This is a genomic window from Kribbella sp. NPDC104218, from assembly GCF_055584105.1.
This window is the reverse complement of record NZ_JBVJMQ010000003.1, coordinates 612993-670663: the sequence shown is the minus strand read 5'-3', so window position 1 is coordinate 670663 and position 57671 is coordinate 612993. Positions and strand designations below refer to the sequence as shown.

The window sequence follows — 57671 nt, the reverse complement described above, 5'->3', positions numbered from 1 at the left end:
CTCGCATGACCCGTCTCATCCTGCCCGACACCGACCGTGTGCTGTCCCGGCAGACCGGGTGGACGCGCGCGCACTGGGAGGGGCTGGCCGACCACCTGCTCGACTCCCTGGTGCCGTACTTCTCCCCCGGCTCGGCGCTGATCGCGCCGCCCGGGCGGCCGAGCCGATCCGGGACGGCGTCCGACCAGCTGGAGGGGTTCGCGCGGTCGTTCATGCTCGCGGCGTTCCGGATCGCGGGTGTGCAGGGCAAGGGCTGCGAGGCCCTGATCGAGCGGTACGCACGCGGCGTCGCGAACGGCGCCAACCCGGAGCATCCCGAGTCGTGGCTGCGGCTGACCCCGCGCTCGCAGCAGATGGTCGAGGCCGCGGCGATCGCGGTCGCGCTACACGAGACCCGCGAGTGGATCTGGGAGCGGCTCGACGACCGCGCCCAGCAGCACGTCGCGGAGTGGCTCGGCGGGTTCATCGGCTCGACGACACACGACAACAACTGGCGGCTGTTCCAGGTCGTCAGCGAGCAGTTCCTCGCCTCGGTCGGCGCGCCGTACTCGCAGGAGGACATCGACGGCGGGCTGGACCGGATCGAGGACTGGTACGTCGGCGACGGCTGGTACAGCGATGGTGACGGGCAGGCCTTCGACAACTACATCGGGTGGGCGATGCACCTGTATCCGGGGCTCTGGGCCCGGATGGCGGCGGCCACGCCGGGAGCGGCGTACGAGGATCGGCTGAAGGTGTACCGGGAGCGGTTGAGCCTCTTCCTGGAGGACGCCGTCCACCTGGTCGGGAACGACGGCGCACCGATCTACCAGGGCCGGTCCCTGACGTACCGGATGGCCGCGGCCGCGCCGTACTGGATGGGCGCATTGCTCGACGCCACTCCCCTGTCGCCTGGGCAGACGCGCCGGCTGTGCTCGGGGATCGCGCGGCACTTCACCCAGCACGGCGTCCCGGACGAGCGCGGGCTGCTGACGCTCGGTTGGTACGACACGTTCTTGCCGACGACGCAGGCGTACTCCGGGCCCGGATCGCCGTACTGGGCGTCGAAGGGGTTCGTCGGACTGATCCTGCCGCCGGAGCACCCGGTCTGGTCGGACGCCGAGGAGACCATCCCGCTGGACGACGCCGACCAGGTCCGGGCGATGCCCGCGCCGGGGTGGATCGTGCACGCGAGCCGGCACGCGCAGGTTGTGCAGCTGGTCAACCACGGGTCGGACAAGCAGCCGCTGGCCGAGCCCGCGGGGATCGAGCCGGAGGGCGATGCGCACTACAACCGGCTCGCCTACGCGAACCACGCCGGTCCGGAGCTGAGCGACTCGGCGCCGCGGATCGACAACCTGATCTCGCTGGTCGCGCCGGACGGGCGGTCGAGCACCCGCGGCCGGATCCGGCGGATCGGCGTCAGCGGGCGGACGGCGTCGTCGTGGCACCAGGCCTGGCTGGGATCCGACGGTCCGTGGCGGATCGAGACGGCGTCCGTGGTGCACGGGGGCTGGGAGATCCGGTGCGCGCTGGTCGACGGGCCGGAGGGCGCGCTGGTGCGGAGCGGCGGGTTCGCCGTCGCCGGTTCGGAGTTGCCTGAGGCAACCACTTCGGCGGTCGCGGCCTCCGCGCGCAACGACGACGGCCTGCTGTCGGCGATCGTCGGCCTGCACGGGTACGACGAGGCCGGGATCCATCGCGGGCTCGGAGCGAACGCGTTCGGTGTGCACTCGGCGACGCCGTACCTGACCGCTCCGCATCGCGGCGCGCCGCTGGTGCTGGTGAGCGCCGTCGTCCTGACCCGGGACGCCCTGCGGCCGGAAGCGCTTGCCGAGGGCATCGATATCGCGGTGGACGGCGCGACGGTGCGGATCGCACTGCCCGGCGGCGGCTCGGAGGTCGTCACCCTGGGTGGTTAGGAGAGCCTCGCCAACGGTGAGAATTCGGCGGATCTTCTCTACATTGGGCTCATGAGCACGTACGAGAAGCTTTTGCAGGAACAGATCCGCAACGAGTTCACGGCCTCCCAGCAGTACGTCGCGGTGGCCGTCTGGTTCGACGACCAGGATCTGCCGCAGCTGGCGGCGCACTTCTACAAGCAGGCCCTGGAAGAGCGCAACCACGCGATGATGATGGTCCAGTACCTGCTGGACAAGGACATCCGGGCGCACATCCCGGGCGTCGGCGACGTGCAGGGCGACTTCACGACCGCACTGGAGCCGCTGGAGCTCGCGCTGGCCCAGGAGATCACCGTCACCAAGCAGATCGAGACCCTGGCCCGGACGGCCCGCGACGAGAGCGACTACGTCGGCGAGCAGTTCATGCAGTGGTTCCTCAAGGAGCAGGTCGAGGAGGTCTCCGCGATGAACACGCTCGTCAACGTCGCGAAGCGCGCCGGTGACAATCTGTTCCACCTCGAGGACTTCCTGGCCCGTGAGGTCGTCGGCGACGGCGGCAGCGACCCGACGGCGCCGTCGGCCGCCGGCGGCACGGTCTGATCGACGCGAGGCGCTCCGACCGGCTCGTCCAGGCCGGTCGGCCCTCGGCGCCCGCCGCGCGGGCGTGCGACACCTGCGGATCGCCGGGGTCACGTGGCCGTTGACCCCGGCCTCTGCGCGACCGTGACACAAACTCTGTCACGATGCCTGTCGGCGCGGGCTACTTGCGGGTAATGTCGGTCACATGGTGACCGCGAAGCGTCCTGTTGGGTGGCCGTTGCTCGTCGCGCTGACGAACGGGCGGGCGCGGGTCCCGGACGAACGGCTGGCCGCGGCGGTGCGTGGGCGGGTCGTGCTGGTGACCGGCTCGTCGTACGGGATCGGCGAGGCGACCGCGCGCCGGCTGGCGCGGGCCGGGGCCACGGTCCTGCTGGTCGCGCGGACGGCGGACCAGCTGGAGGCCGTCGCCGCGGAGATCCGGGCCGATGAGGGTCAGGCATTCGCCTATCCGGCGAACCTGGCCGATCCGGCCGCGATCGAGACGCTCGTCCGGTCGATTCTCGCCGAGCACGGGCGGGTCGACGTCCTGGTGAACAACGCGGGTAAGTCGATCCGGCGGTCCGTTGCCGACTCGTACCAGCGGTTCCACGACATCGAGCGGACGAACGCGGTCAACTACCTCGGCCCGGCCAAGCTCGTCCTCGAACTGCTGCCGTCGATGCGCGAGCGGCGTGCCGGGCACATCGTGAACGTGTCGACGGCCGGCGTCCGGACGCCGCCGATGGCGCGCTGGTCGGCGTACCTCGCCTCGAAGAGCGCGTTCGACGTCTGGCTGCGGTGCGTGGCGCAGGAGGTCCGCGGCGACGGGGTGACCACCTCGACGGTTTACATGGGGCTCGTCCACACGCGGATGAGTGCTCCGACGCTGTTGCTGAACAAGATGCCGGGGCTGAGTCCGGAGCAGGCCGCGGATCAGGTCTGTACGGCGGTCGCGGCGCGACCGAACAACATCACTCCCCCGATGGTTCGGCCGGCCGATGTGCTGGGGAATCTGTTCCGGGTGCCGACGGATCGGCTGTTCGAGCTGTACTTCCGGCGCGGTGAACGGCCGCGGAAGCCGGGGAGCGGCGCGTGAGGTTGCGGAGCACCGCCGCCGAGCTGGGCGGGGTGTCGGTCGCGGTGGTGAAGTCGGGCATCTGGCGGCCGGCGCATCCCGGGCATCTGCTCGGGATCGAGCGGGCGCTGCGGCATTGGGGGCAGTCGATGGCCGCGCTCGGCGCGATCGCCGCGGTGCGATACCCGGAGCGGACGGCGGTGATCGACGACGACGGGAGTACGACGTACGCCGAGCTGGATCGCCGGTGTGAGCGGATCGCGGCGGAGCTGCATGCGTCGTACGGGATCGTTGCCGGGAGCAAGGTTGCGGTGCTGTGCCGGAACCATCGAGGGTTCCTGGAGGCTACGCTGGCCGCGTCTCGGGTCGGCGCGGATGTGCTGTTCGTGAACACGGAGTTCGCGGCGCCGCAGCTGGCCGCGGTGCTGGAGCGGCATCGGCCGGATCTGCTCGTCCATGATGCGGAGTTCGCGGCGCCTGCTGATTTGCCCGCTGTGCTGTCGGATCTGTCCGAGCTCGCGGTGTCCACGGCCGCTCCGGCGCCCACGCCGCCGAGCCCTGGGCACATCACCATTCTGACGTCGGGGACGACCGGTACGCCGAAGGCGGCGCCGCGGGTGCCGACGGCGTTGGGGCTGGCTGGGCTGACGGCGAGCGCGCTCCGGCGCTTCGGGCTGCGCTCCGGGGAGCCGATGCTGATCGGGCCGCCGTTGTTCCACGGGCTGGGCCTGCTGACGTCGATGATGGCGTTGTTCTTCGGGTCGCCGCTGGTGCTGACGCGGCGGTTCGACGCGGCGGAGGTGCTGCGGCGCGTCGACGAGTATCGGATCGGGTCGATCGTCGCCGTACCGGTGATGTTGCGCCGGCTCCTGGAGCTGGGGCCGGCGGAGATCGCGCGGTACGACGTCCGCTCGTTGCGGGCGGTGATCTCGGGGGCGTCGGCGTTGGGGGCGCCGTTGGCGGAGGAGTTCATCGCGCAGTTCGGGCCGGTGTTGTGTGACGCCTACGGGTCGAGTGAGGTGGGGATCGCGACGATCGCCAATGCCGCCGATCTACTCGCGGCGCCGGGGACGGTCGGGCGGCCCTGTCTGGGGAGCTCGGTGCGGATCCTGGACGCCGCCGGTCAGCCGGTCGGCGTCGGTGAGACCGGGCGGATCTTCGTGAGCAGCGGGCTGGTGTTCGGCGGGTACTCCGACGGGTCGAACAAGTCGGTCATCGGGCGGCGGATGAGCACGGGCGATCTGGGGCATCTGGATCGGGCGGGGCGGTTGTTCGTCGACGGGCGCGAGGACGACATGATCGTGTCGGGCGGGGAGAACGTGTACCCGATCGAGGTCGAGGACTGTCTGACCCGGCATCCGGCGGTGGCCGAGGCGGCGGTGGTCGGCGTACCGGATGACGAGTTCGGGCAGCGGCTGGCGGCGTACGTCGTCCTGCGGTCGCCGGTGCCGGCGGATGAGCTGATCGCGCACGTCCGGGGTCAGTTGGCGCGGTACAAGACGCCTCGGGAGGTTGTCATCGTCGACGAGCTGCCGCGGAACGCGACCGGGAAGGTCTTGCGGAACAAGCTCAGCTGAGCTTGCGCGGCGGGACGCCGGTGTAGGTCGGCAGCACGCCCTTCGGGAGCGGGCCCTTGATACGGGTCGGCTCCTGGGACTGCTCGTAGGCGTGGGCGAGGATGCCGACCGAACGGGACAAGACAAACAGGCCGCGCGCGAGCGGGACCGGAAACCCAAGCTCCGCGTAGATGGTCGCCGTCGCGCCGTCGATATTCATCGGGATCGGTGCGAGAGCGCTCTCCAACGCCAGCGCCAGCTCGACGTACCGGCCACCGATGATGCCCTCGGCAACAGCCTGCTGAGCGGCGCCGATCAGCGGATCCCGCCGCGGGTCGCGCGGATGAAACCGGTGCCCGAACCCAGGCACGAACTGCCCACGCGCCTTGTACTCCGCGACCAACTCACGAGCCGCCGCCTCGGGCTCCCCGCCCGCCGCCTCCAGTCCGTACAACAACTCCAAACACTGCTGCCCCGCCCCGCCATGCACGTCCCCGAGCAGATTCACCCCCGTAGCCATCGCATTGTTGAGCTCCAACCCACAGGACGCCGCCATCCGCGCCGCCGCGATCGAAGGCGCCTGCGGCCCATGGTCCACCGCCGCCACCAGCGTCAGCTCCACCAGCCGGCCCTCAGCAGCCGTCGGCAACTCCCCCCTCGTCATCAGCCAAACCATCTCCGCAAACCCCACCTCCCCAATCAGCTCCTCGATCGCATACCCCCGAAACCTGATCACCCCAGGCGAAATGTCGGAAATCCCCGTCGCCCACCAGTCAGCCCCATTCCCCACCCCAGACTTCGCGCTTGTCATGTTGCGCCTTTCTGGGCGAGGGCTTCTATTTCGGCGGGGGTGTAGCCGAGGGTGGTGAGGATTTGGGTGGTGTGCTCGCCTAGGCGGGGTGGGCGGGTGGTGGGGGCGACGGGGTGGCCGTCGACGTGGACGCTGCTGCCGAGAACGCGCAGGGAGCGCTCTCTGCCGTCGGGCATGGGGACCTCGTGGAAGAGCTCACGCACGCTCAGCTGCTCGAGAGAGAGCGCTTCCTCGACGGTGAGTACGGGGGCGACCGGTACGCCGGTGCCGGCCAGGAGCTCGTCCCAGTGGGCGGCTGACTCGCGTTCGAGGGTTTGCTCGAGTTCGGCTTTGAGCTCGGCGCGGTGGGTCTTGCGGGACTCGCGGGTGGCGAAGCGCTCGTCGGTGATCAGGTCCGGGCGGTCGAGGACGCGACACAGCTCGACGTACTGCTCTTGTTTGTTCGCGGCGATGTTCAGGTCCCCGGCGGCGGTGCGAAACGTGCCGGAGGGCGCGGACGTCGCGTTCTCGTTGCCCATCGCGCGCGGGACGCGGCCGGCGACCAGGTAGTCGGAGACGACCCAGCCCATCGCGGCGACAGCGGTCTCCAGCATGGAGACGTCGAGGTAGCTGCCGATCCCGGTGCGGGAGCGCTTCACGAGCGCGGCCGAGATGGCGAACGCGGCGGCGTACCCGCCGAGGGTGTCGGCGATCGGGAAGCCGGTCCGCGTTGGAGCGCTCTCCGGCGTTCCCGTGACGCTCATGATCCCGGACAGGCCCTGAATGATCTGGTCGTACGCCGGCCGCCCGCGCATCGGCCCGGTCTGACCGAAACCCGAGACCGCGCAGTACACGAGACCGGCGTTCAGCTCCCGCAACCGCTCCACCGGGAACCCGAGTCGCGCCAGCACCCCGGGCCGGAAGTTCTCCAGCAGCACATCGGCGTCCCGCACCAGCCGCTCGAACACCTCGCGGCCGGCCGGGTTCTTCAGATCCAGGGTCAGAGAGCGCTTCCCCCCGTTCTGTGCCAGGAACGAGATCCCCAACCCGTCCGCCGACAGCTCCGGGTCGCCGCCGAGATTCCGGGCCAGATCCCCCACCCCCGGCACCTCGACCTTCACCACGTCCGCGCCCATCAGCGCGAGCTGATACCCCGCGAACGGCCCTGCCAGCACGTTCGTCAGGTCGAGGACTCGAACGCCGTCCAGAAGATCCGCGTCAGGTGGCACTGAAGCCGCTCCAGTTGGTGGTGATGATGGTGGCGGCGCAGCGGCGGACGGCGGTGATGTAGGCGGGAAGGCGGTCGTCCGAGAAGCGGGTGGTGGGGCCGCCGATGGCGATGGCGGCTACCACGCGGCCGTCGGCGCGACGGATGGGAGCGGCGACGCCGGACGCGCCCAGTTCACGCTCGCCGTGGCTGACGGCGAAGCCGCGGGACTCGGCGTCCGCAGCGGCCGCGCGGAGGCGTTTGGCGAAGCCGGGCGGGCGTGGCGCTTCGAGGGCGACTTCTTCGATGACGGAGGGATCGACGCCGAGTACGGGCGGGTCGGTGAGGAGGACCTTCGAGGCGGCGCCGCTCCACAGCGGCATGGAGGAGCCGACGGCCACGGTGTGCCGGATGCTGAGGGTGCCTTGAGCCTGGGCCAGGCAGACGCGGGTTCGGCCGACGCGGATGTACAGGTTGGCGGTCTCGCCGGTGTCGGCGGCCAGCCGGCCCATCGCCGCGCGGACCGCGGGCGGGATCTCCATCGTCGCGCTGCTCAGCCGCGACCAGCGCAGGAAGCCCGGGCCGATCGCGTACTTACCCGGCCCGATCGCCGCCACCAGGCCGCGTTGCTCCAATGTCGTGACAAGGCGGAGTACGGTCGTCTTCGGCAGTCCGCTGGCGGTCGTCAGCGCGGCCAGCGTCCAGCTCGGGTGTTCGTCGTCGAACCGCTCGAGCAGGTCCAGCGCCCGGTGCACGCTGCGGACCCCGTCACTGTCACCCATCCGGCCACTCCCCTCGCTCCAGTTCTTCGACCATAACGCGGCGTACCGTAGAACGGAATCTCTGTACCTCCTGGTGGAATGCTGCTACGGTCACGCACAATCGGACCCCCTCGCCCACGGAGGTATTCCCATGGCGCGATCCCGTACGGCGCTGGTCGCCGCGGGCCTGGCCGTCAGCCTGCTCGCCAGTGGCTGCTCGGCGCTGGAGAAGACGCTCGACGGCGGCAGCGTCGCCGGCGACTTCCCCAGCCGCAACGTCGAGATCATGGTGCCCGCGGCCCCCGGCGGCGGCTGGGACCTGACCGCGCGGCAGTTCCAGCACGTGATCCAGGAGGACAAGCTCCTCCCGGGCCGTTCCGTCTCGGTCGTGAACGTGACCGGCGCGGGCGGCGCGGTCGGCATCTCGAAGCTGGTCACGAAGAATCGCAAGGACCCGCACACGCTGATGATCACCGGGCTGGTGATGGTCGGCGCGCTGACGCTGAACCAGTCGCAGATCACCGTCTCCGACGCCACGCCGATCGCGACGCTGACCGCGGAGCAGGAGGTGATCGTCGTCAAGGCCGACTCCCCGCTGAAGTCGCTGAAGGATCTCGTCGCGATGTACGAGGCGGATCCGGCGAGCGTCAGCTGGGGCGGCGGCACGATCGGCGGTACCGACCACATCACCGCGGGCACGCTGGTGAAGGCGGCCGGGCTCGAGCCGGCGAAGGTGAAGTACATCAGTTACTCCGGCGGCGGTGAGGCGACCGCGGCGATCCTGTCCGGTGACGTCACGGTCGGGATCTCCGGGATGAGCGAGTTCGAGGAGCAGATCACCGCGGGCAAGATGCGGGTCCTGGCCACCACCGGCGCCGAGCCGCTCACCGTCGGCGGCAAGCAGTTGCCGACGATGAAGTCCGAGGGCTACGACGCCGAAGTCCAGAACTGGCGCGCGATCGTCGCGCCCCCGGACCTCCCGGACGCCGACCGCGCCCGCCTGATCGACTTCGTCACCAGCGTCAACGCCTCCCCCGAATGGGCCGAGATCCGCAAGAAACAAGGCTGGACCGAGTTCTTCAAGACCGGCGACGAGGCCAAACAGTTCATCGCCACCGAAACCACCCGAGTCCAGGCCCTCCTCAAAGAGCTGGGGATCGTATGAACACCCAACAGGACAACACCCCGGAACGCGAGACGCCGGAGACCGGCGCGGTCGACCAGGTCGCGCCTGCGCCCGACGAGGCCGAGGTGCGGGCTTCGGATGTTGAGGTCGAGGCTTCGCGGGTGGTGCGGATTGTCGCGGCGCTGGTGTTGATTGTGTTGAGTGCGACGTTCTTGGTGGGGGTTTTCGGGATTCGGAGTCCTAAGGGGTTCGATCCGGCGGGGCCGCGGTTCTTTCCGTTGCTGGTGACAACGGCTTGGCTGGTGTTCTCGGTGGCGTACTTGGTGGAGGGGTTGCGGTCGCCGAAGGGGGCCAAGGGGGCCGGCGGGCGGAGCTGGTTCGAGCCGGTGGCGGTTTCGGGGCTGCTGGTCCTTTATGCGCTGCTCGTGGTGCCGCTGGGGTACATGATCGCGACCGCGTTGCTGTTCTTCGCGGCCGCGCGAGTGCTGGGTAGCCGGCAGGTGGCGCGGGACGTCGTCACCTCGCTCGTGCTGGCGGTCGTGGTGTACGTCGCGTTCACCCGGTTCCTGGACATCTCGCTGCCGGAGGGGGTGCTGGGCCTGTGACGAGTCTGAGTGTCGCCGGTGACCTGCTGAACGGCTTCGGCACCGTGCTCGACCCGATGAACCTGCTGTGGGCCGTCCTCGGCGTCACGCTCGGCATGCTCGTCGGCATCCTGCCCGGGATCGGGCCCGCGCTGACGATCGCGCTGCTACTGCCGATCACGTTCAACTTCTCCGACCCGATCGGCGCGTTCATCATGTTCGCCGGGATCTACTACGGCGCCATGTACGGCGGGTCGACCACCTCGATCCTGATCAACACCCCCGGTGAGTCCGCCTCGGTGGCGACCGCGATCGAGGGTCACAAGATGGCCCTCAAGGGCCGCGCCCGGGCCGCACTCGCGACCGCGGCGATCGGATCCTTCATCGCCGGGACGATCTCGACCGTCCTGCTCACCTTCGTCGCGAAGCCGATCGGCAGCCTGGCCAGCCACTTCCAGGCCACCGACTACTTCGCGGTCACCCTGCTCGCGATGGTCGCCGTCACGGCGCTCGTCGGGCACTCGATGGTCCGCGGCCTGCTGTCGCTGACCGTCGGCCTCTTCATCGGCCTGATCGGGCTCGACAGCCTCTCCGGCGCGCCGCGATACACCTTCGGCTCACTGCGGCTGCTCGACGGGATCGACGTCGTCATCGTGATCGTCGGTCTGTTCGCGATCGGCGAGACGCTGCACGTCGCGTCCCGGCTGCGGTCGACGCCCGACCGGCCCGCCGTCCTCGAGAAGGGCCGGCTGCGCACCGGCTACCTGAACAAGTCGGACTGGAAGCGCTCGTGGGCGCCGTGGTTGCGCGGGACCGCGCTCGGCTTCCCGTTCGGCGCGATCCCGTCCGGCGGCGCCGAGGTGCCGACCTTCCTGTCGTACTCGATCGAGCGGCGGCGAGCGCGGAAGAAGGGCCGCGACGAGTTCGGGAACGGCGCGATCGAGGGCGTCGCCGGTCCGGAGGCGGCCAACAACGCGTCGTTCTCCGGCGTCCTGGTCCCGCTGCTGACGCTCGGCCTGCCGACGTCCGCGACGGCCGCGGTGATGCTGGCCGCGTTCCAGATCTTCAACGTGCAGCCCGGGCCGCAGTTGTTCGAGAACAACAGCACCCTGGTCTGGACGCTGATCGCGTCCCTGTACGTCGGCAACCTGATCCTGCTGATCATGAACCTGCCGCTGATCCAGATCTGGGTCCAGGTGCTGAAGGTGCCCCGCCCGCTGCTGTACGCCGGCATCCTGGTCTTCGCCTGTCTCGGCGTCTACTCGCTGTCGGGGTCCGGCTACGAGGTGCTGATGGCGCTGCTGATCGGCGTCGTCGGATTCTTCATGCGCAAACTCGACTTCCCGATCGCACCCGTCATCCTCGGCGTGATCCTCGGCCCGACGATGGAGGAGCAGTTCCGCCGGGCGCTGGTGATCTCGAACGGCGACGCGAGCGTCTTCTTCACCCGGCCGCTCAGCCTGGTCATCATCATCTTGACGGTGCTCGCCCTGTTCGTCCCGTACCTGCCGCGGATCGTGGCCCGGATCCGGGGCACGCGGCCCGCGCACCAGCGCCTGACGTTCGGCGAGGACGACTGATGGGAGAGTATGCAGCGTGAAGATCCTGGTTGGTTACGTCCCCACGCCGGAAGGTGAGGCGGCGCTCGACGCCGCCGCCCAGGAGGCCGCCCTGCACAGCGCCTCCGTCCTGCTGCTCAACACCAGTCGCGGCGACGCCTACATCGACGCCCGCTACGCCAACGACACCGAGCTCGCCGCCGCCGAGGCGAAACTGCGCGAGCGCGGCGTCGAGGTGACGATTCAGCAGGCCGTCTCCGCCGGCGACGTCGCCGGCGAACTGCTGAAGGCGGCCGCGGCCGAGGACGTCGGTCTGATCGTCCTCGGCCTCCGCCGCCGCTCCCCCGTCGGCAAACTCATCCTCGGCAGCACCGCCCAGCGCGTGCTGCTCGAGTCACCGGTCCCGGTCCTCGCGGTCAAGGCCCCGGCGCCGCACGACGACTGACCGCTACATCTTCGTCAGCTGCCAGCGCTGGCAGGGCCCGTTCCAGTAGTGCCAGACGATGACCTCCGCGACCTTTTCCTTCACGCACATCGGCACGTCGACCATGAAACCGGTATCGGCCTGCTGCAGGGTCCAGCTGTTACCTGCAGCGGGTTCGATCCGCCAGCGCTGGCAGTCGGAGGCGTCCGTACCGAAGGCGACCAGCCTGGCGGCCGGCATCCGGGAGCAGTTCTCGACCTGCAGCGCGGTCCCGGTCGACGGGTCGACGATCTGGTAGACGTCGTCGCCGAGCGGTTTGGCCTGCCACCGCTGGCACGGGCTGTCCGGGACCCAGTCCCACGTCCGGATGCCTTGGGCCGGATCGCAGTTCTTGATGTCGAGGACGTAGTCCTTGGTGGGATCGCGGAGCGCCCGGATCTTGTAGCGGCCGTCCAGCTGGGTCGTGTTCAGCGCCGCTCGCAGGAACCACTGCTGCTCCGCTACCGGGGCGCAGGTCCGCTGGACGATGTCGGCACCATTCGCCGTCGAGGCGTCCTGAACCGCCGCGCACTTACCGCTGTGCGCGAAGCGGAGCCGGAACACCGTGTCGTAGCTGCTCCCCTCCACATAGTCGAGCAGGACTTGCTGATTCCCCTGGCCGAGGCACTTCCACTGCACGAGCGGCGCGTTGTCGGCCACGCTCTGGTTTCCGACGTCGGCACAGCGTGCGGTGCCGTCGATGCCGGCGCCGTCGACATGCACCATGTGCAGCTCGTACTGGTCGGTTCCGGCGACCGGCACGACCCGGAAACGCTGATGCAGGGCGTTCAAGCAATCCCACTGCTGGATCGTTGCGGGGTCGGTCAGACTCCCGTTCTCCACGTCCATGCACTTACCGCTGTTGCGTGCGACCAGTTCGTAGGTCCGCGACTCCAGGTCGAACTTCGGACCGGTGTCCGAGGCGCCGACCGCCGGCTCGGTCCAATCGCTGACCGGAGCCTCGAACGTGGTCCCGGTCGAGCGCAGGTGCGCGACCTGCCGACCGCCGCCGTCCATCGACGTGACCAGGGCCGCGTCGGCCTTTCCGTCCTTGTCGAGGTCGCCGACCTGGAGCGAGGTACGCAGCGGGTCGCGATCGTTCCCGGTCCACCAGTCCGACAGCGTGAACGCCGTACCGGTCGATCGGAAGGTCTTCAGGACGGTTCCGGTTCCGTTGTCGTACACCGAGACGATGTCGCCCTTGCCGTCGGCGTCCACATCGCCCGCGACCGGGTGTCCCTTGTCGAAGCAGTACGCGCCGTTGTACGCCGTCGTCGCGGCCCCGAACGCTGTACCGGACGACTTGTAGACGTCCACGACCGCGCGGCAGTCACCGGTCTTGCGAATGACGGCCAGGTCGTCCTTCCCGTCACCGTCCACGTCGGTCAGCACCGGCTGGGTCAGCGCCCAGTCGCCGCCGGCCGTCGTCGTCCGCAGCCACTGCACGGGCGCGGACAGATTGCCGCCCGGGTACACCACGACCCGCCACACGCCGTTCCCGGCGTTGAGCTGGACGACGATGTCGCTCACCTTGTCCCCGGTCACGTCACCGGACGTGACATGCGCGGTCGCGATCGTCCAGTCCGCCTGCGGCGCCTTCCAGGTCGGCGTCGACGGCGGCTCGTACCGGTTGCCGTCCGACACCATCACGTAGAGCGCCACCCGGCGTCCGGGCTCGTCGCGGAAGAAGGCCAGGTCCGTCCGGCCGTCCCCGGTGAAGTCACCCTGGACCGGCCGGCTACGCGACAACGCGAACCCGCCGTTGATCCCGGTGTCCCACGCCATCGTCCCGGTACCGAGTGTGCCGTTGCGGCTGAGGACGTTCCAGACTCCGGTCCGGCCGAACCCCTGGTCGACGACGAGAACCACGTCGGCCGCGCCGTCGCCGTTCACGTCGGAGCGCACCCGTGGCGCCGGGGTGTTGGCCGCCGCGATCAACGTCCAGGCTCGCGCCGACAGCGGCCCCACGTTGCCGGCCTTGTCCACGGCGCGCACCCAGAGCCTGCGGCTCGACGAGGGCACACTGATCGGCAGTACGGCGGTCCCGTCCGGACGCGCCTTCACCGTGAGCACGATCTTGGCCTGCTCGAATCCGTACTGGTACTCGACGACGTCGGTGTCACCCGGGGCCGGACTGAACGTGATCGTCCCCACCTCGCGGGCCGGCTTGCCCGGCCGCCCGTCGGGGAAATCGGCCGAAGCCCGGAGCGCCTCCCCCGGCGCCTGGCTGTCGATCGTGAAGTAGCACTTCGCCGTCGGCGGCCCGGACTCGATGTCGTCGCCCGCGACCCGGTCGTCGCTGCGGGCGAGGTAGTAGTACGGCGTGTCGTCGCTCAGCACGTCCTCCGGAACCGGGGACCAGGTGAAGGCAGCGCCGTTGCCGGTGATCCCGGTGTCCTGCTGGTAGACCGTGACGTCGTCGGAGACGCGGTGGATCTCCAGCTTGTTCACCAGGCTGTCGCCGTCCGGATCGGAAGCGACCCCGGAGAAGGCCGGCTGCCGGGTGCTGATCGGGGTCGGCGCAGTCTTGGTCCCGCAGGGCTTGGGGATGTCGAAGTTGACCTTCAGCGGCATCCGCGGAGCGTTGTTGTAGTCGATGATGATGGACGCGGTCGCACCGTGGAACTTCTTCCACTGGTACTCGTCGGTCTCGCTCGGCGCTCGCAGCCCGAGCGACACCGAGGTCTCCCGCGCCGTGGCGATCTTCTGGATCTCCGACTTCAGGTCGGGTGACTCCCAGCCCATGGCCATGTCCGGTGCGCCGGACTTGGCGTGCCCACTCGCGGTGGCCAGGTACTTCAGCCAGCCCGTGTTGTTCCAAGTGACCTCTTGGGCCCGGCTGACCGGCGTGGTCCGGTAGAGGTCGACCGGCCGGGCCGTGCCGTCCGGCGAATGGTCGAGGACGACGGAGAACCGCGCCCGGACGATGCGGGCACCGGCGATCCCCGTCGTGTCGAGGTTGAACAGCGATCGGTAGGTATCGGTGTCCGCTCCCCAGGCCTGGCCGACCTTGGCACCCTGGGCCCGGTCGTACGCCCAGTAGCTCTGCGTCGGTGCCCTCAGGTTGACGTGCGTCCACAGATCGCCCGCGTCGTCCGACCAGGGCGGGTCGATGATCACCGGGTAGCGCGTCGACGGCGAGCTCAGCATTGCTTGGTCCGGCCGGATGGTCAGTACGCCGTCAGCCAGGCTGGTGGCGAGAGGTTTCGTCACCGGCTCGGTGGCCGAGTCCCACATCAGCGGCTGTCCGGAGGAGAAGATCGCCCGTCCGCGGCGATCCTTGGCGAGCGTCGTCCCGTCCGCGGTGTGGGTGAAGGTCAGCCCGGTGCCGCGCAGCTGGAACCGCAGCTCGCGAAGCGCGGGGTTGCGGCCCGCGGCCGGGGTCTTCACCACGAGCGCCTTGGCGAAGCCCGTCGGTTCGGCACGCAGCCGCAGATCCACGCCCGGCAGGACATCGACGTACGTCGCGGTGTCGTCGCGTAGCACCGGCTTCGGCAATGTGCCGGGCCAGCCGAGACTCACCCGCTGATTCGGGCCGCCAAGGCTGACCAGCCCCGCACCCGGTCCACCGCCGGACAGGACGAGGCCTCGATCGCTGACCGCCGGACGAACCTTGCCGTCGGCACCGAAACGGAGCGTCGGGTCCAGTGCCTTCCAGCCGGCCGCGGCACCGGTCCGCACCGGCGTGACCCGCTGAACCATCGTGTGGGATCCGTCAGGATTCACGTAGACCTCGCGCGAGGTCGACCTCAGCTCCGGCAGCTCGACCCGTTGACCGGTCTTCCGGGCCCGCGCGGCCGCATCGTCGACGGTGCTGCTGGGACGATCGACGGCCGGAGCAGGAGGGCCGGCTGCCGTTGTCGTCGGTACGTGGACCAGGAACAGCGGCAGGGTGACGATCGCGGCTGTCAGCACGCGAAGTGTCGGTGAGGTGAACACGCTGTTCTCCTGTCGGGAGGAGCCACGAGACGGCGGCCACAATCGCACAGTCCGCAGCGACGCGGAACTTCTCGGCCGGACCATTCCACCGTGCTGCAGATGGTTGCCCGATTTCCACCGGACCATTCGCTGCCGGTCGAACAGGTTGCCCCGGAGACCGCATTCCTCTGCACTGATGCTCCGCCCTGCCCTGCCCCGCTCAACCAGGGAGTCCTCATGCGTGTGCGCCGATACTGGCGGACGTCGTCGACGGCCATCGCCGTCGCGATCAGTCTGGTCGTGACCATTCCCGGGGTTGCTTCGGGTGAACCTGCCACCGGCAAGCCCAAACCCACGGCACGCGGCGCCGAACCGCGCAAGGAGAAGTCGGTCCCGACCGAGACCCTGCTGCCCAAGGCAGGCATCCCCGACCGGGACGCCGAACGTACAGTGACCTCGATCCCCGAGCAGCGCTGGCCGGCGGCCGGTCGCGCGGAGGTCGACGTACCGAAGCCGCAGGCGCCGTCCGCCGGTCGCGTCGCGACCGCGGTCGTGCCAATGACGCAGGCCGGCGCACTCCCCTTCGCCGTCGGACCGGCCGGTCCCGTGAACAAGGCAGCGGCCGGTGTGACCGCGGCCGAGCGCGCAACCGTCGCGGCGGCACCGGGCAAGGTCGCCATCGAGCTGCTCGAGCGGAACGGCGCTGAGCTGCGCTTCACGGTGCGCCGTACCGACGGCGTCGCCAAGGCCGGTCAGGTCGGCCTCCGGCTCGACTACAGCGCCTTCCGCCAGGCGTACGGCGGCGACTGGTCGACACGGCTGCAGGTGCTGAGGATTCCGGACTGCGCGGGATGTCAGCCGGTCCGCGTTCCCAGCCGGAACGACGGGACCGGCACGATCGCGGCCGACGTCCCCGCGGCGGCCGCGCCGGCCACGTTCGCCCTGGCCGCGGCGCCGTCCGGGCCGTCCGGAGACGGCACCGCCACCGCGCTCAACCCGACCGCGACCTGGCAGGTCGGCGGCTCCTCGGGCGACTTCAACTGGTCGTACCCGATGCAGGTCCCGCCGAGCCTCGGCGGCCCCAAGCCGACGGTTGCCCTGGGCTACAACTCCGGCGCCGTCGACGGGCGGACCACCGCCAGCAACAGCCAGGGTTCGTGGGTCGGCGCCGGGTTCGAACTGGCGCCGGGCGGCTCGATCGAACGCCGCTACGCCTCCTGCGGTTCGAAGACCGAGAAGAAGGGCAACAACGGCACCGCCGCGACCGGTGACTACTGCTGGGCGACCGACAACGCGACCTTCTCGCTGAACGGCGCCGGCGGTGAGCTGATCCTGGACGACACGACCAAGACCTGGCACTCCCGCACCGACGACGGCCTGAAGATCGAGCGGCTGGGCAACGCCGACAACGGCGACGAGGGCCCGGACTCCGGGGCCGGTCAGAAGGGTGAGTACTGGCGGATCACCGACCAGGGCGGCGTGCAGTACTACTTCGGGCTCAACAAGTTGCCAGGGGCAAGCACCGCCACCAACTCGGCCTGGACCGTACCGGTGGCCGGCAACAACGGCGGCGAGCCGTGCAACAAGACGGCCTTCGTGGACTCGTTCTGCCAGCAGGCCTACAAGTGGCAGCTCGACTACGTCGTCGATCCGCACGGCAACACGATGAGCTACTACTACGACGTCGAGACCAACAGGTACGGCCGGGCCGGGAAGGCGACGCTGTCCACCCCCTACACCCGGGCCGGCAACATCAACCGGATCGAGTACGGCCAGCAGAAGAACAAGCTGACCGACAACGCCGCCAAGGTCGCCCAGGTCCGCTTCGAGACCGCCGAGCGGTGCCTCAAGACCACCGGATGTGTCGCCGCCGACTACGTCGACACCCCGCTCGACCAGGAGTGCACGAGCACCGTGAACTGCGGGACCGTCCTGTCGCCGACGTTCTGGACCAAGAAGCGGTTGGCCCGGGTGGTCTCCGAGGTGTGGCGCGGTTCGGCGTACGCGCCGGTCGACTCGTGGTCGCTGCGGCAGAGCTTCCTGGACCCGAAGGACGGCGGCCGCTCGAGCATGCTGTGGCTGGACGGTCTCGGCAACACCGGTCACGTCGGCGGAACCAAGACCTTGCCCGAGGTCACCTTCGCCGCGCAGATGCTGCCGAACCGGCTGATCGGGCCCGACTCGGTCGGCCAGCCGGCGCTGCTCTGGCCCCGGGTGCAGACCGTCACCTACGGCACCGGCGGGCAGGTGGCCGTGCACTACAAGGCGCCGGACTGCGTGAACCCCAGCGATCTGCCGGCGGTCGACGACAATCGCAAGCGCTGCTACCCGATCAAGTGGACGCCGAAGGACCAGGCCGAACGGCAGGACTGGTTCGCGAAGTACGTCGTCGACGAGGTCAAGGAGTCCGACCAGGTCGGCGGGACCCGCGACCAGCTCACCCGGATCGAGTACCCGGAGGCGCCGGCCTGGCGGCACGACGAGGAGGACGGCCTGGTCGAGGTCGACCGCAAGACCTGGTCGCAGTGGCGCGGGTACGAGAAGGTCAAGGTGATCACCGGCGACGGCGTCGACGGGCCCGCGACGGTCAAGCTCAACACCTACTACCGCGGGATGGACGGCGACGTCCGGCTCGACAACTCGGTCAAGGACGTCTCGATCACCGACTCGACCGGCGCCAAGTCGAAGGACCTGAACGCGCTGACCGGACGGTCCCGGGAACAGGCGACGTACTCCGGCGCCACGATCGTCGACCGCTCGATCGCCGACCAGTGGGTGTCCAAGGTCGCGACGGCCACCCGGCAGCGTCCGTGGGGCACCACGAAGGCCTATCGGGTGGCCGAGCAGGCGGTTCGTCAGGACCAGGCCACCGGGTCCGGCTGGAAGAGCAGCTCGGCGTCGAACACCATCGACGAGGCCACCGGCCGGCTCACGCAGAAGAGCGATCTGCGCGACGTCAACGACGCCGACGACGACGTCTGCACCCGCTACGAGTACTTCGACAGCCCGGCGGCCGGGCTGAGCGGCCTGCCGGCGCGGCAGCAGACCGTCGATGTCGCGTGTACCAAGCCGTGGACGAAGGACGACGTCATCTCGGACACCGTGACCACCTACGACCCCGCCACCGGCGACAAGCTGGCGCACGCCCGGCTGTCCGGATTCGATGCCGCCGGCAAGGAGATCTACCAGACCACGAACACCATCGACTACGACGTCTTCGGGCGGATCCGGCACACCAAGAAGGGCGCCGCGACGACGACCATCGATTACACCCCGGCCACCGGCGGTCCGGTCACCGCGACCAGGACCATCCAGCCGAACGGCCAGACCGCGACCAGCACGGTCGACCCGGCCTGGGGCGAGGAGCTGTCCGTCACCGATATCGCCAACCGCACCACGACGACCAAGCGCGACGCGCTCGGCCGGGTCCTGGAGACCCGCCGGGCCGGCAACACGGGCGCGATCCCCGATGTCGTCAACGTGTACCGCGACGACACCGGTAAGCCGGGCCTCGTCACCAGCACCGCACTGCGCGCCGACGGCAGCACCGAGATCGTGCGCGAGTTCAGCGATGGTCTCGGCCGCCGCCGGCAGACCCAGAGCGAGTCCGCCGACGGGGTCGGCCGGATCGTCACCGACTACCTGACCGACAGCCGCGGACAGGTCGTCAAGCAGAACGGCCCGTACTACAACAACGCGCCGCTCGGCTTCGAGATCGTCAAGCCGACCGACGAGTCGAAACTCCCGGCCCAGAAGCTGACGACTTTCGACGCCCTCGGCCGGCCGCAGGTGGAGTCGTTCAAGACCAACGGCGTCCAGCAGTGGGCCCGCACGCACACCAACGGGACCGGGGTCGAGACCATCGAACCCCCGACCGGTGAGCAGGCGACCACCAGGATCACCGACCTGCAGGGCCGGCTGGTCGAGTTGCGCGCCTACGAGGGCAACAAGGCCACCGGCGCGTACGACAAGACGACCTATGCCTACACCACCCGCGGCCAGATCGCCTCGGTCACCGACCCGGCGGGTAACGTCTGGTCGTACAAGTACGACCTGCGCGGCCGCAAGATCGAGGACAACGACCCCGATCGCGGCCCGACGACCTACACCTACAACGAGCTCGACCAGATGGTCACGGCGAAGGACGCGCGCAACATCACGCTCACCTTCAGCTACGACATCCTCGGCCGGAAGACCGCGGTCAAGCGGGGCGGCACGGTCATCAGCGAGACGGTCTACGACACGATCAAGCCGGGCCAGATCACCAGCGCGACCCGCTATGTCGACGGCAACCCCTACACCACGCGCTACACCGGGTACGACGCCGCCGGACGACCGACCGGGACCGAGCTCGTCCTGCCGGCCTCCGAAGGCAACCTCAAGGGCGTCTACCCGATCGGCACCACCTACACCTCCGACGGCCAGGTGAAGAGCACCACGATGCCCGCCGTCGGCGGACTGCCGCAGGAGACGGTCACCACCGGCTACGACTCCCGCAGCCGGCCGATCACCTTGACCGGCGCCGCGCCGTACGTGACCGAGACCGACTACACGGCGTACGGCGAGACCAGCCGGATCAAGGTCGAGAACGGCGACAACTGGACCGAGCAGCTCTTCGAGTACGAAGAGGGCTCGCACCGGCTGTCCCGCTCGAGTCTGCTGACGCCGAACGGGTACGCCTCCGATGTCAGCTACAAGTACGACGCGGCCGGGAACGTCCTGCAGGCCACCGATACCCCGACCACCGACAACTCGACCGACACCCAGTGCTTCGGCTACGACCACTACCGGCGGCTGACGCAGGCCTGGACGCCGCTCAGCGGTGACTGCGCGGCGGCCCGGAGCAAGGACGCGCTGGGCGGGCCCGCGCCGTACTGGTACAGCTGGACATTCGATGCCATCGGCAACCGGAAGTCCGAGCGGCGGATCACGCCGACGACGCAGACCGATGCCAGCTACAAGTACCCGGCGGCCGGACAGCCCGGCCCGCACGCCGTCGAGAAGGTGACCACGACCGGCACCGGCGGCACCCGGGTCGACGAGTACAAGTACGACGCGAGCGGGAACCTGACCACGCGGACCAAGGGCGGCGTCAAGGACACGCTGACGTGGAGCGACGACGGCAAGCTCACCGAGCTCGCCGGGAACGGGAAGTCCAGCAAGTACATCTACGACGCGGAGGGCAACCAGATCCTGCGCAGGGATGCCGGCGGGACGACCTTGCTGCTCGGTGCGACGGAGCTGCTGCTCAAGCCGGACGGCAGCCTGGTCGGGACGCGGTACTACTCGCTCGGCGATCACGCGGTGGCCGTGCGAGTCGGCGACAAGATCAAGTGGGTCAGCAGTGACCACCACGGCACGCTGACCGTGTCGGTCGACTCGGTCAGCCTGGCGATCCAGCGGCGCCGGATCACGCCGTACGGCGAGGTGCGTGGCGCCGCGCCGACGGAGTGGGCCGGTCAGCGTGGCTTCGTCGGCGGCGTCCAGGACGACTCGACCGGGCTGGTGAACCTCGGGGCGCGGCAGTACGACCCGGGCACCGGGCGGTTCATCTCGGCCGACCCGCTACTGGACTTCGAGGATCCGCAGCAGATGAACGCCTACGCCTACGCCAACAACAGCCCCGTCACTTTCAGCGACCCCGACGGCGAGCGCTACGTGACCGAGACCGTCACCACGCTGCGTGAGGTGGTCAAGGTCGTCGTCAAGCGGATCACCGAGGAGCGGGAGCGGCTCGTCACGAAGAGCCGGATGGTGATCCTGGCGGTGGCGATCTACAACGTCTTCCGGGCGCTGGGCTGGAACTCGCTGGCCAACGCGCTGATCAGCTGGGTCAGTTACCAGGTCCGGGAGATCTACAAGATCCAGCGCACGATCCGGGAGCTGGTCAAGGTCCAGGAACGGGTCACCCGCAAACTCCAGCGCTGGGTCGACGACGCGGAGTCCAAGAACCTCGACCAGATGCTGAAGAACTCCAACGACATCCTGGCTTCGGCGACCAGGACCGCGCAGCAGGCCGCACAGGCCGTGACCTGGGCACTGACGCTCCGCGGCGCCAACCGCCAAGGTGGCGGCGGAGGCGGTGGCGGGGTGGGCCGGTTCCACATGTCCGGCGGTCCCAGCCCGTGCTGGGAGATCGGCTGTAAATATCCGGACCCGAACATCGACAAGCTCGACAACAAGGAGCCTGACCAGCCCCTCTGGTACAAGGTGATCAGGGGAACTGTCGGGGGTGGCGTGGGTGGCGCCGTCGGCCTCGGGTGCGCCGCGCCGTTCGCGCCCAGCGGCCCGGGGGCGGCGGGCGCAATGGGAGCTTGCAGCACGGGGGTCTTCGTCGCGATCGGAGGATTGTTCGACAACCTCTGGAACGGAGGGCACAAGACCCCCAGGGAGAAGGCGTACGACGAGCAGCGGAAGCAGAACAAGGAGACCTTCCGCCAGTTCTGCCACACGTACAACGGCTGCTGAGCGACCGTTCGAGTACCCACCGCCCGGTTCGCCAGGCGGTGGGTGCTCGGTACGACGCGGCCGGGCGGAACCAGCTCGCCGGCCGCGGAACGGGTAAACCGCGTGAGTGGGCGGGCGGGAGCGCCTAAAGTGGGTGTTGCCATGCCTGATGCCCGGACCGAGTCTTCCAGTCCTTCCCCAGCTCCCCGTCACGAGTCCGGTGCCGCGCCGGATCCGGTACGCCGTCCGAGGCGTCGAGGGGGTCGAGGGCGGCGGCCCACCGCTGCGGGGCCGGTGGCCGAGGAGCAGGCGGGGCCGGAGTTGGCTGCGGTGGCCACGCGGCTGGCGGAGCTGACGGCGTACGACCGGGAGCAGCTGGGGCGGCGGCTGGAGCGGGTTCGGGGGACGAAGGATCCGCAGAAGCGGGCCGATGCGCTGCAGGGTGTGATCGGCGCGGTCGAGCAGGCCGAGCGGCGGGTCGAGGTCCGCCGGGCGGCGGTGCCGGAGATCACGTATCCCCCGGAGCTGCCGGTCAGCCAGCTCAAGGACGACATCGCCGCCGCGATCCGCGACCACCAGGTCGTCGTGGTCGCGGGTGAGACCGGCTCGGGCAAGACGACGCAGCTGCCGAAGATCTGCCTGGAGCTCGGCCGCGGGATCCGCGGCACGATCGGCCACACCCAGCCCCGGCGGCTCGCGGCGCGCACGGTCGCCGAGCGGATCGCGTCCGAGCTGGACACCGAGCTCGGCGAGACGATCGGCTTCGCGGTCCGGTTCACCGACAAGGTCAGCGAGCGCTCGCTCGTGAAGCTGATGACCGACGGCATCCTGCTCAACGAGCTGCAGCGCGACCGCGACCTGAGCCGCTACGACACGCTCATCATCGACGAGGCGCACGAACGCAGCCTGAACATCGACTTCATCCTCGGCTACCTCAAGCAGCTGCTCCCCCGCCGCCCCGACCTGAAGGTGATCATCACCTCGGCGACCATCGACCCGGAGCGGTTCGCCGAACACTTCGCGGACGCCGGGGGCACGCCGGCGCCGATCGTCGAGGTCTCCGGCCGGACGTACCCGGTCGAGGTGCGCTACCGCCCGATCAACGACCCCGACGACCCGAGCACCCTCGAACGCGACCAGACCCAGGCGATCCTGGACGCCGTCGACGAGCTCGAGTACGAGGCGGACGGCGACGTCCTGGTCTTCCTCAGCGGCGAGCGCGAGATCCGCGACACCGCCGACGCGCTCAACGACAAGTACGCCGCCCAGCGCGGCCGGCCGAACGCCGTCGAGGTCCTCCCGCTCTACGCGCGGCTCTCGAACGCCGAGCAGCATCGCGTCTTCCAGCCCAGCGGCAACCGGCGGATCGTCCTCGCGACCAATGTCGCCGAGACCTCGCTGACCGTCCCCGGGATCAAGTACGTCATCGACCCCGGCACGGCGCGGATCTCCCGTTACAGCCATCGGACCAAGGTCCAGCACCTCCCGATCGAAGCGGTCAGCCAGGCGAGCGCCAACCAGCGCAAGGGCCGCTGCGGCCGGACGAGCGACGGTATCTGCATCCGCCTGTACTCCGAGGAGCACTTCGAGAGCCGCCCGGAGTTCACCGACCCCGAGATCCTGCGCACGAACCTGGCCTCGGTCATCCTGCAGATGACGGCGATCGGCCTCGGCGACATCGCGGCGTTCCCGTTCATCGACGAGCCCGACAAGCGCAGTATCAGCGACGGCCTGCAGCTGCTGACCGAGCTGGGCGCGATCGAGAACCAGAAAGCCGGCGAGCGGCACCGCCGCCTGACCCCGATCGGCCGCCAGCTGGCGCAGATCCCGCTCGACCCGCGGCTGGCCCGGATGATCGTCGAGGCCGACAAGCACGGCTGCGTCCGCGAGGTGATGGTGATCGCCGCCGCCCTCTCCATCCAGGACCCGCGGGAGCGGCCGACGGACGCCGAAGCGCAGGCCCAGCAGGCGCATGCGCGCTTCCGCGACCCGAACAGCGACTTCCTCGGTTACCTGAACCTGTGGGCGTATCTGAAGAAGCAGCAGAGCGACCTCTCGGGCAACCAGTTCCGCCGGATGTGCCGCAGTGAGTACCTCAACTATCTGCGCGTCCGCGAGTGGCAGGACATCTTCGCGCAGTTGCGCCAGGTCGCGAGCCAGATCGGCGTCACGCTGAACAGCGGCGGCCCGGCCGACCCGCAGATCGTGCACCTCTCGCTGATGTCGGGCCTGCTGTCGCATCTCGGCATGAAGGACCCGGCGAACCAGCACCAGTACATCGGCGCCCGCGGCGCCAAGTTCGCGATCTTCCCCGGCTCCGGGCTGTTCAAGAAGCCACCGCAGTTCGTCATGGCGGCCGAGCTGGTCGAGACGTCCCGGCTCTGGGCGCGCGTCAACGCCAAGATCGAGCCCGAGTGGGCCGAGGACATCGCCCAGCACCTGATCAAACGCTCGTACTCCGAGCCGCACTGGGAGCGCAAGGCCGGCGCGGTGATGGCCTACGAGAAGGTCACGCTGTACGGCGTCCCGATCGTCGCCCGGCGCAAGATCAACTACGGCAAGGTCGACCCGGAGACGTCGCGCGAGCTGTTCATCCGGCACGCGCTGGTCGAGGGCGACTGGGACACCCACCACAAGTTCTTCCACGAGAACCGCAAGCTGATCGCCGAGGTCGAGGAGCTCGAGGAGCGGACCCGGCGGCGGGACCTGCTCGTCGACGACGAGACGTTGTTCGCGTTCTACGACGAGCGGATCGGCGCCGAGGTCGTCACCGGCCGGCACTTCGACACCTGGTGGAAGAGCGCCCGGCAGCGCGACGCCGACCTGCTCGACTTCGAGCGGTCGCTCGTCGTCCGCGAGGGCGCGGAGGTGAAGGCCGAGGAGTTCCCGCTGCACTGGACGCAGAACGGGATGACCTTCGACCTGACCTACGCCTTCGAGCCCGGCACCGACGCAGACGGCGTCACCGTGCACCTCCCGTTGCTGGTCCTCAATCAGGTCAGCGCGGACGGTTTCGAGTGGAGTGTGCCCGGTTTCCGCGAGGAGCTGCTGACGACGCTGATCAAGTCGTTGCCGAAGGCCATCAGGCGCAACATCGTCCCCGCGCCGGATCACGCCCGGCAGATCCTGCCGCTGCTCGACCCGGCCGACGGCGCGCTGACGACCGCGATGGCCAACGAGTTGCGGAACCTGCGCGACGTGATCATCGACGACGCCGACTGGGACTGGTCGCGGGTGCCGGAGCATCTGCGGATGACGTTCCGGGTCCTCGACGACCAGGGCAAGACGGTGGCCGAGGGCAAGGATCTCGCGAAACTCAAGGAGCGGCTGAAACCGAAGACGACGGCCGCGATCTCGAAGGTCGCGTCGAAGGCGGTCAGCGGGCTGGAGCGCTCCGGCCTGACGGACTGGACGTTCGGCGATCTGCCGCGGAGTTTCTCCGAGCACCGCAACGGGCTGACGGTCGCCGGGTATCCGGCGCTGGTCGACGAGGGTAAGACCGTCGCTATCCGGCTGCAGGAGACCGAGCGCGACCAGGCCGCCGCGATGTGGGCCGGGACGCGGAAGCTCCTGCTGCTGACCATGCCGTCGGTGATCGACGTCGTCCAGCGACATCTCAGTAGTACGCAGAAGCTGACGCTGATGGCCGGCCCGCACCGCAATGTCGGTGAGCTGCTGGACGACGCGATCGCCGCGGCCGTTGACCAGCTGATGACGGCCGCCAACGGCCCGGCGTGGAACCTGACGGCCTTCTCGGTCCTGCGGGACGCCGTCCGGTCCGACCTGGCCGACACCGTGCTCGGGATCCTCCGCCAGGTCGAGCAGGTGCTCGGCCACGCGCGGACGGTGGACAAGGCGATCTCGCGGGCGTCCAGCCCGGCGCTGCTCGCCGCGCTCTCCGACGTCCGCGGTCAGCTGGAGGCGCTCATCCGCCCCGGTTTCATCACCGCGACCGGCGCCAAGCGGCTCCCGGATCTGGTCCGCTACCTGCGGGGGATGGAGCAGCGGCTCGACAAGATCGGAGCGAACGCGATGCGCGACCGCTCCGGGATGGCGATCGTCCAGACGCTCACCGACGAGTACCAGCAGCGCCTGCGCGCCGTCCCGACCGGCAAGTACCCCTCCCCCGAGCTGCTCGACGTCCGCTGGATGCTCGAGGAGCTCCGGATCAGCCTGTTCGCCCAGACGATCGGTACGCCGTACCCCGTCTCGGACAAGCGCATCCGCAAGGCCCTCGCCCAGAGCTAGCTGTCGAGCAGCCGTTGGCCGATGCAGTGGACGGCTGCTCGGAGCTCGGGCGGGTCGAGGATCTCGAACGGCCACGGGATGCGGGTGGTCACGAAGACGAGCGGGCCGAGGTCGTTGGCGGCGAAGCGGAGTTCGCAGCTGGCGGCGTCGATCGGCGTCACGATGACTTCGCCGGCCGGCAGGACGCGCTGCGCCGTCTCGGCGTCGACCTGGACGCGAACCCGGGCAACGATGTCCCAGGGCGCGACACCAGTGCCTTCGGCAACGAACGCCACGGGGTCCGGTGGATCGTCGAAGCGATGCCGGACGCCGGTCCGTTCGGGGTGGGTGATGCGATCGACGCGGAAGGATCGCCAGGCCTGGCGATCCCGGTCGCGGGCGACGAGGTACCAGCGACGTCCGGTGTGCACGATCTGGAGCGGCTCGACGCGGCGGTCGGACGGCGTGCCGTCGTGGGAGCGGTAGGCGAAGTGGAGTCCTTCGGTATCGCGGCAGGCGGCCGCCAGGACGGCAAGCACTTCGGCGTCGATCGTCGGCAACTCACCCTGCGGTAGCTGGCTGACCTGGGCGCCGATCGCGGCGACGCGCTCGCGGAGGCCGGCCGGGAGCACCTGCTGAAGTTTGGTCAGCGCGGAGATCGCGGCCTCTTCGACTCCGGAGACGGTCGTGGTGGTCGCGACCCGGAGGCCGACGGCGACAGCAACCGCTTCCTCGTCCTCCAGCAGCAGAGGTGGCAGGCGGCCGCCGGGGCCGAGGCGGTAACCACCTCCGATCCCGGCCGCCGCCTCGACGGGATACCCGAGAGAGCGCAATCTCGTCACGTCCCGGCGGACCGTCCGGGGCGTGATCGCGAGCCGCTCGGCCAGCTCGGCGCCCTCCCACTGCGGGCGCGCCTGGAGCAGCGAGAGCAGTCGGAGGAGACGGGCCGCGGTGTCCATGGTGAAATCCATTCTGCCTCGACCTGCGGACCGTTCCTGTCCGCAGGTCGGCCTACGGTGGGAATCATGACCACGACACAGAGCATTGTGGAGCTGTCCGACTTCGCCTGGGAGCGGTTACGCGACCGGGTCGAGGGCCTGACCGACGAGGAGTACTTCTGGGAGCCGTTCGACGGCTGCTGGAGCGTCCGGGACGGCGTACCGGACCTCGACGCGCTCCCGGTCGAGCCGGCGCCGTTCACCACGCTCGCCTGGCGGATCACGCACATCATCGACATCCTGCAGGAGGAGCGGACAGCGACCTGGTTCGGGCACGAGCCCGCGCCCGGGGATGGCGAACCGTCGGTGCCGAGAACGGCCGAGGAAGCGCTCTCGGCGCTCTCTCACGCGTACGACGTGTGGCGCCGCCGGCTCGCCGCGCTGAGCCAGGAGGACCTCGACCGGCCGCTGGGCGAGATCGCCGGGCCGTTCGCGGCGCACGACGGGACGGCCTTCGCGCTGCACATCGTCGACGAGCTGATCCATCACGGCGCCGAGGTCGGGACGGTCCGCGACTTCTACCGCGGGACGCACCCCGAGGACCCGTTCAGCGCGGCGCTCGCCGGTGAGCTGACGCCGTCCACGCGGCCGACTCTGCTCGCCGAGGCCGCGGCGGCGCGGAAGTGGGAGCTCCTCCCCCAGCTCGCCGACCTCGGTTTCGACCTGAGCGCGAAGACCGCGAGTGGTTTCACCGCGGCCCACCTCGCCGCCGGGGTCGGGAACGTCGAGGCGCTGCGCTTCCTGGTCGAGCGCGGCGCGGATCTGTCGGTGAGCGATTCCCGGTTCGACGCCGACGTTCTCGGCTGGGCCAAGTGGTTCAGCCAGCCCGCGACCACGGAGTACCTGCAGTCGTTGTGATCAGGGCACGAAGGCGCGCTGCGACGTCCGCCGGAACTCGCGGGGCGACATGTCGTGCGCCGCGGTGAAACGCCGGGTGAAGTAGGACTGGCTGCTGAAACCGCAGCGGTCCGCGACGGCGGCGATCGGGAGGTTCGTTGCCGCTAGCAAGGATGCCGCGTGTTCGAGGCGGAGGTCGGTGACGAAATCGGTCGGCGTCCGGCCGTAGGCGGCGCGCACCGAGCGGGACAGATGCGCCGGGCTGACGGCGGCCAGTTCGAGCAGACGCGGGAGCCCCGCACGCAGATTGGACTCCGAGCGCATCGCCGTCCCGGCCTTACCGAGCCAGCCGGGGACGTCGCTCGGCGCGGCGTCGGGCGTGACGGGCTGGAGAAGGTCGATCCAGAACCGCAGCAGGTCGTACGAGGTCGGCCCGTTCTGGAAGCGCTCCAGCGCCTGAGAGAACGCAGGGAGCGCTCTCTCGTCGTGAAACCGGGCCGGGCAGGCGCTGCGCGTCAGGTCCAGGAACCCTTGCCAGGCGGAGCTCGGGAACGCGATGTTGATGAACTCCAGGCCCGCTCCACGCATCGCGTGCTGATCGGACGGCCGGACCAGGACGACGTCCCCGCGGGCCAGCGGCTCGGAGCCGGTCGCGAGCAGGTGCTCGCCGGTCCCGGAGACGACGCCCATGAACTCGTGGAAGTCCGCGTGCGTGTGCATTTCGGTGTCGCCGGACCGGGCCGGGATGCGGACGCGCGCCGCGTGGTACGGCCGACCGAGCGCATGCGGCGCGAACCGCAGTAACTGGACCATCTCAACACAGTACAAATTCCGGTCAGCACGCTGCTAGTAGTCGCGACAGCGCGAACCGACCATGGAGGCATGTTCGAAGACGACGGCTACGTGATCTTCCGCAACGTGATCGACCCGGAGCTGATCAAAGAGGTGAACGATCACGTCGAGTGGCTGCAGGCCCGGCACCCGGAGGTCCGGCCCGAGCAGCTCGGCCACATCTACCTCCGCGACGACCCGTTCTGGGTCCGCTTGGTCAGCGACGACCGGCTGGTCGACATCGCCCAGCGGTTCGTCGGCCCGGATATCGCTCTCTTCGCGTCCCACTACATCTCCAAGCCGCCGTACTCCGGCCAGCCGGTGCTGTGGCATCAGGACGCCGCCTTCTGGCCGCTCGACCCGATGGAGGTCGTGACGCTGTGGCTCGCGGTCGACCACTCCACCCCCGAGAACGGCTGCGTCCGGGTGATCCCGGGCAGTCATCGGTCCGGAGTGGCCGGGATGCGCGCGAACACCAGCGTGGAGAGCGTTCTCGGGAAGGAGATCGCGGTCGAGGTCGACGAGTCCGAAGCCGTCGACATGGTGCTCGCGCCGGGTGACGTCGAGGTGCACCACCCGAACATCGTGCACGGCAGCAACGCCAACACCTCGCCGCGCCGGCGCTGCGGCCTGACGATCCGCTACATCCCGACGTCCACCCGGATCACCGACCCCGAGACGCCGTACCCGAGCGCGTTCCACCTGCGCGGCGAGCCGGGTGTGAACAGCTACCAGCCGCGCCCGGAGTACGACGCGGCCCGGCACTTCGCCTTCGCCGGAAACGCCAGCTGGATGTGAAAAGCCCGCCCCGGCCAGGTGACCGGGGCGGGCATGAGGTGTGTGTCGGTCAGTTACTCCAGGCAGATCCGGAAGGGATGACCCGCGGGATCGGCGTAGATCCGCCAGCCGCGCGCGTTATCGGCCGGAGGTGGGTCGAGCGGGTCCAGCGGCTCCGCTCCGAGCGCGACCACGGTGGCGTGGCCGCTGGAAAGGTCCTCGACGATGAGGTCGAGGTGGAGATCCTGCGCGTCGGCGCCGGGCCACGTGGCCGGCAAGTACTCCTCCGAGCGCCGGAAGGCCAGCGTCGAGAATCCGAGCGAGGAGCCGGGGCCGGTCAGGCTCCGCCAGTCCTCGTCACCGTTCTCGTCGACATCCAGCCCCAGCAGCGCCGAGTAGAACTGGGCGAGCTCGAGTGGGTCCGGGCAATCCAGGACCACCGAGCCGAGCCGCCCGGCAGTACTGCCCGGCTGCTCTGCCACCTGCGTCATCTGTCCTCCAGCTTCTGTTTCATGAACAGCCTGCCCTTGTCGGGCAGGACCGACGGACCCTCTGGTCGGAAGGCCCGGCCGCCTACGATGACAGGTCGGCACGACATTGCGCACCTTTCGACACGCCTCCCTGACACCTCAACCTCTTCGCGAGGCGGCAGTACCCGTTCGGCGGGCATTTCATCCGGGGTTCGGCCGGATTGCCTCCTGCGCAACGCGACTTGCTTCCGGTTGACGCGGAAGGCGCTTACCCGAACACTGCGGACATGAAGCGACTAGCCCGCCCCCGTGTTCCGCTGATCGGACTGCTCGCCGCAGCCCTGTTGGCCACTCCACTCTTCGCCACCGCGCAACCGGCCGCCGCGCCCGCGCCGGCGCTGATCCCGAAGCCGGTCTCCCAGCAGGCGCTGCCCGGCCAGACATTCACTCTGCAGCCCTGGACGACAGTCGGCGTCGTGACCAGCGCGAAGGAGCGTAAGGCCGCCTACCGGGTGGCCGAGCAGCTCTCGGCCCAGCTGCGGCGCTCGACCGGCTTCCCGGTCCCCGTCGTCCCGGCCGTCGGCACGATCCGGCTCTCCACCAACGGCCCGAGCACCCTCGGCGCCGAGGGTTACGAGCTGCGCGTCGAGCACTCGGCCGTCACCATCACGGCGGCGACGCCGGAGGGCCTGTTCCGCGGCGTCACGACGCTGCGCCAGCTGCTGCCCGCCAAGGCCGAGGCGTCGAGCCGGCAGGGCGGCCCGTGGAAGATCGCCGGGACCAAGATCGCCGACTCCCCGCGGTACGCGTACCGCGGGGCGATGCTCGACGTCTCCCGGCACTTCTTCTCGGTCGCCGAGGTCAAGCGCTACATCGACCTCGCGTCGCTCTACAAGCTCAACAAGCTGCACCTGCACCTGTCCGACGACCAGGGCTGGCGGATCCAGGTCGACAGCTGGCCCAAGCTGACGACGTACGGCGGCAGCCTCGAGGTCGGCGGCACCCCGGGCGGCCACTACACGAAGGCCGATTTCGCGGAGATCGTGAAGTACGCCGGGGAGCGCTTTCTCACCGTGATCCCGGAGATCGACACCCCGGGACACACGAACGCCGCGCTGGCGTCGTACGCCGAACTGAACTGCGACGGCGTCGCCCCGCCGCTCTACACCGGCACGAAGGTCGGCTTCAGCTCCCTGTGCGTCGCGAAGGACCTCACCTACGACTTCCTGGACGACGTGTTCCGCGAGGTCAGCGAGCAGTCGCCGGGCGACGTCCTGCACCTGGGCGGCGACGAGGCGCACTCGACGCCGCACTCGGACTACCTGACCTTCGTCCCGAAGGCCGCCGATCTGGTCACCAAGCACGGCAAGCGCGTGATGGGCTGGCAGGAGATCGCAGAGACCGCTCTCCCGGCCGGGAGCATCGCGCAGTACTGGGGCACGGACGACGCGCGCTCGCGGGAGCTGGCGCGGAAGGCCGCCGCACAGGGCGCGCAGGTCGTGCTGTCACCGGCCAACCGGGCCTACCTGGACATGAAGTACCACAAGGACACTCCCCTGGGTCTCGACTGGGCCGGCCTGGTCAGCGTCGAGAAGTCCTACAGCTGGAACCCGTCGACGCTGATCCCGAATCTGCCGGAGAGCGCTGTCGCCGGCGTCGAGGCGCCGCTGTGGTCGGAGACCCTGGACGACATCGACAAGGTCGAGTTCATGGCGTTCCCGCGGCTCCCCGGGATCGCGGAGCTCGGCTGGTCGCAGGCCTCCGCGCTGGACTGGACGACGTACAAGGATCGGCTGGCCGGTCAGGGCTCGCGCTGGGACGTCCTCAGCGTGAACTTCTACCGCGCACCGGAGATCGCCTGGCGCTGACTGATCACAGACCGGCTGCTGCCGACCTGAGGTCGGCCAGCTCCTGCTGAGCGAGCTCGGCGAACTCACTCTGGTTCGCCGGGCTCGCCCACAGCGCGTACGCCCGATGCATCGCCAGCCCACCCAGCTCGGCCGCGATCAGCGCCGTCCGCTCGGCCACACCGCGCTGCAGCAGCGCCTCGGCCATCGCCGCCGCAATGGCGGCCTCCTTCATCGCACTGCGCTCCTGCAGCTCACGGTTGCCCGCAATGACGGCCAGCAGCCGGGGGCCGTAGTCCCGCCGGCCCTCCACGAAGGCCTCCGCAGCAGCCTGCAGCGCCGCAGCGACGGCCTCCAGCGGCGTCGCGTCCGGACCGGCTCCAGCAATGCCGTCAGCGGTCAGACGACAGAGCAGGTCCTCGCCGGCGAACAGGACCTCGCGCTTGTCCGGGTAGTGCCGGAAGAACGTGCTCTTGGTCAGCCCGGCGCGGGTGGCGATCTGGACGACGGTCGTGCTGTCGTACCCCTGCTCCTCGAACAGCTCCAGGGCCGCGCGTACCAGCCGCTCCCGCGGCTCGGGTTCCCATCGGGCCATGCAGCCATCCTAAGGTGACGGGACTCAGTCGCGTCCGCGCAGCACCCGGTCCACCAGCCAGGCCGTCGACACGTCGAGGTCCTGCTCAGCTACGACGTACTGCGTCGCCACGGCGTCCGCCGTTTCGCGGACCTCCAGCCGGTAGACGTACCGGTCCGGCTGCGGCCGGCCAGTGCCCAGCGACGACCCCGCCAGGGCCCGGACGACGGCGTCCAGCTGCTCGGCGTCCGGCTCGGCGCTGGTATCGAGCTCGGCCTGGGCGGTCAGCCCGGCGAACCCGCCGCTACGGCTCACAATGACGATCAAGGGCGGTCTCCTCGGCGGTCGGGACACCACGATTGCGTGCCGTGCAACGAATGTCCAGAGTCGTGCGACACGCCGGAAAATTCGATCAGGAACGGACGGCCATTACCCGGCGTACCGGTCGTGTTGTCTCACGTTGCCAAGCATTTACCCCCGGTCCCGGAGATGAATCAGCAGGTCGGCGCGGGATTCGGCAGTTCGGCACCGGTTCCGGGCGGGTGAATTCGGGTGCTCACGGAGCGTGGCAACCGGCGACAATCAGCGACACGTGTTCGCGATCACCCCTTCCGCGTGGCCGCAGATCGGCTACAGTTATCGCGTTGCAGTTTTGGACTCCCACTGACTTTCGCTGTGCTGTACGGCCGGTTCTGTCGTCTGGGGCCTTTCGGCGACACGTGGCTCATGAGGTGTGGGTCGCGGTTTGTTACAAGCCATCAAGGAGATAGACACAAATGGCTGTCGGTACTGTCAAGTGGTTCAACGCTGACAAGGGCTTCGGCTTCATCACCCCGGATGACGGTGGCGCGGACGTGTTCGCGCACTACTCGGCCATCCAGACCTCGGGCTTCCGCTCGCTGGACGAGAACCAGCGCGTCGAGTTCGAGATCACCCAGGGCCAGAAGGGCCTTCAGGCGGAGAACATCCGCCCGATCTGATCTTCGGATCAGCCTTTCTCGTACTGAACGGAAGGGCCGCACATCTTCGGATGGGCGGCCCTTTCGCTTGCTGTGAGCATGCAGCGCTTGCTGTCAGCATGCAGTGCTTGCCGGGAGCGGGTCAGCGGAAACGCGGGACGATCTCGGTGGCGATCTGCTCGAGCAGGTCTTCGTCGCCGGCGTAGATGCCGTCGGCGCGGGGGTAGTGGGTGATCACGTCGGTGAAGCCGAGGGCGGCGGCGCGGCCGACGATGTCCTCGAAGGCGGCGACGCTCGACAGGGCGTAGGCGCCGTTGTCGATGGACAGGTAGCGGTCGAACGGGCGGTCGCCGACGACGTCGTCCAGGCGGTGTTTGAGGTCGGTGACGCCGGCGAACCAGCTGTCCAGGTCGTCGGCCTTGCGGCCGGTGGTGACCCAGCCGGCGCCGTACTTGGCGGCCAGGCGGAGCGAGCGCGGGCCGTTGGCGGCCATCACGAACGGGACGCGCGGCTGCTGGATGCAGCCGGGGAGCGTGCGGGCGTTGCGGGTCTCGAAATACTCGCCCTTGTGGTCGACGCCGTCAGTGGTGAGCAGAGTGTCGAGCAGCTCGACGAACTCGGTGAGCCGGTCGACCTTCGCGCGCGGGCCGAGCTCGGGGCCGCCCTGGATGGTGGTGTCGATCCCGCCGCCGGCGCCGATCCCGCACAGGAACCGGCCGTCGGAGATGTCGTCCAGGGCAAGGATCTCGCGGGTCAGCGCGAGCGGATGGCGAAAGTTCGGCGAGGTGACGAAGGTGCCGAGGCGCATCGTCGACGTGACGAGCGCGGCCGCCGTCAGCGTCGGCGTCGTCCCGTACCAGGGCGAATCCTGCAGGCCTCCCCAGGTCAGGTGGTCATAGGTCCAGGCGTGGTCGAAACCGAGTTCCTCGGCCTTCCGCCACCGCCGCTCCGCATCCTTCCACCGGTACTCCGGCAGGATGGTGATCCCAAATCGCATACCTCGCACCTTAGTCGGTGTGTCGGAAACCACGATTGTTGCGTTTTGCCACGATCTTCGACACGGTCGTAAGGCAGTTCCCCCGACCTGACGAAATGGAGGCGCGCCGAAGCGAGGCGTGAATCACCTGTGGCGATCGACATCGACAGCCCGGCAGAACCCCTCGACACCGATCAGCACCCCGCACTCGCGGTACCACCACCGCCCGGCAGCCGAAGTCGCGGCGCCGGGCTCGACCGGATCACCTTCGGGATCACCGCCGTCGTCGCCCTCGCATTCGTTGCCTGGGGCATCGTCGACGCCGCCGGCCTCGGGACGGCGTCCACCTCGGCGCTGGGCTGGGTGGAGAAGAACACCGGCTGGCTGTTCGTCCTGCTGGCCTCCGGGTTCGTCGTCTACGTGATCTGGCTGGCCGCCGGCCGGTACGGGCGGATCCCGCTCGGCGCGGACGACGAACAGCCGGAGTTCAAGACCGTCTCCTGGGTGGCGATGATGTTCAGCGCCGGGATGGGGATCGGCCTGATGTTCTTCGGCGTCAGCGAGCCGCTCTCGCACTTCGTCGCTCCCCCGCCCGGCACCAGCCAGGCCGAGACGTCCGACGCGCTCGAGACCGCGATGGCGACGACGCTGTTCCACTGGACGCTGCACCCGTGGGCGATCTACGCGGTCGTCGGGATCGCCATTGCCTACGGCACCTTTCGGCGTGGCCGCTCGCAGCTGATCAGCGCGGCGTTCCAGCCGCTGCTCGGACGGCGGACCGAAGGCCCGATCGGGAAGGTGATCGACGGGCTCGCGATCTTCGCGACGCTGTTCGGGTCGGCGGCGTCCCTCGGGCTCGGGGCGCTGCAGATCGGCTCCGGGGTGCGGATCCTCGGCTGGCTCGACACGACCGGCAACGGCGTCCTGGTCGGGGTGATCGCCGTTCTGACCGCGGCGTTCGTCGCGTCGGCGGTGTCGGGGGTCGCGAAGGGCATCCAGTGGTTGTCGAATATCAACATGGTGCTGGCCGTCGTCCTGGCCCTGTTTGTGTTCGTGGTCGGCCCGACGGTGCTGATCCTGAATCTGGTGCCGACCGCGATCGGCGACTACTTCCGCGACCTGGCCGACATGGCCGCGCGGACGGAGGCGAGCGGCGGCGACGCGATGGCCGAGTGGCTGTCCGGCTGGACGGTCTTCTACTGGGCCTGGTGGATCTCGTGGACGCCGTTCGTCGGGATGTTCATCGCGCGGATCAGCCGCGGGCGCACGATCCGGCAGTTCGTCACGGGGGTCCTGCTGGTGCCGTCGCTGGTCAGCGTGCTGTGGTTCTGCATCTTCGGCGGGACGGCGATCTCCATCCAGCGCGACGGGACGGATATCGCCGGGCAGTCGACGACCGAGGGACAGCTGTTCGGGATGCTCGACCAGATCCCGTGGCCGGCGGTCACGACGACCCTCGTCGTCCTCTTGGTGGCGATCTTCTTCGTCTCCGGCGCGGACGCCGCGTCGATCGTGATGGGGACGCTGTCGGAGCGGGGCGCGATCGAGCCGAAGAAGCCGCTGGTCGTGTTCTGGGGTGTGCTGACCGGCGCCGTCGCGGCGGTCATGCTGCTCGCGGGCGGAGGCGGTTCGGATGCGTTACAAGGCCTGCAGAACGTGACGATCGTGGCCGCGCTGCCGTTCGCGCTCGTGATGGTCGGGCTGGCGGTCGCGCTGGTCAAGGATCTGCGGACGGACCCGTTGATGCTGCGGCATGCGATCGGCTCGGAGGCGGTCGAGGCGGCGGTGATCGAAGGGGTCAGCCAGCACGGTGACGACTTCGCACTGGTCGTCGAGCCGACCAAGGAGGAATAAATTGAGCTCTCAACTATATTGTTGAGGGTATGACTTCGACCCCGGTGCTGTACCTGAGCCATGGCGCTCCCCCGCTGGCCGACGACCGCCGCTGGACTTCCGAACTGGCGGCGGTCTCGGCCGGGCTCACCCGCCCGACCGCGATCCTGATCGTCTCCGCGCACTGGGAGGCGGCGCCGCTGACCCTCGCCGCGACGTCCACCGTCCCACTGCTGTACGACTTCTACGGCTTCCCGCAGCACTACTACGAAGTCCAGTACGCCGCTCCGGGCGCACCCGAGCTCGCCGACCAGGTCCGCAAACTACTGCGCTCCCCCGGCACCCCCGTCTACGACGACCCGAACCGCGGGCTCGACCACGGCGCATACGTCCCGCTGAAGGAGATGTACCCGGACGCCGACGTCCCGGTCCTCCAGGTCTCGATGCCCACCCTCGACCCGACCGAGCTCTTCCGCCTCGGCCAGAAGCTCGCCCCGCTGCGCGACCAGGGCGTCCTCATCATCGGCAGCGGTTTCACCACCCACAATCTGCGGGAGCTGAACTTCGCCGCCGGCGCCGCCACCCACCTCTCCACCGCCCAAACCGTCGTCGACGGCTTCTGGTACGGCCTCTCCAAACGCTCCTGGCAAATCAACTGAACCCCCGCCCGACGGGCTGGGCTCAGGAGGTTGGGGTGGGGCAGGTGGCGAGGGTTGTGGTGCCGATGCTGGAGAGCCAGAGGGTGCCGTTGCGTTCGCGGATGCCGGTGGGCATGCGGAAGGCGGGGTGGGTGGTGCGGAGGTCGTGGACGAGGGCGCCGGATTCGGTGTAGGCCTGGATCTCGATGATGTCGGCGGCGGCTGGTTGGAGGGCTTCGGGGAGGGACCAGACGAGTTTGCGGAGGATGGGGGCCTTGGGGAGGAGGGCGTCCAGGAGGGTGTTGCGGGGGGAGCCGATGGTGACCCAGATGAGGCCGTCGGAGCCGGTGGAGATGTTGTCGGGGAGGCCGGGGATCCGGGTGAGGAGCTCGGGCTCGGCGCCTGGGGTGGTCAGGTCGAGTTTCCGGACGGCGTACGCCGCGGTCTCGGCCCAGAAGACGGTGCCGGCGTCGGCGGACAGGGCTACGCCGTTGGGGAAGGCGCGGTTGGCGGCCAGGCGGGTGACGGCGCCGTCCGGGGTACGGCGGTAGAGGCTGCCGGTGGCGGAGTGCTCGAGGAGGTCCGCTTTCCAGTGCTCGAAGCCGAAGCGGGTCGAGGAGTCGGTGAAGTAGATGGTGCCGTCGGGGGCGACGGCGGCGTTGTTGCAGAAGCGCATCGGGACGCCGTCGATCGCGGCCAGCAGGGTCGCGACGCGGCCGTCGGCGTCCAGCGTGAGCAGGCCGCGGTTGGCGTCACAGATCAGGACCTTGCCGTCGGGCAGCCACTCCAGCCCGAGGGGCCGGCCACCGGTGTCGGCCAGCGTTTCGATCTTCAGGCCGTCGGCGCTCACCCGCAGGATGCGACCGTCCACCAGGCCGGTCAGGACGTTCCCGTCCGCGTCGATCAGCGCGTCCTCCGGACCGTGCCCGGGGACGTCGACCGTCATCACGTCGAAGCCGCTCGGGTGCCGGACCGGGTCGGCGGGCGGCGGAGTCCAGCGGACGGGCGCGATCGAAGGCTTCATGGACCGACCCTACTAGGCGTCAGCCGCCCCACACACAACGCGACAACCCGGAGCGGTCACGAGGACCGATCCGGGTTGCCGACTGCTGAAATCAGAAGATGACTTCGCCGCGGGCACGCCGCGCGCGGAGCTTCTCCAGGGCCTCTTCGAGGATCTCGGCCGCCTCCGATTCGGAGCGCCGCTCCTTCACGTAGGCCAGGTGGGTCTTGTAGGGCTCGATCTTCGTCGGCGGGGGCGGGTTGTTCACATCGGTGCTGGTCGGCAGACCGCACCGCGGACAGTCCCACGCCTCCGGGACGGCGGCGTCGACCGCGAACACGGTCGCCGTCTCGTGCCCGTTGGCACAGAAGAACACGACACGCTGCCGGGGCGCGGTGTCGCCGCGCTCCGCCTCGCCCATCGGTCCGGCGCCGACCCGGCTGCCGCGAATCGCACTACCACCACCAGCCACGGGAACCTACTCTCCTCAGCCGATTTTGTAGAGCAGGCCGAGGGCCACGATGGCGGCGAACCAGATCAGGCCGACGCCGATCGTGATGCGGTCCAGGTTCCGCTCGGCCACCGACGAGCCGCCCAGGCTGGACGACACACCGCCACCGAACAGGTCCGAGAGACCACCGCCACGGCCTTTGTGCAGCAGCACGAGGAGCGTGAGGATGAGGCTGCAGATGATCACTACGATCGAGAAAGCGAGAATCACGAGGAGTAGCCTAACTGAAGGTCCAGGTAACGGCAGATGCCGGCGAACTCGTCCACCTGGAGGCTCGCGCCCCCAACCAGACAGCCGTCGACATCCGGTTGGGCCATGATGCCACCTGCGCTGGCCATCTTCACCGATCCGCCGTAAAGAATCCGTACCGAGTCGGCGACCGAGGGTGAAATCGTCTCCTCGATCCGCGCGCGGATGGCGGAGTTCACCTCCTGCGCGTCCTCCGGCGTCGCGACCTCACCGGTGCCGATCGCCCAGACCGGCTCGTAGGCGATCACGAGCTTGCGGACGTCGTCCTGTTTCAGGCCGGCCAGCGCCGCGTCGACCTGGGCCAGTACGTGCTCGACCTGGCCGTTGGCCTTGCGGACCTCGAGCCCCTCGCCGACGCACACGATCGGGATCAGCCCGGCCTCGAGCGCCTTCGCGGTCTTGGCGTTGACGAGCGCGTCGTCCTCGCCGTGGTACTGCCGGCGCTCGGAGTGCCCGGTCAGGACGTACGCACAGCCGAGTTTGCTCAGCATCGCGCCCGAGATCTCACCGGTGTAGGCGCCGGCGTCCTTGGCGGAGATGTCCTGGGCGCCGTACCTGATCTTCATCCGGTCACCGTCGACCAGCGTCTGCACGCTGCGGATGTCGGTGAACGGCGGCAGCACCGCCACCTCGACGCGCGCGAAGTCGTGCTTCTTGTCCTGCAGCGTCCACGACAGCTTCTGCAGCAGGTGCACGGCCTCGACGTGGTTGAGGTTCATCTTCCAGTTGCCCGCCATCAAGGGCGTACGGGCAGCTTCTGCCATCAGCTCAGTCCTCTTCCAGTACGGCGAGTCCCGGGAGCTCCTTGCCCTCCAGGTACTCGAGGGATGCGCCGCCACCGGTGGAGATGTGGCCGAACGCATCGTCGGCGAAGCCTAGCTGCCGGACGGCGGCCGCGGAGTCACCGCCGCCGACGACACTCAGGCCATCTACCTCGGTCAACGCCTGCGCGACAGCCTTGGTTCCACCCGCGAAGGCCGCCATCTCGAAGACGCCCATCGGGCCGTTCCAGAACACCGTCTTCGCGGCCGCGACCTCGGCGGCGAACGCCTTCGCGGACTCCGGGCCGATGTCCAGACCGAGCTGGTCGGCCGGGATCGCGTCGGCGGCGACGACGGTCGCGGGCGAGTCGGCCTTGAACTCCGGCGCGACCACGATGTCGGTCGGCAGCACGATCTTGTCGCCGGCCTCCTCGAGGTACCCGCGGACGACGTCCAGCTGGTCCTCCTCGAGGAGGCTCTTGCCGACCTCGTGGCCCTGCGCCTTGAGGAACGTGAAGACCATGCCGCCGCCGATCAGCAGCTTGTCGGCCTTGGCCAGCAGGTTGTCGATCACGGCCAGCTTGTCCGAGACCTTGGCGCCGCCGAGGACGACGACGTACGGCCGCGCGGGCTCCTCGGTCAGCTTCTTCAGGACGTCGACCTCGGCGAGCACCAGGCCGCCGGCAGCGTGCGGGAGCTTGCCGGCGACGTCGTACACGCTGGCCTGCTTGCGGTGCACGACGCCGAAGCCGTCGCTGACGAACACGTCGGCCAGCGCCGCGAGCTCGTCGGCCAGCTGATCGCGCTGCGCCTCGTCCTTGCTCTCCTCGCGGGCGTCGTACCGGACGTTCTCCAGCAGCAGCACCTCACCCTCGTCGAGGTCCTGGACGGCGGACTGCGCCGAGTCGCCGGTCACGTCGGTGGCGAAGTGGACGGTGATGCCTTCGGCGGCCAGCAGCTCGCCGAGCCGCTTGGCGACCGGGGCCAGCGTGAACTCCGGGTTCGGGGTGCCCTTCGGGCGGCCGAGGTGCGCGGTCACGATCACCTTGGCGCCGGCCTTGGCCAGCTTCACCAGCGTCGGCAGCGAGGCGCGGATGCGGCCGTCGTCGCCGATCACGTCGTTCTTGATCGGTACGTTCAGGTCGGAGCGGACGAGCACCCGCTGACCGGCCAGGTCGCCGAGATCTTCGATGGTCTTCACGAATCTGCTTCCTGTTCAAGACAACGTCCGGAGAACCGGGGTGCAGGACCGCGGTTCCCCGGACGTCACGGGACCGAAGAGAACGTCAGAGGGACTTACCGACGTAGTTGACCAGGTCGACGAGGCGGTTGGAGTAGCCCCACTCGTTGTCGTACCAGCCGACGACCTTGACCTGGTTGCCCAGGACCTTGGTCAGGCCGGCGTCGAAGATGCAGGACGCCGGGTCGGTGACGATGTCGCTGGAGACGATCGGGTCCTCGGTGTAGCGCAGGAAACCCTTGAGCGCGCCCTCGGCCGCGGCCTTGACGACGGCGTTGACCTCCTCGGCGGTGGTCTCGCGGCCGACGTTCACGGTCAGGTCGGTGGCCGAGCCGGTGGGGATCGGCACGCGCAGCGCGTACCCGTCCAGCTTGCCCTTGAGCTCCGGCATGACCAGGCCGATCGCCTTGGCGGCGCCGGTCGAGGTCGGGACGACGTTCAGCGCGGCGGCGCGGGCGCGCCGCAGGTCGCTGTGCGGGCCGTCCTGCAGGTTCTGGTCCTGGGTGTAGGCGTGGACCGTGGTCATCAGGCCCCGCTCGATGACGAACTCGTCGTGGATGGCCTTGGCCATCGGGGCGAGGCAGTTCGTGGTGCAGGACGCGTTCGAGATCACGGTGTGCTTCTCGGCGTCGTACAGCTCGTGGTTCACGCCCATGACGACGGTGAGGTCCTCGTTCTTCGCCGGGGCGGAGATGATGACCTTCTTGGCGCCGTTGTCGGCGTGCGTCTTGGCCTTGGTCGCGTCGGTGAAGAAACCGGTCGACTCGATCACGACGTCGGCGCCGACGTCCGACCACTTCAGGTTGGCCGGGTCGCGCTCGGCGAACGCCTTGAAGCTGTGACCGCCGGCGGTGATGTCGGTGTCGGTCGCGGACACGTCACCCGGGAAACGGCCCAGGATCGAGTCGTACTTGAGCAGGTGGGCGAGGGTCTGGTTGTCGGTCAGGTCGTTGACGGCGACGACCTCGATGTCGGCACCGGACGCCTGCACGGCGCGGAAGAAGTTACGGCCGATCCGGCCGAAGCCGTTGATACCTACGCGTACGGTCACGGGACTACGTCTCCTCGAACTAGCGGTCCAGCACTGCTCTTCACCCCGAACACTAGCCCAACCGCCCACTCGGCCAACTGGTGCTATCCACAGCAGACCACCCCCGGCGAGCCGTCAGTCGTGGTCCAGACCAGCCAGGCACGGAAAGGCCCCGGGAAGTTCCCGGGGCCGATCGGTGAATACCAGTGGTACCGCAGGTGTTCAGGCCGGGTCGAGCATCTCCGGGGTCAGGTTCGCCTCGGTGTTCGGGATGCCGAGATCGGACGCGCGCTTGTCGGCCATCGCCAGCAGGCGGCGGATCCGGCCGGCGACGGCGTCCTTGGTCAGGGCGGGCTCGTGCAGCTGGCCGAGCTCCTCGAGACTGGCCTGCTTGTGCTCCAGCCGCAGCTTGCCGGCGACCTGCAGATGATCGGGGACGTCGTCGCCGAGGATCTCCAGCGCGCGCTCGACCCGGGCGCCGGCAGCGACCGCGGCGCGGGCGGAACGGCGCAGGTTCGCGTCGTCGAAGTTGGCCAGCCGGTTCGCCGTGGCGCGCACCTCGCGGCGCATCCGGCGCTCCTCCCAGGCGAGGACGGACTCGTGCGCGCCGAGACGGGTCAGCAGCGCGCCGATCGCGTCGCCGTCGCGAATGACCACGCGGTCGACATTCCGCACCTCCCGAGCCTTCGAGCCGATCCCCAGCCGCCGGGCCGCGCCGACCAGCGCCAGCGCCGCCTCCGGCCCCGGGCAGGTGACCTCGAGGGACGACGACCGCCCGGGCTCGGTCAGCGAGCCGTGCGCCAGGAAGGCGCCGCGCCAGGCCGCGACCGCGTCACACGAAGCGCCCGACACCACAGCCGGCGGCAGCCCGCGAACCGGACGGCCGCGGTTGTCGACCAGGCCGGTCTGGCGGGCCAGCGCGTCGCCGTCGCGCACGACGCGGACGACGTACTTGGTCTGCTTGCGGATCCCCGACGGGGAGATCACGACGACGTCCGACGGGTGGCCGAAGATCTCGGCGATGTCCTTGCGCAACCGGCGCGCCGCGGCGCCGCTGTCCAGCTCGGCCTCGACGACGATCCGGCCGGAGACCAGGTGCAGACCGCCCGCGAACCGCAGCACCGACGAGACCTCGGCCTTGCGGCAGCAGGGTTTCGTCACCTGGATACTGGTCAGTTCGGACTTCACCTGTGCTGTCATCGCCATAGAAGGCATCCTCCCACCGTTGTCAAAGACCCCCGTCGCGAACCCCGAGGCAGAACGTCCAACGGCGCCCGGCACGACGGCGTTACGCGAGCTCGCCGTTCAGGAACGGCAGCAGCACCTCGGCCGATCTGCGGCCGTCGTGCAGGTGCCGGACATAGCGCGGGCCCGCGTCGGCGATGATCCGGGCCTCGTCACGTTCGTGGACCAGCCGCTCGATCACCTCGGCCAGGTCATCCGGCGTCGCCTCCACCATCGGCAGGTCCGTCGGCAACCGGGACCGGATCCGGTCCCCGACGTACCCGACGGTCACTCGCCCGGCCGCCATGGCCTCACAGGCGAAGACGCCGTACAGGCCGAGCAGCAGCTGGTCGACGACGATGTCGGCGTTCCTCACCAGCTCGGCGAGTTCCGCATGTGCCACGTTCTGCACCCGCTGGTAATTGATCAGACCACGTGCGTCCAGGTCGGCCAGCACCGGATCGACGTACGACGAGCCCTTGAGCGCACTCGAGGTGGGGGCGTGCAGGACCACCGGAACCCTGCGATCGAGCAGCGGACGGTTCGACGCGAAGCCCTCGACATCGACCGTCAGCGGGAGCCAGATGCCGTTGTCCACGAACTCCAGCAGGTCGGGCGTGGTGACGAAGACCGGACCCCGGTAGCCCTGCAGGTGCCGGCGGAGCAGGTCGTTCGCCGCCTGTAGCCGCTGGGTCAGGTCGTCGTTCGGATCCCTGAACGGCGAGTGGGGATGGCGTGCCCGGTGCAGAGCGGGGTCACGGATCTCCGAACCGTGGAAGAGCACGGCGTGCCTGATCCCGGCCTGGTCGAGCATCGGTACTTCACTGGTCCACACCTGCCCGCGGACCGCCCCGAGCATCGTCCGCCCCGCCTCGAAGATCACGTGGGTGACGTCGCGCAGCACATGCGCGGTCAGGTCCAACTGCCAGCGCAGGTCGGACCGGTACTGCTCCTCGGTCCCGGCGCGGTGCACCCGGAACCTGAACGCGGCGGCGCTGCGCGTGGACAGCGACTCCCCCGTGATACCCGACAGGTTCCGCTCGACCGCGCTCGCCCACTCGTAGGCCTGGCCGGCGCTGTTCAACGGCCCGATCAACAGGTGCCGATTCGTGTTCGCGCCGCCCGCGGCGGCGACCTCGAACTGCTTGCCGGTCAACTCGGCGTACAGCGCGCGCAGCTTAGGCGCCTCGATCGACACGTCGGCCGGATCGGGGATCTCCAGCACGACGGCCGGCTCGTGCCGCAGCCGGTGCTCGCGCTGCAGCCGGGCGGCGATGGCCGGGCTCACCGTGATCACCCGGTCGGCGGCTTCGATGTACTCCGCCTCGTGGTTCGCCCAGGCCGCGACGGAGCGCCGGGTCCGGGCGCCGGCCCGGGACAGCCCGGCGACGTACTCGTGGGCGTCGTACACGACCTTGAGGTCACGGCCACCGAGCTTCGCGCGACCGGCGGCGCGGACCGCGACACCGATCACGTGGACTCCGTGTGCATGCACGACATCCGGCTCCAGGCGATCGATCAGGCCGCCGAACGCCGTCTCCAGGTCGAATGCCTCCGGAAGCAGCGTGCGCCACGGCGCAGGCCAGGGCAGCCGGTGCACCAACCCGTCGTACGCCCGCCAGCCGGACTTGAACGACCTGTCAGCCGAGGCGCCGACGCGCTTGCGCACTGAGGCCGCCCGCTGTGCGGCCCGCCAGCGCGCCCTGCGGAGCAGCCGTGCGGCGACGCCGGCCTTGAACGTCAGCAGGTTGCCCCGGCCGGCCGTTGCCCGCCCGATCGCAGTGCCCGAGTCTGCTGTGACCTCCATCAGCCCCGCGCGGATCCGCTGGTTGCGGGCCGCGTACGTCGAGCCGTGCTTGTAGCCGAGCAGCGGTGGGCGCCAGTCCCGCTGCGCCTTACGGCTGCGCTTGCGCTCCTCGCGCAGCGAGTACGGCACCGCCACCCGGACGATCGTCGCGCCCCCGACGATCTCCTTCGACGGCAAGCCGTTGGCTGCGACACCGAGCACCGTCACCTGCGCTCCGGCCATCGCCAGCGCCGCGGCTTCCTCGCGGACGCGGCTGTCGTGGGCGACGTCGCCGGCGACCACCATCAGCACCAGCAGGTCCGTACGGCTACGCATTTGTTCTCCTGGGTCAGGACTCTTCATCGGGCCTGGTCACCGCTCGGGGTCGTTTCACACACCGAGGACGGCACGGATCTCCTTCTCCAACCGGTCGTCCTCGAGAGGCAGGGCCGGATCGAGGCCCGTGCCGAGGAGATCGGCGTACAGCGCACGGAGGTGGACCGACTGCGTCTCCCACGACACCTCCTGGAGGAGCTTCGGCTCGGAAACGTTCGCGCAGTAGGTTGACCGCGCGGCCAGCACCTGCCGGACGGCGACCGCCAGGTCGTACGGGTCCTCCGCCGTGAAGACCTCGCCGATTCCGGTCCGGCCGACGAACTCGTGCATGCTCGGCATGTCACTCGTCACCACCGGCAAGCCGGCGAAGAGGTACTCGAAGACCTTGTTCGGCAGGGCCATCTCGTGACTGGGGAACCGCAGGATCGGGATCAGGCCGACATCGGCCGACCGCAAGAAGGGAACGACCTCGGCCGGTGCCACCGGTTCGAGGTAGTGCACCCGGTCCTCGACTCCGGCCTTCGCTGCCAGCTTCTTCAGCGCCAGCACCGAACGCATCGCGATCATCGGTACGCAGACGACGGCAAGGTGCACATCCGGCAGCTCCGGCAACGCCTCGATCGCGGTCTCGACTCCACGGGCACGAGTGATGCCGCCGGAGTACACCATCAGCGGCGTCTCGTCCGGCAGGCCGATGCGCTCCCGGATGCCGACCACCCCACCGTCGGCGCCGCTGTCGCCGGCCAACGGCGGGCTGTTCATCACCACGGTCGGTTCAAGTGGAAGGCGGTACCTCTTCCGCAGGGTCCGCGCGATCGCCGGGCTCACGGTGATCACCCGGTCCATCTGCCGGATGTACTCCGACTCGTGGTCCGCCCAGGCCGCGATGAAGCGGGGCGACCGCCCTCCGTACTGCGAGAGCCCGGGCACGTACTCATGCGCGTCGTACACGGTCCTGACCTCGCGGCCGCGCAGACTCGCCCGCCCCGACGCGCGGGCCGCGACACCGATGATGTGCATGTCGTGCGCGTGGATCGCGTCGGGTTCGATCCGGTCCAGCACCACCCCCAGCATGGCCTCGTAGTCGTAGGCCTCCGGGACCTCGGTTCGTCAGCTGACCCTCCGGTCGTGGCGAGAAAGGTGCGCGTCCCATGCCCGCCAGCATTGCTTGGCCAACCGCAGCTGCCGCCGGGCGAGTTTCGTCCGGGCCGCCACGCTCAGCTGGGCGACCTGCCAGCGCTTCCGCGCGAGCAACCGGCGGGCCACTGCGGCCTTGAACGACACGATGCCGACCAGCCCGGCTTTCCGCAGCCGCACCGCATGGCCGGACTCTGCCTTGAGGTCGCCCAGGCGAGCGTTGATCCGCGCGGAGCGTGCCGCGAGCACGTCGACCGGCTCGCCGGTCACCAGCCGCCCGGACCGCCGGCGCCCCCGACGCCTGATCCGCTCGTCCCGCAGGACGAACCGGCCCTCGACCAGCACGCGGAGAACGCCGTTCTCCAGACGCTCGACCGTGGCGGGTCCCTCGCGCGCCACACCGAGCAACGTGACCGTGACACCACCTCGCGCCAACGCGTCGGCCTCCTTGAGCACCCGCGTGTCATTGGCCGTGTCGTTGGCCACGACCATTGCCACGTGTGGCGCACTCCTGTCCGTCAACCTTGCTCCGTTCCAGCCCGTGCCGGCATCCGGGCATGCGTCATCGACTGCGGGGCCGGCCGGCTCGACCGGCGCCAGGGGTGCCTGACACGCCCTCGTTCCCTAGCACCTGATCAACGGTGCACCTGTGCCCGCAGGTTGCCTGGAGCCCGGGCTCCAGCTGTGGGACCCGACCTCACACCCACTCCCGGTCGGCCCTGGTAAATTTTCTGCAACCTCCGACCCTGCCGGTTGCGTTCCTTCGGCGACAGCACGAGAGGAGGGCAATGAGAGCACGAGACGACGCCGAGTTCACCGAATTCGCCGCGACGATGATCCGCCCACTGCGCCGTACGGCGTACTTGATGTGTGGGGACTGGCACCGTGCCGAGGACGCGGCCCAGGACGCCCTGGTGAAGGTGTACCGCCGCTGGAACCGCATCGACCGGATCGGCGGCCTCAACAGCTACGCGCACCGCTGCGTGGTCACCGCGGTCCTCGACCAGGGCCGGAAGCCGTGGCGGCGCGAACGTCCGAACGAGACCGACGAGTCGGCCCTCGTCCTGCCGGACGCCGTCCCCGGCGTCGACAACCGGATGCTGGTGATCGAGGCCCTGGCCCAGTTGCCGCCGAGCCAACGGGCGTGCGTCGTCCTGCGCTACTACGACGACCTGAGCGTCGAGCAGACCGCCGACATTCTCGGCGTCAGCGCGGGCGGCGTGAAATCGCAGACCTCCCGCGGTCTCGACCGCCTCCGCAACCTACTGAAACAGACCGAGAGGAGCGCCTCATGAGCAACGACATCGAACGCCTGCTGGCCGCCGCCGCCGATGACACCGACCGTCCCCTGGACACCGACCTCGACGATCTTCTGAACCGCGGCCGCCGCTCGGTCCGCCGCACCCGCCTCGCCATCGCCGGCACCGCCGTCCTCACCACCGCCGCCGTCATCACCGGCGTCACCGCCTGGTCCGGCACCTTCACCGCCGACCACGGCCCGGCCGGTATCACCGTCGACACCCGGACCGGCATCGTCACCGATGACGAATCGGGCGCGCGGGCCACGCCACCGCCGCCGGTCAGCACGCTGTCCGACGCGGAGGTTCTGAAACGCTGCCGGCAGGGTGACGTCGAGGCTGTCGACTTCAGCAAGAGGTTCACCGACAGAGTGGACAAGGCCGGCCCGATCGACGCCCGCTGGAAGGTCGTGGTCAAAGCCGGCGACACGAGTAAGCTCGCCGCCTTGTTCCTCGCACCCGACGAGTCGATCGTCTCCTCGTGCACGGTGAAGGACACCGACCGGGTGAGCAGCAACGGCCGGTACAGCACGACGAAGCCGATGGGCGAGGTCGACGGCGGGGACCCTGCCCTGGCCGGGCAGCCGATCGCGGTCGTCCGGGGCACCCGGATCCCAGCTCCCGGCGTCGCGCGCGTACTGGTGAACATCGGTGACGAGAAGGCCCCACGGGAGGCCCTGGTCGGTCCTGGCGGCTTCTACAGCCTCGGATACCCGACCTGGACCGAACTCGGCCGGCCGGCCGCCATGCAGCCCAAGGACGGCAAGTTCTTCCCACCGCCGTCGATCCGGCGGATCCGGGCGTACGACGGCAAGGGCAAGCGGGTCTACGAGTGGAAGTACACGCCGATCCCGATCCCGACTGTGCCGCAGATTCCGGCGGACGTGAAGATCAGGACGGCGGCGCCGGTCGAGCCGAAGGCTGTGCTGACGAAGGATCCGGAGAACGGGAAGCCGCTGGGCGTCGTTCCGTTCAGTCCGCTGACCGACGAGGAGACCCGCGCCCGGTGCAAGCAGCCGGACGACGCATACTTCGACGGGCCGGGGGGCGGGGCGCAGAAGCCTGCGCCGCCGACTGCGGGCGAGGACCGGCGGCCGTACGACGCGGGGCGGATCAGCGCTGACTGGAAGGTGGCGCTCAAGGTCGGTGGCGACCAGCGGTTCACGGCGCTACTCGTCTCCCCCGGCCAGAACGTGGTCGCGTGGTGCTACCGCGCCGAGTCGAACGCCTACGACTACACCCGCGGCGGCGTGAAGGCCGATGGGACGTTCGGTGATCCGACGAAGAGCTCGTTCGAGAACTGGGCGCTGGTTCCGGACGGGGTCGCGCAGATCATTGTCGATCTGCCGAGCGGGCCCGTGCGGGCCGCCATCGCGAACGGCTACTACCTGTGGGGTACGACGGGTGGGAGTGAGAACTTCAAGAAGGTGCGGGTCCGCGGGTTCGACGCCGACGGGACGAAGGTCTACGACGAGAAGATCACTGTGGACGCGAGTTAGACCAGGAGCTCGCGGTAGAGCTTGGTGAGTTTGTCGGGGGCGTGATGGAGGTGGCGGTCGTCGTCGGCGATGTCGGCGACGACCAGCTCCGCGCCGAGGGACTCCGCGCTGCGGCGCAGCGACTCGGGGTCGGGGACGTGACCGATGTCGGCGAGGACGACGTCGATACGCAGGTCGGGGGCGTGCGCGGCGAGCACCTCGAGGTGGGTCTCGGGTGAGAAGCCGGCGGTCTCGCCTTTCTGCTCGCCGAGGTTGAGGGTGAGCAGGCGGCGGGCGCTGGTCTGCTCGAGGCCGCGGCAGAGCGCCGGGACGAGCAGGTTCGGGATGACGGATGTGAACCAGGAGCCGGGGCCGACGACGACCCAGTCGGCCTCGGCGACCGCGACCAGCGCCTCGGGGCAGGCCGGCGGGTCGGCCGGGTCGAGTGCGACGTCCACGACATGGCCGTCGGTGGTCGCGACCTCGGCCTGACCGCGAAGCTCGGTGATCGTCTCCGGACGGTCGGGATCGAGACCGAGCACGCGGGCGGTGATGTCCAGCGGGACGGCGGACATCGGCAGCACGCGGCCCTGGGCGCCGAGCAGGCGGGCGACCCAGTCGAGGCCGTCGACGGCCTCGCCGAGCAGCTCCCACAGGGCGACGATCAGCAGGTTGCCGACCGCGTGGTCGTGCAGGTCGCCGTTACTGCGGAAGCGGTGCTGCAGGACGTCGGCCCACGTCCGGCCCCATTCGTCGTCGCGGCACAGCGCGGCCAGCGCCATCCGCAGATCGCCCGGCGGCAGGACGCCGAGCTCTTGGCGCAGCCGGCCGGACGAGCCGCCGTTGTCGGCGACCGTGACGATCGCGGTCAGCTGATCGGTGACGTTGCGAAGTGCGGAGAGGGACGCGGCCAGGCCGTGTCCCCCACCTAGTGCGACAACCCGGGGGGTCCTCGTCACTCGCGGCCCAGATCTCGGTGTACGACCAAGGTCGGCGACCCTTTCTCACGCAGCTTCTTGGCGATCTGCTCGGCCATCGCGACGCTGCGGTGCTTACCCCCGGTGCAGCCGATCGCGACGGTGACGAAGCGCTTGCCCTCGTTCAGGTAGCCGGTCCGCAGGGTGTCCAGCACGTCCACGTAGTTCTGCAGGAACTGCTGGGCCAGCGGATGGCCGAGCACGAAGTCTGACACAGGTTTGTCCTGGCCGGTCATCGGGCGCAGGTCGGGCTGCCAGTACGGGTTCGGGATGAAGCGCATGTCGGCGACCACGTCGGCGTCCACCGGGATGCCGTACTTGAAGCCGAACGAGACCACGGTCGCCCGGAGCTCGGCGTTCTCCTCGTCGCCGAAGGCGTTCACGATCTTCGCGGCGAGCTGGTGGATGTTCATGTTCGAGGTGTCGATGACCAGGTCGGCGCCCGCCCGGATGTCGCCGAGCAACTCGCGCTCGCGCTGGATCCCGGTCAGCAGCCGGCCCTCGCCCTGCAGCGGGTGCGGCCGGCGGACGCCCTCCTGCCGGCGCACGATCACGTCGTCCGAGGCCTCCAGGAACAGGGTCAGCGGCCGGTAGCCCTTGACCCGCAGGTCGTGCAGCGCCGAGCTCAGCTCGTCGAAGAACATCCCGGTCCGGACGTCGACGACGACCGCGAGCCGGGGCTGCGTACCGGTGCCGATCGTCTGCTCGACCATCGTGGTCAGGAACATCGGCGGCAGGTTGTCGACCACGAACCAGCCGAGGTCCTCCAGCACGTCCGCGACCGAACTCCGCCCCGCGCCGGACATCCCGGTCACGATGATCAGATTGCCGCTCGTGTCGTCCATCAGTTCTCTGTTCTCCCTGGATCCCCGTCGGGCGTCCCGGCAGCTGCGGGGACGTCGTCGTCCAGTATCTCGCCCGTGGTCATGTTGATGGCGGGCGCCTTGCCGGTTTCCGCCTTCGTTGCCGCAGCGTTAACCGCCAGGACGACGGACTCCGCCGTCCGGCGGCCGAAACCGGGCAGCCCGGCGACCTCGTCGATCGTCGCCGACCGCAGCTTCTTCAGCGAGCCGAAGTGCCGCAGCAGCGTCTTGCGCCGCACCTCCCCCAGCCCCGGGACGTCGTCCAGGACGCTCTCGACCATCGACTTGGAGCGCCGGTTGCGGTGGTGGGTGATCGCGAACCGGTGCGCCTCGTCGCGCAGCCGCTGCAGCAGGTACAGGCCCTCCGACGTCCGGGAGAAGATCACCGGGTCCTCGTCGTCGGGGATCCAGACCTCCTCCAGCCGTTTGGCCAGCCCGCAGACCGGGATGTCGCCGAGGCCGAGCTCGTCGAGCGCCGCCCGGGCCGCGGCCACCTGCGGCGGACCGCCGTCGACGACCACCAGGCTCGGCGCGTAGGCGAACTTCTTCGCCCGGCCGGTCTCCGGATCGACCAGGTAGGCGGTCGGGTCCTCCCCCTCGGGGATCCCGGCCCGGTCCTCGATCATCCGCTTGAAGCGCCGGGTCAGCACCTCGGCGATCGAAGCGACGTCGTTCTGCCCGTCGACGCCCTTGATCACGAACCGGCGGTACTCGCTCTTGCGCGGGAGGCCGTCCTCGAAGACGACCATCGAGGCGACCACCTCGGTGCCCTGCAGGTTGGAGACGTCGTAACACTCCATCCGCAGCGGCGCCTCGGGCAGGTCGAGCCCGGCCTGGATCTCCTCCAGCGCCTGATTGCGGGTGGTCAGATCGCTGGCCCGCTTGGTCTTGTGCATCGTGAGCGTCTGCAGCGCGTTGCGCTCGACGGTCTCCATCAGGGCCTTCTTGTCACCGCGCTGCGGGACCCGGATCGCGACCCGCGTCCCCCGGGTCTCCTCCAGCCACTCGGTCAGCGCCTGGACGTCGTCCGGGATGGTCGGGACCAGGATCTCGCGCGGGATCGCATCCCCCGAGTCGCCGGCGTACATCTGCTGGATGAACCGGGAGACCAGATCACCGGTGGTCGCGGCGCCGTCGGCCTTGTCGGCGATCCAGCCGCGCTCGCCGCGGATCCGGCCGCCGCGGACGTAGAAGATCTGGACGGCGACCTCGAGCGGATCCTCGCTGAGGGCGATCACGTCGGTGTCGGTACCGTCGCCGAGGACGACCGCGTTCTTCGCGAGAGCCTTCTCCAGGGCGGCCAGGTCGTCGCGGATCTTCGCGGCCCGCTCGTACTCCAGCTCGGCCGCGGCGGTCTGCATCTCCTTCTGCAGCCGGCGCACGTACGTCGCGGTCTGGCCGGACAGGAACGCCGCGAAGTCGTCGACGATCTGGCGGTGCTCCTCCTGGCTGACCTGGCCCGTACAGGGCGCGGCGCACTTGCCGATGTAGCCGAGCAGGCAGGGCCGGCCGATCTGGCGGTGCCGGTTGAAGACGCCCTTGCTGCAGGAGCGCATCGGGAAGACGCGGAGCAGCAGGTCGACGGTCTCGCGGATCGCCCAGGCGTGGCTGTAGGGGCCGAAGTACCGGACGCCCCTCTTCTTCTGGCCGCGGCCGACCATCACCCGCGGGTACTCCTCGTCGAGGGTGATCGCGAGCCACGGGTACGACTTGTCGTCGCGGTACTTCACGTTGAACCGCGGGTCGTACTCCTTGATCCAGGAGTACTCCAGCTGCAGCGACTCGACCTCGGTTCCGACGACCGTCCACTCGACCTTGGCCGCCGTCGTCACCATCGCCTGCGTCCGCGGGTGCAGGTTGACGACGTCCTGGAAGTACGACGACAGGCGGGCGCGCAGGTTCTTCGCCTTGCCGACGTAGATCACCCGCCCGGCGGAATCGCTGAAGCGGTAGACGCCGGGTGAGTCGGGGATCGACCCCGGGGCGGGGCGGTAGGACGATGGATCAGCCACTCGACAACCCTAGTTCGGGCCGCCGACAAAACCGGAATTCCGCCGGAGTCTCCACTGCTACTTCAATGACAGACTCGAAGGCATGACACTGGACGAACTGGATCGGCGACTTCGCTCGGACGCCGGCGTCCGCGTCCTCGAGGCGCAGGACGATCTCTTCTACCTCTACGACCCGGCCGGTGACCTGCCGCCGGAGCGGCAGCAGCCGTTCGCCACGATCGTCACCGGCGACCACTACGAACGGGTCTCCCGGCTCGACGAGCCCGGCGCCTGGCGGCTCAACCTCGGTCTGACCAAGGCGACGTACACGAAGCTGTTCGGCGCGCCCCCGATCGAACGTGACGCCGACTGGGTGCTCGACTCCGGTCACGACTACGCCGCGCGCGACGTCCTGATGCCGCATCCGTTCTACGCGGCGCAGTACTGGGTCGCGATCGTCTCGCCGGTGACCGTGGACGCCGCGCTGCTCCGCGAGGCCTACGACTTCGCCGCGCGCAAGTACGCCAACCAGCAGGCCAGGCACACGGGGTGAACGTTGCGGGTGTGTTGCGGCTTCGGTCATAAGGCGCGGCTGACCCCCGATTGGGATGAGCGCGATCCATAACCTGTGACCCAGGGTAGATGCGCAGGTCCTTTGCGTGAGGCAACCAGGCCTTGCGCTGACTCGAGGGAGAACCGCCCATGTCCCCGAACTTGGCCAGACCGCGCGTCGTCCTCGGCGCGCTCGCAGCATCCGCGCTCGCCGTCACCGGTATCGCCGCCAGTAGTTCGGCGGCCGAGCCCGAGGTGACCGTGCGCGGCGCGAACAGTGCGACCGCCATTCCGGACAGCTATCTCGTCGTCCTCGCCGGGCAGCGTTCCCAGGGCGAGACGCGGGCCACCAACCAGAGCCTGGCGACCAAGTACGAGGTCCAGGTCCGTAAACAGTTCGACTCGTCGATCAAGGGTTTCTCGGCCACGATGGACGCCGAGCAGGCCAAGAAGCTGGCCGGCGACTCGCGGGTCGCGTTCGTCCAGCAGAACCAGCGGATCAGCGTGCGCCAGGACAACCCGCCCTGGGGCCTGGACCGGATCGACCAGCGCGATCTGCCGCTGGACAAGAAGTACGAGGCGGCCACGACCGCGGACAACGTGAACGTCTACGTGATCGACACCGGGATCTACGCCGCCCACAAGGACTTCGGCGACCGGGCCGCGGTCGGCACCGACACGGTCGGCGACGGGCAGAACGGCGTCGACTGCATGGGCCACGGCAGCCATGTCGCCGGCACGATCGCCGGATCGACGTACGGCGTCGCCAAGGGCGCGAAGGTGTTCGGCGTCCGCGTCCTGGACTGCAAGGGCTCGGGGTCGACCGAGTCCGTGGTCGCGGGGATCGACTGGGTGACCAAGAACGCCAAGAAGCCGGCCGTGGTGAACATGAGCCTCGGCGGCCCCTCGGACGACGCGCTGGACGCGGCGGTGAAGGCGTCGACCGGCGCCGGGATCACCTATGCCGTTGCCGCCGGCAACGACAGCGCGGACGCGTGTACGACGTCCCCGGCCCGGGAGCCCTCGGCGATCACCGTCGGCGCGACCGACGACGCGGACAAGAAGGCCTCGTTCTCGAACTGGGGCAAGTGCGTCGACCTGTTCGGGCCGGGCGTCGACGTCCTGTCCGTCGGTATCACCGGGCCGGACTCGACCGACACGATGAGCGGCACGTCGATGGCCACGCCGCATGTCGCCGGCGCGATCGCCCTCTACCTGGCCGATCACCCGGAGGCCGCTCCGGCCGACGTAGCCACCGCACTCCTCGGCGCCTCGACGCCGGACAAGGTCGGCGATCCGGGCACCGGCTCCCCCAACAAGCTGCTCTTCGCCGGGAAGGTCGACCCGGCCCAGCGCTGATCAGCCGCTGACAGGGGCCCGGCCGTCACGGCCGGGCCCTTTGCCGGTGTCAGGCCGTCTGGACGATGTTGCCGTTGGCAACGGCGACGTTGACGGCGGGCAGCGGGGATTCGGCCGGCCCGCTGACCGGGGCGCCATCGGTGATCGAGAAGTGGCTGTTGTGGAACGGGCAGATGATCTGACCGCCCTCCACCGAGCCGACCGGGTTGCCCGCGTGCGTGCAGACGGCCGAGAAGCCCTTGTACTGGCCGGCGGTCGGCTGCGTGACAACGACCTTCGCGTCGGTGAACACCTTCCCGCCGCCGACCGGCACGTCGGAGACCGGGCCGAGGACGGTTCCGCCGGGCGCGCTGGACGCCGGCGGCGTACTCGCGCCCGTGGTCGGGGCTGAGGTGGTGCCACCGGACGTCGGCGCGGAGCTGGACCCCGTCGTGGTCGGACCGGAGCCCGCGGTGTCGCCGCCGCCGCAAGCTGCCAGCACGGCGGCGCCGCCACCGGCCAGGGCGGCCATCGCCGCGCAGCGCAGCACCGACCGCCGATCGCGCAGCTCAGCGGCGGGCGCCGCCTCGGGCTGCCGGGTGGGTGGTGCCATCGTGTCATCGCTCATGAATCTGGACCTCCAAGAGCCTGCCGGACGAAATAGTTGAATGCTCTGCTTTGTACCCGACCCGGCCAAACCGGGGCGGATACTGGACGAACGGCTCCGGCACCCGAACGGTTCAATTGAACCGCCGTTTGAGACTTTTCCGGCTCAGCCGGCCGTCCCGGTGACGGTCTCGACGACTCGGGCGGACAGATCCAGCACGGCGCGCCGGCTCTCGTCCTCGATCTGCTCGGCGTGCAGCGGCCAGGCCTGGGCGATATGCGCGTCGTACGGCAGCACGAGCGGCTCCAGGCCGCGCTGGCGGAATGCATCCATCAGCCAGCTCACCGAGCTGGGATCGGCCGGCTCGACCATCGTGATCACGACGACGCCGCGGGTCAGCAGCACGTTCTGGCCGTCCGGGGTCAGCTGGTCGAGCTGCTGGAGGCAGTAGTTCGCGACGTGCTGGACGGACGGGATGACCAGGACGACGCAGTGCGCCGAGGAGGCCATCTCCATGCTGACCTCGTCGTACATGCTGCCGGGGCAGTCGACGACGGCCAGGCCGACGTCCCGCGCGCCTTGACCCTGCGCTTCGGCGAGGGACTGGCGGACGGCGTCCGCGGTGCCTTCGCTGCGGACCAGGCTGACCCGCTCGATCGGACCGGCGCCGACGGTGAGCTCCAGGCGGCGGGACAGCTCGGCGCCGTTGGGGTCGGCGTCGATCGTGACGACCCGGTCGGAGCGCTGAGCGGCGAGCATCATCGCGAGCAGGGCGCTGATCGTCGACGTCCCGCCGTTCGCGACCGGACTCAGGACGCCGACGCGGCGCATGATCGCGATCGGGCGTCGGATGGTGGCGATGTTGTCGACGTCGCGCTGCATACGGCCGGAGGCGCCGACCAGGTACGCCGCCTCGTTGGCGAACCGGCGGAAACGCTTGAAGACCGAGTCACCCTCGGGCGCACCGGGCTGAGCAGGCTGCTGCGTCGGCGCCGGGCCCCAGCCCGTGTTCTGCGGCGGTGCGGGCGGCGGAGCCTGCTGGTACGGCACCTGGCCCGGGTGCTGCTGCTGGTACGGCGGGGGCTGCTGCTGGTACTGCGGGTCGACGTACGGCTGCTGGTACGGCGGCGCCGCCGGCGGCTGCTGCTCGTACGGCGGGTACTGCTGGTACGGCGGGGCGTACTGCTCGTACGGCGCAGGCTGGTACGGCGGCACCTGGCCGGGCGGCGCGTACTGCTGCGGAGGCGGAGGCGGCGGCGGGTACCCCTGCTGCGGCGGATAAGGCTGCTGCTGGGGGTACTGCTCCGGATACGGCTGCTGCTGCGGCGGGTACTGCGGAGGCGGCTGCTGCTGCTGGTACTGCTGCTGCTCCGGGTACTGCTGCTGTGGGTACGGCTGTTGCGGGTACCCCTGCTGCGGCGGGTAGGGCTGCTGCTGGGGGTACTGCTGATGCTGCTCCGGATACGGCTGCTGCTGGTACTGCGGCGGGTACGGCTGTCCCTGCGGCGGCTGCTGGTGCACAGGCGGGTGCTGCGGCGGTACCTGGTCAGGTGGGGGCGCAGGCGGGCCTGGCTGTGCCTCCGTCATCGGCGGGTCGGCCGGCGGCGGAGTGTCGGTGCGGGACGGCTCTTCGGCTGGTGACTGCTCCGCCGACATCCGGCGCAGCATGTCACCTTGCCAATCAGATTCAGTCATTCCATCCGGTCGTCAGAATGCGTTCAGCAAGTTGGAGTAGACGCCGAAGACTCCCAGCGCCAGCGGGACCGTCACGATGATCGCGCCTACCTCAATGTAGTCGAGCAGTTGCGTCAGCCGCGCACGGACATGCTCCGCCGGTGCGAAACCGAGACCGAACGCGCAGAACAGCGCCACCAGCACCAGTAGGCCCAGCGCGATGAACGCACCGCCCTGACCGTTCACAGCGGCGATCAGCACACACCCGGAGACCACGGTGAACGAGGCCGCGAACAGCACGGACACCTCCTGCACCAGCGGGTAGAGCCGCGACCGAGAGGCCAGCAGGAACGCCAGCACCAGCGCCAGCGCGACCGCCCAGGCACCGCCCGCCTTCAGCAGCATGATGCCCGCGACACCGGATGACACCGCGATCGGCACCGTCGCCAGCGCCAGCCCGAGGTGGGCGGCATTCAGCGCGCTCTGCACGTCGCCGCGCATGATCTCCTGGCCGGCGGCCCGACGGTCGTCCAGGCCGGACAGACCCGACAGCGCGAGCGCCATCCGCGGCAGCAGGCCGAGCAGCAGCACCGCGAGCAGCGCGGCCAGCGCACCGACCCGATCGGCGGCGAGGCCGGTACCGACGCCGATCATCCAGACCGCGACGAACAGCACCGAGGTCGCACCGGCGACGACACCGCCGC

The 57671-nt window shown here is 69.5% G+C and carries 47 protein-coding genes (2 of these 47 cut by a window edge); 21 read left to right on the top strand and 26 right to left on the bottom strand.

The features are described from left to right. The 5 genes from ACZ6ZD_RS27840 to ACZ6ZD_RS27820 all read left to right on the top strand — a co-directional run. On the top strand, positions 1-9 hold the 3' end of the coding sequence (locus tag ACZ6ZD_RS27840) for a hydroxyacid dehydrogenase (protein WP_465676866.1). 1008 nt of this gene lie to the left of the window's left edge; the window shows 9 of its 1017 coding nt (coding positions 1009-1017); its start codon lies beyond the left edge, outside the window; it ends in the stop codon at positions 7-9. Further along, positions 6-1901, top strand: a complete 1896-nt coding sequence (locus ACZ6ZD_RS27835; RefSeq protein ID WP_465676865.1) for a DUF2264 domain-containing protein — start codon at positions 6-8, stop codon at positions 1899-1901. Before ACZ6ZD_RS27840 ends, ACZ6ZD_RS27835 begins: the two co-directional genes overlap by 4 nt. Before the next feature lie 51 nt (positions 1902-1952). After that, complete coding sequence (locus tag ACZ6ZD_RS27830; RefSeq protein ID WP_465676864.1) at positions 1953-2480, top strand: ferritin; 528 nt, start codon at positions 1953-1955, stop codon at positions 2478-2480. Positions 2481-2664: 184 nt separating this feature from the next. Next, positions 2665-3555 (top strand): SDR family NAD(P)-dependent oxidoreductase, encoded by an 891-nt coding sequence (locus ACZ6ZD_RS27825; protein WP_465676863.1) that lies wholly within the window; start codon positions 2665-2667, stop codon positions 3553-3555. Then, complete coding sequence (locus ACZ6ZD_RS27820) at positions 3552-5111, top strand: AMP-binding protein (protein WP_465676862.1); 1560 nt, start codon at positions 3552-3554, stop codon at positions 5109-5111. Before ACZ6ZD_RS27825 ends, ACZ6ZD_RS27820 begins: the two co-directional genes overlap by 4 nt. On the opposite strand, the gene ACZ6ZD_RS27815 is transcribed toward ACZ6ZD_RS27820, so the two are convergent. From ACZ6ZD_RS27815 to ACZ6ZD_RS27805, 3 genes are read right to left on the bottom strand one after another with little or no spacing between them, the layout of a single operon-like run. After that, complete coding sequence (locus ACZ6ZD_RS27815) at positions 5104-5901, bottom strand: citryl-CoA lyase (RefSeq protein WP_465676861.1); 798 nt, start codon at positions 5899-5901, stop codon at positions 5104-5106. The genes ACZ6ZD_RS27820 and ACZ6ZD_RS27815 overlap by 8 nt on opposite strands. Beyond that, positions 5898-7109: a CaiB/BaiF CoA transferase family protein gene (locus ACZ6ZD_RS27810; RefSeq protein ID WP_465676860.1), complete on the bottom strand. Its 1212-nt coding sequence runs from the start codon at positions 7107-7109 to the stop codon at positions 5898-5900. The genes ACZ6ZD_RS27815 and ACZ6ZD_RS27810 overlap by 4 nt, the downstream gene beginning before the upstream one ends. Continuing rightward, entirely contained in the window at positions 7099-7869 is a 771-nt protein-coding gene (locus ACZ6ZD_RS27805) for an IclR family transcriptional regulator (RefSeq protein ID WP_465676859.1), read from the bottom strand. The genes ACZ6ZD_RS27810 and ACZ6ZD_RS27805 overlap by 11 nt, the downstream gene beginning before the upstream one ends. 130 nt (positions 7870-7999) lie before the next feature. On the opposite strand from ACZ6ZD_RS27805, the gene ACZ6ZD_RS27800 reads away from it, so the two are divergent. The 4 genes from ACZ6ZD_RS27800 to ACZ6ZD_RS27785 are packed head-to-tail and all read left to right on the top strand — an operon-like array spanning position 8000 to position 11562. Next, positions 8000-9013, top strand: a complete 1014-nt coding sequence (locus ACZ6ZD_RS27800) for a Bug family tripartite tricarboxylate transporter substrate binding protein (protein ID WP_465676858.1) — start codon at positions 8000-8002, stop codon at positions 9011-9013. Then, complete coding sequence (locus ACZ6ZD_RS27795; RefSeq protein WP_465676857.1) at positions 9010-9579, top strand: tripartite tricarboxylate transporter TctB family protein; 570 nt, start codon at positions 9010-9012, stop codon at positions 9577-9579. Before ACZ6ZD_RS27800 ends, ACZ6ZD_RS27795 begins: the two co-directional genes overlap by 4 nt. After that, positions 9576-11138 (top strand): tripartite tricarboxylate transporter permease, encoded by a 1563-nt coding sequence (locus tag ACZ6ZD_RS27790; RefSeq protein WP_465676856.1) that lies wholly within the window; start codon positions 9576-9578, stop codon positions 11136-11138. The genes ACZ6ZD_RS27795 and ACZ6ZD_RS27790 overlap by 4 nt, the downstream gene beginning before the upstream one ends. A 16-nt stretch (positions 11139-11154) precedes the next feature. Continuing rightward, the gene (locus ACZ6ZD_RS27785; RefSeq protein ID WP_465676855.1) at positions 11155-11562 is read left to right on the top strand and encodes a universal stress protein; all 408 of its coding nucleotides are present in this window, start codon (positions 11155-11157) and stop codon (positions 11560-11562) included. Between the two features lie 3 nt (positions 11563-11565). Here the strand turns inward: ACZ6ZD_RS27785 and ACZ6ZD_RS27780 are convergent, their stop codons facing one another. Next, positions 11566-15519: an RICIN domain-containing protein gene (locus ACZ6ZD_RS27780; RefSeq protein WP_465676854.1), complete on the bottom strand. Its 3954-nt coding sequence runs from the start codon at positions 15517-15519 to the stop codon at positions 11566-11568. Positions 15520-15735: 216 nt separating this feature from the next. On the opposite strand from ACZ6ZD_RS27780, the gene ACZ6ZD_RS27775 reads away from it, so the two are divergent. Together ACZ6ZD_RS27775 and hrpA are read left to right on the top strand one after the other, a co-directional pair. Further along, complete coding sequence (locus tag ACZ6ZD_RS27775) at positions 15736-21966, top strand: RHS repeat domain-containing protein (RefSeq protein ID WP_465676853.1); 6231 nt, start codon at positions 15736-15738, stop codon at positions 21964-21966. Between the two features lie 273 nt (positions 21967-22239). Next, positions 22240-26193 (top strand): ATP-dependent RNA helicase HrpA, encoded by a 3954-nt coding sequence (gene hrpA / locus ACZ6ZD_RS27770; protein ID WP_465676852.1) that lies wholly within the window; start codon positions 22240-22242, stop codon positions 26191-26193. On the opposite strand, the gene ACZ6ZD_RS27765 is transcribed toward hrpA, so the two are convergent. Then, on the bottom strand, positions 26190-27131 hold the full coding sequence (locus tag ACZ6ZD_RS27765; RefSeq protein WP_465676851.1) for a helix-turn-helix transcriptional regulator: 942 nt from the start codon (positions 27129-27131) through the stop codon (positions 26190-26192). The genes hrpA and ACZ6ZD_RS27765 overlap by 4 nt on opposite strands. Before the next feature lie 66 nt (positions 27132-27197). Here ACZ6ZD_RS27765 and ACZ6ZD_RS27760 point away from each other — a divergent pair, with 66 nt between their 5' ends. Then, the gene (locus ACZ6ZD_RS27760) at positions 27198-28028 is read left to right on the top strand and encodes a DinB family protein (protein ID WP_465676850.1); all 831 of its coding nucleotides are present in this window, start codon (positions 27198-27200) and stop codon (positions 28026-28028) included. On the opposite strand, the gene ACZ6ZD_RS27755 is transcribed toward ACZ6ZD_RS27760, so the two are convergent. Next, positions 28029-28820: a helix-turn-helix domain-containing protein gene (locus tag ACZ6ZD_RS27755; RefSeq protein ID WP_465676849.1), complete on the bottom strand. Its 792-nt coding sequence runs from the start codon at positions 28818-28820 to the stop codon at positions 28029-28031. A gap of 69 nt (positions 28821-28889) precedes the next feature. Here ACZ6ZD_RS27755 and ACZ6ZD_RS27750 point away from each other — a divergent pair, with 69 nt between their 5' ends. Continuing rightward, entirely contained in the window at positions 28890-29636 is a 747-nt protein-coding gene (locus ACZ6ZD_RS27750) for a phytanoyl-CoA dioxygenase family protein (protein WP_465676848.1), read from the top strand. Between the two features lie 53 nt (positions 29637-29689). On the opposite strand, the gene ACZ6ZD_RS27745 is transcribed toward ACZ6ZD_RS27750, so the two are convergent. Next, complete coding sequence (locus tag ACZ6ZD_RS27745) at positions 29690-30106, bottom strand: VOC family protein (RefSeq protein WP_465676847.1); 417 nt, start codon at positions 30104-30106, stop codon at positions 29690-29692. A gap of 266 nt (positions 30107-30372) precedes the next feature. Between ACZ6ZD_RS27745 and ACZ6ZD_RS27740 the strand changes: the two genes are divergently transcribed. Beyond that, complete coding sequence (locus ACZ6ZD_RS27740; protein WP_465676846.1) at positions 30373-31953, top strand: beta-N-acetylhexosaminidase; 1581 nt, start codon at positions 30373-30375, stop codon at positions 31951-31953. Between the two features lie 4 nt (positions 31954-31957). Here the strand turns inward: ACZ6ZD_RS27740 and ACZ6ZD_RS27735 are convergent, their stop codons facing one another. Together ACZ6ZD_RS27735 and ACZ6ZD_RS27730 are read right to left on the bottom strand one after the other, a co-directional pair. Beyond that, entirely contained in the window at positions 31958-32527 is a 570-nt protein-coding gene (locus ACZ6ZD_RS27735) for a TetR/AcrR family transcriptional regulator (protein ID WP_465676845.1), read from the bottom strand. Positions 32528-32551: 24 nt separating this feature from the next. Next, positions 32552-32833 (bottom strand): protealysin inhibitor emfourin, encoded by a 282-nt coding sequence (locus ACZ6ZD_RS27730; protein ID WP_465676844.1) that lies wholly within the window; start codon positions 32831-32833, stop codon positions 32552-32554. Positions 32834-33282: 449 nt separating this feature from the next. Between ACZ6ZD_RS27730 and ACZ6ZD_RS27725 the strand changes: the two genes are divergently transcribed. Beyond that, positions 33283-33486, top strand: coding sequence for a cold-shock protein (locus ACZ6ZD_RS27725; protein WP_012921273.1), 204 nt, complete (start codon positions 33283-33285; stop codon positions 33484-33486). A gap of 121 nt (positions 33487-33607) precedes the next feature. On the opposite strand, the gene ACZ6ZD_RS27720 is transcribed toward ACZ6ZD_RS27725, so the two are convergent. Further along, positions 33608-34462 (bottom strand): LLM class flavin-dependent oxidoreductase, encoded by an 855-nt coding sequence (locus ACZ6ZD_RS27720; RefSeq protein WP_465676843.1) that lies wholly within the window; start codon positions 34460-34462, stop codon positions 33608-33610. A gap of 129 nt (positions 34463-34591) precedes the next feature. On the opposite strand from ACZ6ZD_RS27720, the gene ACZ6ZD_RS27715 reads away from it, so the two are divergent. Together ACZ6ZD_RS27715 and ACZ6ZD_RS27710 are read left to right on the top strand one after the other, a co-directional pair. Next, positions 34592-36295, top strand: a complete 1704-nt coding sequence (locus ACZ6ZD_RS27715; RefSeq protein WP_465676842.1) for a BCCT family transporter — start codon at positions 34592-34594, stop codon at positions 36293-36295. A 29-nt stretch (positions 36296-36324) separates the two neighbouring features. Next, positions 36325-36933, top strand: coding sequence for a dioxygenase family protein (locus ACZ6ZD_RS27710; RefSeq protein ID WP_465676841.1), 609 nt, complete (start codon positions 36325-36327; stop codon positions 36931-36933). A 22-nt stretch (positions 36934-36955) separates the two neighbouring features. Here ACZ6ZD_RS27710 and ACZ6ZD_RS27705 read toward each other — a convergent pair whose 3' ends face one another. From ACZ6ZD_RS27705 to ACZ6ZD_RS27660, 10 genes are all read right to left on the bottom strand, one after another. Next, positions 36956-37936 carry an SMP-30/gluconolactonase/LRE family protein gene (locus tag ACZ6ZD_RS27705; protein WP_465676840.1) on the bottom strand — a complete coding sequence of 327 codons (981 nt, stop codon included), beginning with the start codon at positions 37934-37936 and terminating at the stop codon, positions 36956-36958. A 91-nt stretch (positions 37937-38027) separates the two neighbouring features. After that, positions 38028-38387, bottom strand: a complete 360-nt coding sequence (locus ACZ6ZD_RS27700) for an RNA polymerase-binding protein RbpA (protein ID WP_171673152.1) — start codon at positions 38385-38387, stop codon at positions 38028-38030. A gap of 15 nt (positions 38388-38402) precedes the next feature. Beyond that, entirely contained in the window at positions 38403-38636 is a 234-nt protein-coding gene (gene secG, locus ACZ6ZD_RS27695) for a preprotein translocase subunit SecG (protein ID WP_465676839.1), read from the bottom strand. Further along, positions 38633-39439 carry a triose-phosphate isomerase gene (tpiA, locus tag ACZ6ZD_RS27690; protein ID WP_465676838.1) on the bottom strand — a complete coding sequence of 269 codons (807 nt, stop codon included), beginning with the start codon at positions 39437-39439 and terminating at the stop codon, positions 38633-38635. The genes secG and tpiA overlap by 4 nt, the downstream gene beginning before the upstream one ends. 4 nt (positions 39440-39443) lie before the next feature. Beyond that, positions 39444-40637: a phosphoglycerate kinase gene (locus tag ACZ6ZD_RS27685; RefSeq protein ID WP_465676837.1), complete on the bottom strand. Its 1194-nt coding sequence runs from the start codon at positions 40635-40637 to the stop codon at positions 39444-39446. A gap of 85 nt (positions 40638-40722) precedes the next feature. After that, entirely contained in the window at positions 40723-41727 is a 1005-nt protein-coding gene (gap, locus tag ACZ6ZD_RS27680) for a type I glyceraldehyde-3-phosphate dehydrogenase (protein ID WP_465676836.1), read from the bottom strand. 201 nt (positions 41728-41928) lie between these two features. After that, positions 41929-42912, bottom strand: a complete 984-nt coding sequence (whiA, locus tag ACZ6ZD_RS27675; RefSeq protein WP_171673147.1) for a DNA-binding protein WhiA — start codon at positions 42910-42912, stop codon at positions 41929-41931. 82 nt (positions 42913-42994) lie between these two features. Beyond that, the gene (locus ACZ6ZD_RS27670) at positions 42995-45052 is read right to left on the bottom strand and encodes a glycosyltransferase (protein ID WP_465676835.1); all 2058 of its coding nucleotides are present in this window, start codon (positions 45050-45052) and stop codon (positions 42995-42997) included. A 54-nt stretch (positions 45053-45106) separates the two neighbouring features. Beyond that, entirely contained in the window at positions 45107-46126 is a 1020-nt protein-coding gene (locus ACZ6ZD_RS27665; protein WP_465676834.1) for a glycosyltransferase family 4 protein, read from the bottom strand. 36 nt (positions 46127-46162) lie between these two features. Next, the gene (locus tag ACZ6ZD_RS27660; RefSeq protein WP_465676833.1) at positions 46163-46687 is read right to left on the bottom strand and encodes a hypothetical protein; all 525 of its coding nucleotides are present in this window, start codon (positions 46685-46687) and stop codon (positions 46163-46165) included. Positions 46688-46977: 290 nt separating this feature from the next. Between ACZ6ZD_RS27660 and ACZ6ZD_RS27655 the strand changes: the two genes are divergently transcribed. Both ACZ6ZD_RS27655 and ACZ6ZD_RS27650 read left to right on the top strand, forming a co-directional pair. Next, complete coding sequence (locus tag ACZ6ZD_RS27655) at positions 46978-47484, top strand: SigE family RNA polymerase sigma factor (protein ID WP_465676832.1); 507 nt, start codon at positions 46978-46980, stop codon at positions 47482-47484. Further along, the gene (locus ACZ6ZD_RS27650) at positions 47481-48986 is read left to right on the top strand and encodes a hypothetical protein (protein WP_465676831.1); all 1506 of its coding nucleotides are present in this window, start codon (positions 47481-47483) and stop codon (positions 48984-48986) included. Before ACZ6ZD_RS27655 ends, ACZ6ZD_RS27650 begins: the two co-directional genes overlap by 4 nt. Here ACZ6ZD_RS27650 and ACZ6ZD_RS27645 read toward each other — a convergent pair. From ACZ6ZD_RS27645 to uvrC, 3 genes are read right to left on the bottom strand one after another with little or no spacing between them, the layout of a single operon-like run. Further along, positions 48983-49924: a gluconeogenesis factor YvcK family protein gene (locus ACZ6ZD_RS27645; RefSeq protein ID WP_465676830.1), complete on the bottom strand. Its 942-nt coding sequence runs from the start codon at positions 49922-49924 to the stop codon at positions 48983-48985. The genes ACZ6ZD_RS27650 and ACZ6ZD_RS27645 overlap by 4 nt on opposite strands. Further along, positions 49921-50787, bottom strand: a complete 867-nt coding sequence (gene rapZ, locus ACZ6ZD_RS27640; protein WP_465676829.1) for an RNase adapter RapZ — start codon at positions 50785-50787, stop codon at positions 49921-49923. The genes ACZ6ZD_RS27645 and rapZ overlap by 4 nt, the downstream gene beginning before the upstream one ends. Further along, positions 50787-52817 carry an excinuclease ABC subunit UvrC gene (gene uvrC, locus ACZ6ZD_RS27635; protein ID WP_465676828.1) on the bottom strand — a complete coding sequence of 677 codons (2031 nt, stop codon included), beginning with the start codon at positions 52815-52817 and terminating at the stop codon, positions 50787-50789. Before uvrC ends, rapZ begins: the two co-directional genes overlap by 1 nt. Positions 52818-52899: 82 nt before the next feature. Here uvrC and ACZ6ZD_RS27630 point away from each other — a divergent pair, with 82 nt between their 5' ends. Both ACZ6ZD_RS27630 and ACZ6ZD_RS27625 read left to right on the top strand, forming a co-directional pair. Continuing rightward, positions 52900-53349, top strand: coding sequence for a DUF6194 family protein (locus tag ACZ6ZD_RS27630; protein ID WP_465676827.1), 450 nt, complete (start codon positions 52900-52902; stop codon positions 53347-53349). A 149-nt stretch (positions 53350-53498) separates the two neighbouring features. After that, positions 53499-54707: a S8 family peptidase gene (locus tag ACZ6ZD_RS27625; RefSeq protein ID WP_465676826.1), complete on the top strand. Its 1209-nt coding sequence runs from the start codon at positions 53499-53501 to the stop codon at positions 54705-54707. Between the two features lie 49 nt (positions 54708-54756). Here the strand turns inward: ACZ6ZD_RS27625 and ACZ6ZD_RS27620 are convergent, their stop codons facing one another. The 3 genes from ACZ6ZD_RS27620 to ACZ6ZD_RS27610 all read right to left on the bottom strand — a co-directional run. Then, positions 54757-55314: a Rieske (2Fe-2S) protein gene (locus ACZ6ZD_RS27620; protein ID WP_465676825.1), complete on the bottom strand. Its 558-nt coding sequence runs from the start codon at positions 55312-55314 to the stop codon at positions 54757-54759. A gap of 144 nt (positions 55315-55458) precedes the next feature. Beyond that, complete coding sequence (locus ACZ6ZD_RS27615) at positions 55459-56988, bottom strand: MinD/ParA family ATP-binding protein (protein WP_465676824.1); 1530 nt, start codon at positions 56986-56988, stop codon at positions 55459-55461. Between the two features lie 12 nt (positions 56989-57000). Continuing rightward, positions 57001-57671, bottom strand: partial view of an EsaB/YukD family protein gene (locus ACZ6ZD_RS27610; protein WP_465676823.1) — the 3' portion only. The gene runs 652 nt beyond the window's last position; 671 of the gene's 1323 nt are visible here — the last part of the coding sequence; its start codon lies off the right edge, out of view — the gene reads right to left on this strand; its stop codon occupies positions 57001-57003.

What these genes read in the sequence shown, in the direction of transcription:
- ACZ6ZD_RS27835 (WP_465676865.1), top strand. Translation starts at nt 6, where the DNA reads ATGACCCGTCTCATCCTGCCCGACACCGACCGTGTGCTGTCCCGGCAG.
- ACZ6ZD_RS27830 (WP_465676864.1), top strand. Translation starts at nt 1,953, where the DNA reads ATGAGCACGTACGAGAAGCTTTTGCAGGAACAGATCCGCAACGAGTTC.
- ACZ6ZD_RS27825 (WP_465676863.1), top strand. Translation starts at nt 2,665, where the DNA reads ATGGTGACCGCGAAGCGTCCTGTTGGGTGGCCGTTGCTCGTCGCGCTG.
- ACZ6ZD_RS27815 (WP_465676861.1), bottom strand. Translation starts at nt 5,901, where the DNA reads ATGACAAGCGCGAAGTCTGGGGTGGGGAATGGGGCTGACTGGTGGGCG.
- ACZ6ZD_RS27805 (WP_465676859.1), bottom strand. Translation starts at nt 7,869, where the DNA reads ATGGGTGACAGTGACGGGGTCCGCAGCGTGCACCGGGCGCTGGACCTG.
- ACZ6ZD_RS27800 (WP_465676858.1), top strand. Translation starts at nt 8,000, where the DNA reads ATGGCGCGATCCCGTACGGCGCTGGTCGCCGCGGGCCTGGCCGTCAGC.
- ACZ6ZD_RS27795 (WP_465676857.1), top strand. Translation starts at nt 9,010, where the DNA reads ATGAACACCCAACAGGACAACACCCCGGAACGCGAGACGCCGGAGACC.
- ACZ6ZD_RS27775 (WP_465676853.1), top strand. Translation starts at nt 15,736, where the DNA reads ATGCGTGTGCGCCGATACTGGCGGACGTCGTCGACGGCCATCGCCGTC.
- ACZ6ZD_RS27765 (WP_465676851.1), bottom strand. Translation starts at nt 27,131, where the DNA reads ATGGACACCGCGGCCCGTCTCCTCCGACTGCTCTCGCTGCTCCAGGCG.
- ACZ6ZD_RS27760 (WP_465676850.1), top strand. Translation starts at nt 27,198, where the DNA reads ATGACCACGACACAGAGCATTGTGGAGCTGTCCGACTTCGCCTGGGAG.
- ACZ6ZD_RS27755 (WP_465676849.1), bottom strand. Translation starts at nt 28,820, where the DNA reads ATGGTCCAGTTACTGCGGTTCGCGCCGCATGCGCTCGGTCGGCCGTAC.
- ACZ6ZD_RS27750 (WP_465676848.1), top strand. Translation starts at nt 28,890, where the DNA reads ATGTTCGAAGACGACGGCTACGTGATCTTCCGCAACGTGATCGACCCG.
- ACZ6ZD_RS27745 (WP_465676847.1), bottom strand. Translation starts at nt 30,106, where the DNA reads ATGACGCAGGTGGCAGAGCAGCCGGGCAGTACTGCCGGGCGGCTCGGC.
- ACZ6ZD_RS27740 (WP_465676846.1), top strand. Translation starts at nt 30,373, where the DNA reads ATGAAGCGACTAGCCCGCCCCCGTGTTCCGCTGATCGGACTGCTCGCC.
- ACZ6ZD_RS27735 (WP_465676845.1), bottom strand. Translation starts at nt 32,527, where the DNA reads ATGGCCCGATGGGAACCCGAGCCGCGGGAGCGGCTGGTACGCGCGGCC.
- ACZ6ZD_RS27725 (WP_012921273.1), top strand. Translation starts at nt 33,283, where the DNA reads ATGGCTGTCGGTACTGTCAAGTGGTTCAACGCTGACAAGGGCTTCGGC.
- ACZ6ZD_RS27720 (WP_465676843.1), bottom strand. Translation starts at nt 34,462, where the DNA reads ATGCGATTTGGGATCACCATCCTGCCGGAGTACCGGTGGAAGGATGCG.
- ACZ6ZD_RS27710 (WP_465676841.1), top strand. Translation starts at nt 36,325, where the DNA reads ATGACTTCGACCCCGGTGCTGTACCTGAGCCATGGCGCTCCCCCGCTG.
- ACZ6ZD_RS27705 (WP_465676840.1), bottom strand. Translation starts at nt 37,936, where the DNA reads ATGAAGCCTTCGATCGCGCCCGTCCGCTGGACTCCGCCGCCCGCCGAC.
- tpiA (WP_465676838.1), bottom strand. Translation starts at nt 39,439, where the DNA reads ATGGCAGAAGCTGCCCGTACGCCCTTGATGGCGGGCAACTGGAAGATG.
- whiA (WP_171673147.1), bottom strand. Translation starts at nt 42,912, where the DNA reads ATGGCGATGACAGCACAGGTGAAGTCCGAACTGACCAGTATCCAGGTG.
- ACZ6ZD_RS27670 (WP_465676835.1), bottom strand. Translation starts at nt 45,052, where the DNA reads ATGCGTAGCCGTACGGACCTGCTGGTGCTGATGGTGGTCGCCGGCGAC.
- ACZ6ZD_RS27665 (WP_465676834.1), bottom strand. Translation starts at nt 46,126, where the DNA reads ATGCTGGGGGTGGTGCTGGACCGGATCGAACCCGACGCGATCCACGCG.
- ACZ6ZD_RS27655 (WP_465676832.1), top strand. Translation starts at nt 46,978, where the DNA reads ATGAGAGCACGAGACGACGCCGAGTTCACCGAATTCGCCGCGACGATG.
- ACZ6ZD_RS27650 (WP_465676831.1), top strand. Translation starts at nt 47,481, where the DNA reads ATGAGCAACGACATCGAACGCCTGCTGGCCGCCGCCGCCGATGACACC.
- rapZ (WP_465676829.1), bottom strand. Translation starts at nt 50,787, where the DNA reads ATGGACGACACGAGCGGCAATCTGATCATCGTGACCGGGATGTCCGGC.
- ACZ6ZD_RS27630 (WP_465676827.1), top strand. Translation starts at nt 52,900, where the DNA reads ATGACACTGGACGAACTGGATCGGCGACTTCGCTCGGACGCCGGCGTC.
- ACZ6ZD_RS27625 (WP_465676826.1), top strand. Translation starts at nt 53,499, where the DNA reads ATGTCCCCGAACTTGGCCAGACCGCGCGTCGTCCTCGGCGCGCTCGCA.
- ACZ6ZD_RS27620 (WP_465676825.1), bottom strand. Translation starts at nt 55,314, where the DNA reads ATGAGCGATGACACGATGGCACCACCCACCCGGCAGCCCGAGGCGGCG.
- ACZ6ZD_RS27615 (WP_465676824.1), bottom strand. Translation starts at nt 56,988, where the DNA reads ATGACTGAATCTGATTGGCAAGGTGACATGCTGCGCCGGATGTCGGCG.